Source organism: Alphaproteobacteria bacterium (genome assembly GCA_019746225.1).
Classification (GTDB): Bacteria; Pseudomonadota; Alphaproteobacteria; order Paracaedibacterales; family VGCI01; genus VGCI01.
In genome coordinates this window covers 1-57,671 of record JAIESE010000012.1, presented here as the reverse complement: position 1 = coordinate 57,671, position 57,671 = coordinate 1, and the positions used below count along the sequence as shown (strand labels likewise).

Here is a 57,671-nt window from a genome sequence, read left to right as displayed (position 1 = left end):
AGGACATTCTCCATTAGCTTTTTGAGCTCTGGAACGGTTGTCTCCAACTCGCTTTCCGGGACTTCAAAAACCAGTTCATCGTGAACTTGCAGAAGCATACAAGTCTTTGAATTCAAATCACTCAAGAGAGGGGGAATGTGAATCATCGCCCGTTTAATAATGTCTGCATTGCTTCCCTGCAACGGGGCATTGATGGCCTGACGTTCCGCAAATTGACGAGCAACCGGGTTATTGTCTTGAATCCCCATCGTATAACATTTTCGACCCCACAGTGTTTGGACATAGCCTTGTCGGCGAGCAAGCTCTTTGCACCGTTCCATGTAATCTTGAATCCCGGGATAGGTCTCAAAATACTTCTTGATATAAGCGGCAGCTTCCCCTTGAGGTATACCCAGTTGATTTGCAAGGCCAAATGCGCTGATTCCATAGATAATGCCAAAGTTGATGGCTTTTGCTTTGCGCCTTAAGGTGCCATCGATATGATCCGGGGAAACGCCAAACATCGTGGACGCTGTGATGGTGTGAATATCAAGGCCTTTGCGAAATGCCTCAACGAGAGCCGGCACCTCCGCCATGTGGGCCAGTAGGCGCAACTCAATTTGAGAATAATCAAGGGAGACCAGACGTTTCCCCGCATCCGTCACAAAAGCCTGCCGAATCTTACGGCCATTTTCGGTACGAACAGGAATGTTTTGGAGATTCGGATCCGATGAGGAAAGACGCCCTGTTGATGTTCCTGCTAATGCATAAGATGTGTGAACACGGCTGGTTTTGGGGGACGCGGCCGCTATCAATCCATCCACATAAGTCGATTTCAATTTTGAAAGACCTCGCCATTCCAACACCCGCACAGGCAAGTCATGACCTTGCGCGGCCAGGGTCTCAAGAACATCAACATCAGTTACATATGCCCCCGTCTTTGTCTTCTTTGGCGACTTTACTTTTTGAGTCCCCTCCGCAGGAGGAGACATGGAGAGATTCAACTCATCAAACAAAATTTCGCCAAGCTGCTTTGGTGATCCCACATTAAACACCCGCCCTGCCAGCTGATAAATAGATGTTTCCAATTGCACCATTTGGTCAGAAAATTCTTGACCTAAACGATCCAGAAGCAAACGATCTACCCGAATACCTTGGCGCTCCATCGCCGCAATAACAGGAACAAGGGGGCGCTCCAGGCGCTCAAACACGTGAACCATCTTCTCCGCAATCAATCGGGGATAAAAGACATGGTAGAGCTGAAGCGTGATGTCGGCATCTTCTGCTGCATACGCTGTTGCTTGATCGAGGGGCACATGATCAAAAGTTTTCATCGCCTTTCCAGTACCACAAACATCAGCAAACTTAATGGTTTTATAACCGAGGTGACGCTCAGCAAGCTCGTCCATCCCATGTCCATTTCTCCCCCCATCTAGCACATAAGACATCAGCATGGTATCCGTGAGAGGAGAGATCGTGACCCCATAATTACCCAAAACAACGAGATCATATTTCAAATTATGACCAACCTTTAAGACACTTGGATGGGTGAGAAGCGGTTGCAAGGCGCTCAATACCGCCTCTCTCGTGAGCTGAGGCGTACTTGCTTGATGGGCGACGGGAATATAACATGCTTGATCTTTATTGATAGCCAGAGAAAGCCCCACCAAGGTCGCCTCAACCGCATTTAAGGACGTGGTTTCGCAATCAATGGCGATGATGGGGGATTCCATGGCTTTATCAATCCAGCGGGTCAAAGCTTCCAGCGTCGTCACTGTCTCATAGGTGGTTTGAAGTTGCGGCGTTTGAGCCATGGAGAAGCCCGGAAGCTCTTGAGTACCTGCCGGGGCTACAACTGTGTTCTGCCGATCAATCCGTGCGATCAGGCTGTTAAACCCCTGGGTGCGCAAGAATGTATTGAGGACCATTTGATCCAAGGGGCGAACTTTTAAATCAGGCAGAGCAAGGGGAAGCGGCGTATCATGGCGCAACGAAACAAGCTGACGAGAAATACGGGCTTTTGTAGCATTCTCCATAAGAGCTTCCCGTCGTTTAGGTTGCTTGATTTCATGGGCGCACCTCAGAAGGCTTTCCAAATCCCCATAGGTGTTGATGAGCTCTGCAGCAGTTTTAATGCCAATACCCGGGACACCCGGGACATTATCGCTCGCGTCCCCGGCAAGGGCCTGGACTTCTACAACCTTCGAGGGTGGAACACCAAATTTTTCCAGGACTTCCGCCTCCCCAATGGTGCGGTTCTTAATGGGGTCAAGCATCGAGACGCCAGGGCGCACCAATTGCATGAGATCTTTGTCGGAAGAAATGATACACACCTCATACCCCGCCTCTTGCGCGTGCTGAGCGTAGGTCGCGATGAGGTCATCTGCCTCAAATCCCTCAGCCTCAATACTGGGCACATGAAAGGCTGCACAAGCATCGCGAATGAGTTGAAATTGGGGAATCAGATCTTCAGGTGGATCCGGACGATGCGCCTTATAATCAGCGTAAATTTCCTGGCGGAAGGTTTGGCGCCCCGCATCAAACACAACCACCAAGGCATCCGTTTTGGTTTCCAGCAATGTCTTAAACAACATTGTGCAAAACCCGTAAACAGCACCCACAGGCACACCATCTGGGCGCCGTAATGGGGGCAGAGCGTGGAATGCTCGAAAAATATAACCAGATCCATCAACCAGTGTGAGCTTCGTCATCATAATACCTGTAAAGAGTTTTCTTGCTTTTAAGGGGTAACATAAGGGATCAGAAAACTCTAGGGGTCGTGATTAAAGCCAGTGAATGGGGCACGTGCTCGAGCTTAACATGCTTCACAAGTATTTTTTTGAAATACTATATGAAAACAACAACATACAGTCATTTCAAGGAGCGCCACTGATCAAACAAAAAAAACCCTGCACCGAAGTGCAGGGTCTTCTTTTGACGTTTTAAGGAATGAATCCTTAGAACTTGTAAGCCAAACCGATTTTACCAGATTGGCTACGGATTGTGCCCACGTTAACAAAGTTATTGGACAAGGCTGCATTATTTGTTGCACGAAGACTTGGTCCAAATTCATAAGTATATTCAACGCGTAAGTATACATTCTTATGAATCGCTGTTTCCAAACCAAGACCTGGTGCGAAAGACATACGGTTCTTGGAACCACTACCTGCGTTCGTAGTTGAGAATGCATTTAAGGTATCTCTTAATGTCCACTTACCCCAGTTGACGCCTAAGCGAATGTACAACATGGTGTTTGGAGTGAACAAGTAACCACCACGCAATGCTGCGTTAAAGTAGCCATTGCGCTTCAATTCAAAAGCACCGCCTGTTGCTGGAACATTGGTGTCCAATGTGTCACGAATTTTTGTATTTTCGAAGAAATATCCAATTTCACCACCAAAGTATAGGCAATTTTGTACCCAGCCATAACCTCCAAAGATACCAATGTTAGCAGCATTGCCACCAATATCTACGGAACCAGGAACACCTTGACCATTAAATTGAGCTGTTTCTTTTGCTGTTGTTGAACCATAACCACCAGCTGCACCAATGTAGAAACCTGTTGAAATGTTTGCTTGTGTAGCACTTAACATTACAACGCTTGCTGCGAGGGCTAACGTTAATTTTTTCATAATCTAACTCCTTTATTTTATTTATTTTATAATCAGATCGTTTATCAGAAATCTGATCACCCGTAACTTTCACACAAGGACACTTTTTACGCATGTCTCCAATCGAATACAACAGTTAGTCAACTTGATTTATATATAAAATCTAAGAGTGTGTCTTGTGAGACACATTTAGGTTGAGTGCCCTTAGTAGGCAATAACCTCTAAGCACGTTAGGATAGGGAGTTCAGGACAGACCAGACTTCGTTACAATGAATATTGGCGAAAACAAAAAACCCTGCACCGAGGTGCAGGGTCTTCTTTTGTTGTAATAAGGTCAAAAGCCTTAGAACTTGTAAGATATTCCAAGTTTAGCAGATTGACTACGAATGTTTGATGCGGTATCAGAAATGTTTGGAACAGCTTGGTTTACTGCACGAACACTTGGACCCCATTCGTATGTATATTCAGCACGCAAATAAACGTTCCTAGCAACGGCTGTTTCTAAACCAACACCTGGCGCAAAAGAAAAACGATTCTTTGATCCAGAACCTGGTGTATTTACACCAAAGTTGCCATTATTAGCATTATCATTCAAAGTCCACTTACCCCAGTTTCCACCCAAGGCAATGTAACCCATTGTTGTTGGTGAAAACAACCAACCACCACGCAAAGCTACTCTTGCATAGCCATTACGCTTCAACTCAACACGGCCATTTTGTTGTCCAAAATTATTGGAAATTTTTGCATTTTCCCATGTGTAAGAAACTTCACCACCAACATAGAGGCAATGAGAAACATATCCATAACCACCATGAATACCAAGATTTCCAGCACCGCTACCAATATCTACAGAACCAGGTGATGCTGGGTTTGTTTGGGCATTAAATTTAGCAGTATTGGCACCATAACCACCATGAATACCAGCATAGAAACCAGTTTGGATTTGTTTTGCATCTGCAGCGCCAATAACGAATGCAGTTGCAACGAGAGCTAAAGCTAACTTTTTCATAATATAACTCCTTAATATAAACATACCATATCAACTCATTAACTATTTGTTAACTTATTGATTAACCATACTTTTTACACAATTATAGTTTTACGCACCAATACTTAACAAAAAGATTTTTCGATATCTAGGTTTTACAAAAAGAGGAGAAGTGTGTCTTATGTGACACAATGGCGCATGTCACTGCTGACGCAGTAAGCTCACAATGGCTTCAACAGCTTCTGAAACGTTGGCTTTGCTGCCCCCTGCTTGGGCAAGATCAGTCCTTCCGCCACCGCCACTCCCGCCTAAAATGGCGGCGCCTGCGCGGACCAAGTCCACGGCATTGAGGATCGCTGTTAAGTCTTCAGATACCCCAACAACCAAGGAGGATTTCCCATCCATAACGCTCGTTACCACAACAATACCCGATCCAATTTGATTTTTCAGATCATCCACAAGGGGTTTTAAATCTTTAGCGGGGATGTCCGTTAAGTGACGTACGATCATTTTGAAGGCGCCTACTACCATGGTATCTGGCCCTTGGCTTGAGCTCCCCCCCTCATTTGAACCGATAAGCGCCATCTGACGGCGCAAATCCGTCACTTGTCGCTCTAGATTCTTTCGTTCCGTAAGGAGGGTGTCAATGCGCGCAGCAAGTTCTGCTGGTGTTGATTTTGTGAGACTGCTCAATTGTAACACTGTGCCTTCCGTCTCGGTCACATACGCTAATGCTGCTAGACCCGTTAGGGCCTCGATGCGACGCACGCCGGCCGCAATGCCCACTTCGCTGATCATTTTAAACATCCCAATATCCCCAGTACGGTTCACATGGGTGCCGCCGCAAAGTTCCACGGAAAACGGCTTTTCGCCCTCTTCTGGCTCTCCCATACTTAACACCCGAACCTCATCTCCATACCGTTCGCCAAACAAAGCCATTGCTCCGTGACTAATCGCTTGCTCCGTATTCATTAAATGGGTGTGGACGAGATTATTCCTTATAATATGGTCATTCACCAAGCGCTCAACTTCCACCATCTCTTCCCGACTCAACGGTTTGGTGTGCGTAAAGTCAAAGCGCAAGCGATCTGGCGCCACAAGAGACCCTTTTTGGGTAACATGTTCCCCCAAGATCTGTCGCAAAGCCGCATGAAGCAAATGGGTCGCTGAGTGATTAGCCCGAAGCAGAGTGCGTCGCTTCGTATCCACATGCAGCTTGATTACATCACCTGGCAATACTGTTCCTTTGATAACCTTGGCCAGGTGAACGTGAAGGCTCCCTCCCTGCTTAATTGTATCGGTTACCTGAAGTTCAGCCCCGGACGCCGTTACAAGGTTCCCCTGATCTCCCATCTGACCACCTGATTCCGCATAGAAAGGCGTTTGATTTGCAATCAAGGCAATTTCCTGGCCGTGGATTGCCTCTTTCATGCGTTGACCATCCTTCAAGATCACTTGAACAATGCCTTCCGCATCCAGAGCGTCATACCCTAAGAATTCAGTCGCCCCAAATTCTTCATGCAAGTCATACCAGATTTGCTCATTTTTGGACTCGCCCGATCCAGCCCAGGCTGCACGTGCGGCAGCTTTCTGCGCTGCCATCGCGGTTTGGAACCCTTCTAAATCGACGCTACGATGAGCGCTTTTCAGCACATCTTGGGTCAGATCAAGGGGAAAGCCGAAGGTGTCATAGAGTTTAAACGCAACCTCTCCCGGCAGCGGTTGATCAACCCCGAGAGGAGCCGTGGCCTCATTCAAGAGTCGCAACCCCCGCTCCAAGGTTTGACGGAACTTTTCTTCCTCAAGGCGCAAATTCTCCACAATGAGGGATTCTGCCCGGATTAATTCCGGATACGCCGTGCCCATTAAACTAATGAGGGTCGGCACCAAGCGCCACATCAACGGATCTTTGGCCCCTAATATATGAGCATGGCGCATGGCGCGACGCATGATACGGCGCAAGACATACCCGCGACCTTCATTGCTGGGAAGAACCCCTTCCGCTAAAAGAAAAGAACATGCCCGCAAATGATCCGCGATCACGTTATGCGATTGGCGATGGGCCGGATCCTTCATACCAGTCAGGTCGATAGAGGCCTGGATCAGAGCCTGAAATAGATCGATGTCATAATTGTTGTGAACCCCTTGCAAAACGGCGGCCAAACGCTCCAACCCCATGCCCGTATCCACGGATGGCTTTGGCAAAGGAATGCGCCGGCCATCGGCAAATTGCTCATATTGCATAAAGACCAGGTTCCAGATTTCCGTAAACCGGTCGCCATCTTGATCTTTGCTCCCCGGAGGGCCCCCAAAAACCTTTTCTCCGTGGTCATAAAATATTTCCGTGCAAGGACCACACGGACCGGTATCGCCCATGGACCAAAAATTATCAGCCGTCGGGATACGGATGATGCGATCCGCTGACAACCCCGAAATCTTCTTCCAGAATTTGGCGGCTTCCTCATCTTCTGAGTATACCGTGACCAACAACCGTTCTTTCGAAAGGGAAAAATGATTCGTGACCAGATCCCAAGCAAAAGAGATCGCCTCTTCTTTAAAATAATCCCCGAAGGAAAAATTTCCCAACATTTCAAAAAAGGTATGGTGGCGAGCGGTATAGCCGACATTCTCAAGGTCATTGTGCTTACCCCCGGCTCGGATACACTTCTGGGATGTCGTCGCTCTTACATAAGGGCGCTTATCTGCGCCTGTAAACACATCCTTGAACTGCACCATCCCCGCATTGGTAAATAAAAGTGTCGGATCATTGCGCGGGACCAAGGGGGATGAGCTGACCTGCTCATGGCCCTGGTCTTTGAAAAATTGAAGAAAGGTGGATCGGATGTCTGTGAGCGTTCGCATGAATTTACCCCTAAATCCCCCCAGTTTTACGCCGCGTCTTCTATCATAGATTCAGGGCTGGCAATCATTGCTTCAGCGACAACTCCGGTATTATCGCGAACCGCTTTTTCAATTTCAGCAAACATTTCTGGATTTTCTTTCAAGAATGCCCGTGTTGCTTCCCGGCCTTGGCCGATGCGTTGACTTCCATAAGAATACCAAGATCCGGACTTATCAATGACGCCCGCTTGAACACCAAGGTCAATAAGCTCGCCCGTCTTAGAAATGCCTTCCCCATACATAATGTCAAAATCAACAACCTTGAAGGGCGGAGCCATCTTGTTCTTCACAACTTTCACACGGGTTTGGTTGCCCGTGACCACATCCTTGTCCTTAATGGCGCCAATGCGACGAATATCAAGACGAATTGACGCATAAAACTTCAACGCGTTACCACCGGTGGTTGTTTCTGGGTTGCCAAATACAATTCCGATTTTCTGACGAATTTGGTTAATAAAGATGACCATACAGCCGGTCTTAGAAATTGACCCAGCAAGCTTGCGAAGTGCTTGGCTCATCAATCGCGCTTGAAGGCCCATGTGAGAGTCGCCCATATCCCCTTCTAATTCCGCTTTCGGGACAAGCGCTGCCACAGAGTCGATGACGAGCACGTCAATGGCACCACTGCGCACGAGGGTATCCGCAATTTCTAGGGCCTGCTCCCCTGTATCCGGCTGAGAAATCAATAACTCATCCAAATTAACACCCAATTTTCTTGCATAGCCTGGATCAAGGGCATGTTCCGCATCGATGAACGCGCATGTGCCGCCGACCTTCTGGGCTTCTGCAACCACATGAAGTGTCAGGGTTGTTTTACCCGAAGATTCAGGACCATACACTTCAATAATACGGCCCTTAGGGAGTCCTCCAATGCCGAGTGCGATATCAAGACCAAGAGAGCCGGAAGAGACAACTTCAACATCAACCGCATTTTCCCGCTGACCCAAGCGCATCACGGAGCCTTTTCCAAAAGCACGTTCAATTTGCGATAGGGCCGCGTCTAAGGCTTTGGTTTTATCACCACGGGATAGGTCGTTCGACATGGGTCATTCTCCTTTTATTTTATTATTACCTACCGATTCAGATTATGAGGCAAATGCAAGCGGAATCGAGAACCGGAGCGGAGCTGACTTTAATGTCAGTGAGCACCGGAAGCGAGATGGAGCGCCGCAGTTGTCCATAAGCTGAATCGTTACACTTCCTGAGTTATTGTTAGCACTTCTTTGACTTTAGATGCTAGGTCTTTTAGCGTAAAAGGTTTGGGCAAAAAATGAATTTTTGCGTTATGGTCAAGATTTTTGCGGAAAGTATCTTCCGTATACCCTGAAATAAAAATTGTCTTCGTATCGGGATATAGATCTCGGATCTTTTTGCTCAAAGTTGGACCATCCATTTTCGGCATCACCACGTCTGTTACCAACAGATCAAAGGGTTCGCCATTGCTGACGATGTCGAGCGCCGACTCACCACTGTCCGCTTCAATGACACGGTAGCCTTTTTCCCGCAAAGCGCGGGCACTGAACATGCGTACCGCATCTTCATCTTCTACCAAAAGTATCGTACCGCCCCCGGTCAAGTCTCCCGAAGGGGCTTCAACGTGGGGGGTGTGCACCTCTTCAATCCCGTCGAAACGAGGAAGTAAAATCTTAAAGCTTGTCCCCTCCTTAAGCACACTATCCACCAAAACAAACCCACCGGTTTGTTTCACGATTCCATAAACTGTGGAAAGTCCAAGACCCGTTCCCTCCCCCACTTCTTTTGTCGAAAAGAACGGCTCAAAAATATGCTCTAAATGTTCGGGCGGAATACCATGCCCGGTGTCGATAACCTCGATCATGACATAATCCCCTTTTGCTACCAGATCATGGCCAATCCGTTGTTGCTTCAAGCATTGGTAATTGCTGGTGCGGATGGTCAGTGTCCCTCCATTCGTGATGGCATCTCTTGCATTGACAACGAGATTAATAATAACTTGTTCCAGCTGACTCACGTCAACCTTTACAGGCCACAGATCCCGACCATGAATCATTTTCAGCTCGATGCCAGCACCAATAAGCCGGCGCAATAGAGTCGAGAGATCCGCCAAATTGTCCGTAATATGAACAACCTTGGGCTGCAACGTTTGTTGGCGAGAAAAGGCAAGAAGCTGGCGCACCAGGTTCGCCGCGCGATTGGCGTTTTGTTTTATTTGCATCACATCCGTATAGGCAGGATCATTGGGCAAATACCTTTGAAGAAGCAAATCACAATACCCGATCATCGCAGTCAGTAAATTGTTAAAGTCGTGAGCGATACCACCAGCTAATTGTCCTACCGCTTGCATTTTCTGGGATTGGATGAATTGTCGCTCCAGGCGCTTTTGTTCTGAAATATCAAGAAATTGGAGCATGAGGATGGGTGTGTCATCTTCTTGAATCAAGTGAGAGACATAGGTGGTTGTCTGAATTTTATCCTCATCAAAACGAATTTCAAAAGGTGTTGGTGGGGTGGTTCGCTCAAAGGCCCGACGCAGCTTGGTCGTTGTTTCTGACCGCATGGCGGGATGAATCATTTCAAAGAAGTCTTGATGCGGCTTCATCTCCCCCACCATTACGGAAAAGGAAGGATTGTGGTCAATAATTTGGCCATCCTCACCAATCATGACGGCCGGAATTGTTGCATCTGAAAAAGCTTGTTTAAACACCCCGGCCCCTGCCCCACTGGAAAGAAGACTGTCCGCTCGGCAAAAAAGAAGGGGTTGAGATTTCTGCGAGGTGAGCGCCAACATCTTGAAAGGAACCGTATGGGGACTGTGCACAGGGATAATGGGCTTACCTTGCGCCCATTCTTCTCCCAAAAAAGCTTGAAGCGCCATTCCCAAAAGCCCCTCTCGGGGGAGTCCAAGCCACCGACAAAACGTTGTGTTTGTGCCAGTGATTAACCCAAATGTATTGGTATAAACAACCGCAATAGGTGCCTTATCCACAAAGGACTCAAGCGCAGCATAATTGTGCTTCAACTGATTGTGACTGGCAAAATGGGGTGTTATATCCCGAAGGGCAGCCATAAGACCTTTGCGACCAAAATATCCCCCAATATCAAGGGGTGCCGTTGCCAACAACCACCACTTCTGGTCCTGCCCCAACCCATTCCCCCCCCCACTCACCAGGATTTCTCCGCGAACATGGCCTTCGATCATTGCCTTGAGTTCAGCCGCCTCCGGAGTTGGTGCAATACGATTCAGGATTTTGCGTAAAAACTCTTCTTGATTGGGATAGGTGTTGGGGTGCGTCGTCCAAATTGATTTGCCCGACTCATCAAAAATTGCAGCTTCAATGGCTGGTGTTAGAGTCGATATGCCCGCATGAATAAGCTTCAGTTTCTGCTTATATATATTTTGTTGCTTATTGGCATAAACCCAGTAAGCCATGGTTGCGACAGACACAAGACCAATCATCACAAGGCAAAACCACTCTAGGGTGTCCGTTGCCTGAGCGCTTAAATAGCTAAACGCCCCACACCAAGCGAGAGTACCCAAAATAACAAAAAGCGATCCTATTTGGGGCACTTTTCATCCCCTTTAAAATAGGAGAGCAAAATGCTCCCCCCCAAAATTGATATTATCACGAATAATGACCATTCCGTTGGAATTTTATAGATATCCATAATCATCATTTTTATCCCCACAAAACATAGAATAAGAGAAACCCCAGGTTTTAAATAGGTAAATTTTACAACTGCGTCAGCTAATAGAAAGTAGAGGGATCGCAACCCTAAAATTGCAAAGACATTGGATGTATAGACGATGAATGGATCAAGGGTTATGGCAAAAATAGCGGGGATAGAGTCAATGGCAAAAATAAGATCAGAAAATTCAATGAGAGCTAAAGCTAAAAATAAAGGCGTTGCCGTCCATCCTTTACCTTTGACTTTTAACCAAAGCTGTTGCCCCTCTATTTTATTGGTGAGGGGAATATACCGTTGTAAAAACAGTATGAGGGGGTGTGTTTCAAGATTGCGTGGCTTTTCTGGCATTAAAAGTATCTTGAGGCCTGTGAATACAAGAAATGCCCCTAATAAATAAAGGATCGGATGAAAGTATGAAATAAGGGCAAGGCCGAACCAGATCATCAATGCCCTTAAGATAAGGGCACCGATAATTCCCCAGAACAATACCCGATGTTGATATTTTAGAGGAATATGAAGAGATTGAAAAACAAGGGAAAAAACAAATATATTATCGATGCTTAAGGATTTCTCAACGATATATCCTGCCAAAAACTCCATGCCTTTGTCGTGGCCCATAAAGAAGTAGAGACCCGCCGCAAACCCCAAAGATATGAGAACCCAAACCAAGGACCATCTTAAGGCTTCCCGAGCATTGACAACATGGGCTTCTCTATGAAAAACACGCAGATCAAGCCAAAGCATTGCGAGTACGAGGACATTGAAGATGATCCAAAATGCCGGAGTAGTTCCCATAACGAGGCCTTTCAATATTCTTGGTATACTTCTGTTAATAAGTCTATCATAGACTTGAATTTAGACAATAACCAGAGGGCTTGAGTCATATGCAAATAACGCCAACACTCTTTATTGATGAGCGTGAAATCAGTGAATCCTTTATTCGAGCTAGTGGACCTGGCGGGCAAAACGTCAATAAGGTGTCTACAGCTGTGCAACTTCGCTTTGATATCGGCCACTCTGCTTCCTTGCCAGAAGACATACGGGAACGCCTGTTGGCGATGGTCCGGAGTCGTCTTACGAAAGAAGGCATCCTCATCATCACGGCGCAACGCTATCGCAGCCAAGACCAAAATCGCCAGGATGCCCGTCGACGCTTGGCCGAGCTCATTCTTCGCGCAACCATTCCCCCCACAAAACGTATCCCCAGTAAACCTACGAGAGCGTCCAAAGAATCCCGCCTGGCGAGCAAGGCCCGTCGGGGTCATATAAAACGTGGGCGTCGGATGACTGGCGAGGATGAGGATTAACAATGAACATTTCAATATTTTAAAAATATGTAAAGTTGTAACTAATTCCTTTACATGATATATATACTTATCCCTAATGGATGATGAGTGGTTCATAACCAGTTCTTGGCACTTGAGCAAAGACAAATCCCATTAGGTTTTTAATATAACAATTAAGGAGAATCGCGATGAAGAAACTATTTAAATGGACCCTGCCTGCCCTTTTGGGAATCATGCCGGTTCAAGCAATCGACTTAGATAACCTAACGCCACTTGAAGCTACCGAACATACACCTCTAACGCCACGCACTTCGACATTTCGTAGCTTCGTTGGAGAGGTCGCTGAAGAGGAAGGAAATCATAACGTAAGTTTCGTTGCAGATATAAATCCACAGGGTGCAAAATATCGTGTACTTAAAGTAGATAGCCCTATAAATGGAAATGTAATCTTAGGATACTTTCCCCCTGAAACAAAACCACTGGCAATGAGAACCTTTCTTAAAGAAGTCTCTGAAGGCACTGTTCCCGTAACATTTGCGGAAGAAGCTGATGCAGAGGGGAAACTATCCAGAATTATAATAGATGAAGCCAATCAACGCTCTCTTCTAGTGGAATTTAAGTTGCCTGAAGTCGTTGCGGCTATTCCAAACGAACTCGTTGTAGCAAAAAAAGATGAGAAAAAGGTGGGCCATTTTGAAATCTTGGGTAAAAGACTAGACGGCTTTACAGCGAAAGCGAAAGTTGACGCAGATACTCAGGGAAAACGCCTTGAAGGCTTTGTGAAAAATGAGGTTCGACCAACAGTTGAGCAAGAAGCTCACAATGCTGGGAAAGCCCTAGAAAAGGCAGGCCAAAATATTAAGAGAGCTTTTAAAAAATTATAAGTTCGTAAGAATCCAACATCTTGATTTTAAAAATCAAGATGTTGGAAGGTCATTACCCTGTATTCCCAACATTCTTTTTGACCCTTATTGCCGTTGATTAATAAATTGAGAGAACGCCCTCATCTGGCAATGTAATATGCTAAAATCTGCTTCTAAGAATACCAATTAAAATATAGCGTAGGCGAGCGCTGCCCCCACAAGAATGGTCCAGGCAATCAGCCAGGTAAACCATTTGGTTGCCGGCATCAAATTATCATTGGCTGAAGACTGAATAATTTGATAAATCATTTTCTTGGTTGGGTCGGAAATACATGTTTCATAACGATCGTCTGAGGTGCGTCTTCTATTCGTATTCGTCTCTATCATTTTCTCTCCTCCAAACGTTTTTCCATAGGAACATAGTCCCTATACCCTTTACCAACATACAACTGACGAGGACGACCGATCTTTTGCAACGGATCGGCAATCATTTCTTTCCATTGAGAAATCCACCCAACGGTTCGCGCAATGGCAAACAGGACGGTAAACATTGTCACCGGAATGCCCATCGCTTTAAAAATAATCCCTGAGTAGAAATCCACATTGGGATAAAGCTTTTTCTCAATAAAATAGTCATCCGCCAAAGCGATGCGTTCCAGCTCCATGGCAAGTTGGAGAGTGGGATGATTTTCAATCCCCAGATCCGCCATAATTTCATGACACGTCTCGCGCAACACAGTGGCTCGAGGGTCATAGCTCTTATAAACGCGGTGCCCAAATCCCATCAACCGGAAGGGGTCGCCTTTATCTTTGGCCCGATTGATGTATTCCGGGATGCGATCAATGGTTCCAATTTCATCCAACATTCCTAAAACCGCCTCATTAGCGCCTCCATGGGCTGGGCCCCATAGCGCCGCAATACCGGCTGCGATGCAGGCAAAGGGGTTCGCACCACTAGAGCCCGCCAAGCGAATGGTTGAGGTAGACGCATTTTGCTCATGATCCGCATGCAAAATAAGGATGCGATCAATGGCCTTTGCCCACACGGGATTAATTTTATAAGGTTCAGCTGGTGTTGAGAAAAACATATTCAACATGTTTTCAGAATAAGAGAGGTGATTTTGAGGGTACACAAACGGCTGACCAATAGAATATTTATAAGCCATTCCGGCCAGTGTTGGCATCTTAGCAATGAGCCGCAAGGCTGCAATGTGACGTTGAGCGGGATCTTGAATGTCTAAGCTGTCGTGATAAAAGGATGATAAGGCGCCAACCACGCCGACCATAATGGCCATGGGGTGGGCATCTCGGCGGAACCCACGGTAAAAGGCACTCACCTGTTCATGTACAAGGGTATGCTTATTGATCGCTTGAACAAATTCGTCTTTTTGAGAGGATGTTGGCAAATCTCCGTAAAGAAGAAGATACGCCACTTCCATAAAATCGCTCTTTTCAGCCAATTGTTGAATGGGATAGCCTCGATAGAGCAACATCCCTTTGGTGCCATCAATAAAAGTAATTTCAGAGCGACAGCTGGCTGTTGAAACAAAACCCGGGTCAAAGGTAAACAACCCCGTCTCATTATATAGACCCTGAAGATCCAAGACACCCGGGCCATCCGTACCAAAATAAACAGGAAGATCAATGGTTTTTCCTTGGTAACTCAATTGAGCCAATGTTTGGGTCTTCGGTGCCACCATGGTCATTTTTCTTCCTTCAAATTCTAAACAACAGCTTTGAGGCGCTGTCGAGGCTTGTCGTAAAATACTTTTTAGTCTTAACCCATATCTTTAACTTTAACCATCAAAGGTAAAGGAATCAATAACGGGGAGTGAAAAAAAACCTTCGATTTTACGCGTATTTTTCCTTAATTAACTCTAGCGACGAATTTATTTTATCACTCCTCAAAATCACCTTGCAAAGCAGCCCGTACAGCCTCGGGCATGAGCGTTTTAATGGTGAATTGAGGATGGGTAATTTCAACGACAATGTCTTGATGAGGCTTCGAAAAGTCAGCGATCTGATCCTTTGAAAACACCCAATGAATAAAGTGGATGGCCGAAGTCTTACCGGACTCTGTCGTGCGACTCGGGTCCTCTTCAGGCGCTCCCTTCAAAATATGGTTACAAAAGCGGATGGTCAAATGATATTCAATGCCCCCCAGCACGCCCAACACTTGGGCGCGACGGACAGGGTCATCGATTTCAATCATAAAGGTGGCAACCAGCTCTTGCCCTTGTGGCAACAGAGGATTGTAGGCAAGGAGCTCATCTTCTGCTTGTGCGTCGCCTCCCTTTTCGATGTAGAGCATTTCTTGAATTTGCCACCACAAAGTGTCGTAATTCTCAAAGAAAAGCGTGGCTTCTTGACCCAATGGAAGCCGGCGATTCTTCTTGATCGAGATCGTCTCTTGGCGCTTGGTGGCACGGATCTTCGTAAATTCCTCAAGAGGCAACAGGTCTTCTTTGGTGATGCGTTTCTTCATTTTTTTCTTCTTCTGTTACAGGCCATAGGCACGGGCGAAAATTTCTATCGGGTGGGCTTCTTCTACAACAGCCCTTTCATCCAACTTCTCCATCCCCTGGCGAATATGGGTAGCCGCGAGAGGACATTCCGATAGCACAAGTCGATTTTCCGATTTAAGGGCACTTTGCGCCACAGGTTTACCCACTTTAAGGGCTATGTCAAAGTTCTCAGCCATCACCCCCCACGCACCGCCATGACCCGAACATCGCTCAATCACTTGGAGATCGATATCCGGAATCAACCGCAGCAAATCCGTGGCCTTTTGACCGATATTTTGAGCCCGAGCATGGCACGCAATATGAACCGTGACCCCTTCTGTCAACGGTTTAAGACCGGGTTCCAATCCAGGTTCTTTCGAAAGAGCAACCATATATTCACTAATATCTCGGGTTGCTTTGCTTAACACTTGCACATTCTCATCATCCGGCACAATCAATGGCCATTCTGATTTCAACATCAGCGCACATGAAGGAACAAGGGCAATCACCTCATACCCCTGATCAATCCAGGGGCGCATCTCTTTGGCAACGTTACGGGCGGCCTTTGCGACCGCTTCTAGATTCCCTTGTTCAAGAAGAGGCATGCCACAACACCCTGGATAGACAACTTGTGTTTCAACCCCGTTATGGGCAAGGACTTTTCGGGTAGCAAGGCCAATTTTCGGATCATTATAATTACCATAACACGTTGCGTAAATCGCGACTTTGCGCCCATAAGCCGCAGCGCTCGTATTGAGGGGCAACGGGTCCTTTGTTTGACGAACAAGAGTAGAAGATTGAAACTTGGGCAACGCGGCATCTCGATGAATACCAAGGGTCTTTTCCATCAAAGGACGCGTAAGGGCATTTCCCTCTTTTGTGGCCCAGTTGGCTAGCGGTGACACAATCGTACCAATCGCGCCGGTCTGATCCGTTTTTGCCATCACTTTTTTCGTAAAAGGGACTTTACCTTGGGATAATTCGAGCGCCCGATACCGCAACATCAGGTGAGGAAAATCGAGGTTGAACTCATGAGGAGGAATGTAGGGACATTTCGACGCAAAGCACAAGTCACACAAGGTGCACGCCTCAACAACGGGGGCAAAGTCTTCGCTTTTAACGGAATCAAGCTCACCCGTTGGGGACTCGTCCACGAGATCAAACAATCGGGGGAAGGTATCACATAAATTAAAGCAACGGCGGCATCCATGACATATGTCAAAGACCCGACGCACTTCTTCATCTAGCTTTTCCGGGTTCAAATAATCAGGATGGGTCCAGTCAATGGGGTGACGCATACAGGTTTTACCTTTTTGTCGTGTTCTTAAGCAGATGATAATTGAATTGGCGCGAGGGGGGAAGTTAGAATAAATGATTTTGTATTCTTACCTCTCCCACAAGGGGAGGGGTAAGAATACAATCTGGCGCTTCAGAAAGCTAAATCAACCTCAGCTCATGGTCTCCAAAGCACGTTGGAAGCGACCGGCGTGGGAACGCTCAGCCTTGCCCAATGTCTCAAACCAATCAGCAATCTCTTCAAAACCTTCTTCACGGGCAGTACGAGCCATACCTGGATACATATCTGTATATTCATGGGTCTCCCCAGCAATAGCAGCCTTCAAATTTAGGGTCGTATCCCCAATCGGCAAGCCTGTTGCCGGATCGCCGACCGCTTCCAAGAATTCCAAGTGACCATGGGCATGACCAGTTTCGCCTTCGGCGGTAGAGCGGAATACGCTCGCCACATCGTTGTAGCCTTCAACGTCCGCTTTTTGTGCGAAATACAAATACCGGCGATTGGCTTGAGATTCGCCTGAAAAGGCTTCTTTCAAATTTGCTTCTGTCTTGCTTCCTTTTAAAGCCATCTTATTCTCCTTTAATTAAACAATTTCAATGCATACTATCAGCTAAACCAGGCCTCACGTCAAGATATTAGAGGTTTTAAATGTAAAATGATATGTATTGAAATGAAAAGCTTTATACTTTAAGCGATAATGTCAGGAACGAGGAGAGCGTCGATTTTTTGGATTTGTTCTTTAACCATGATGCGGCGTTTCTTTAAGCGAAAAACTTGAATATCGTCATTGAGGCCTTGAAGAGACAGTTGTGCAATCTCGTCTTCGAGTTGACGATCTTCCTTTTTCAACTTATCCAGCTTGTGCTGTAATTCTACAACGACACTTGGCTCTAACGGCATTATTTATTTATACCCACGCTGTTTTATTGCTTCTTATTTAAGCACTTCTTAAGAGAATTTACAAGATAAATAAAAATTACCTCATCTACAATTGAAGGAAAAACTCGAGAACAATTAATGGTGCCCAGAGCCGGAATCGAACCAGCGACACAGGGATTTTCAATCCCTTGCTCTACCAACTGAGCTATCTGGGCATACGTTTACACATCAGGCTTCCCATGCATAATAAATCTGGAGCCAGATGTCTAGATGTAAAATGCTAAGGGTACGGAAAATAAGGGGATTTATTTACTTTTTTCTTGAGACTCAGCGTCCCTCACCCACGCCAAACAAGCCTCTCGATCAGGGAAAAAGCCTTGATCAATCCACCAGGACTCGCAAGCTTTTAGGAGCTCTCCCAGCTTTGGGCCAGCTATAACACCCATATCCACCAAGTCCTTTCCCTGAATCGGAAACGTTGGGGAATGCCAAGAGGCGGCTATTTTGAAAGCCTCGCGCTGAATCGAGGCGGACGCGCTCAACGAGCCTACACACAAGCTCAATAGGGTGAAATCCTTGAAAAGCGAGACGCCATCTTGATAGAGATTCCGATAGATGGTCCTCTCTGAACTCGGATAAGAATCAAGGCGCATGACACAATCATGAAGATACTGCCTTTGATCACGAGAAAGACGCAAAGCTGTGCTGGCACCTTTGACGTCAATATTTGGCAACGACAGGGCGGCCAGACGGCACATCACACTTGTGGGCTCTCCAAAGGCGAGAAGAGCCTCGATGGCTTTAAGATTCAGGGGCTGTGGCACAACAAATGAATCAAGGCTTTTCTGATGAAGGAGGGTGAGGCTTAAAAGCGGCTTTGGGGCGCTCAACAATTTCATAAACTCATGGCCAATGCGTTCCCGCGACAAGCCCTTTAACCCATGATGATGGGTGGCACATGCCTGCAAGGCTTGGGGCTCGATGGGACCATGACCATACCAGGCGAGAAAACGAAAATACCGCAAAATGCGCAAATAATCTTCCCGAATGCGCATGTCCGGATCGCCGACGAACCGAATAATCCCCGCCTCTAGATCTTCAATCCCCCCAAAATAATCAATGACTGTTCCATCTCTTTCCGCATAGAGAGCATTAACTGTAAAGTCGCGACGGGCTGCGTCTTCCTCCCAGTCGGTTCCAAAGGTTACGCGCGGATGACGACCGTCCGTTTCCCAATCTTCCCGCAAAGAAGTAATTTGAAACGGGCGACCTTCCAGAACGGCAGTAATCGTTCCAAATTCGTACCCTGTGGGGATAGAATCGATATCGTCTGTTGTGAGAATATAAATAATTTCATCGGGCGGGATCGGAACAGCAATATCAATGTCATAAGCCTCAACACCTAGAATGGCATCGCGAACACACCCCCCCACAAAGCGCGGGTAAACTCCATGCTTTTCAAATGTCTGGAAGAGCTTTTGAGTAATCTGATCCCCCATGAGGGGAAATTTTTCTAAATTCAGCTTCATACTTGATACTATAGAAACTCTGGATTGAGAGAGCAAGGGCAGGGAAAGAGGAGGTTAAATACCCATCGCATGGCGCATGAGACGACGCTTCAATGGGGGGATCTCGTTAACAATACCAAGGCCAGTATTACGCAAGAAAGAGAGGATATTGGATTTGTTCGAGAATAAACGCACCATGCCATCACTCATGGCGAGAATGGATAAAGTATCAACCCGGCGACGGCGTTGATAGTCCTCGAGGATACTCTTTGACCCAATATCCAACCCTAATCCCCGTGCCTTGCCAAGAACCTCTGCCAACGCTTTCGCATCCCGCCATCCTAAATTGACCCCCTGCCCCGCTACTGGATGCACCGTATGAGCCGCATCTCCGACAATGGCGAGGCGATGATCAACGGTTTCCTTGGCCACCATGGCGCTTAAAGGGTAGGACCATCGCTTACCGGACACGTCAAGCGTTCCAAAATAGGGAAAGAGGTCCTGGAGTTCAGAAGTGAGCTTTGCATCATCCAACTCCAACAAACGCTTAATATCATCGGGAGACCCTGTCCATACAATGCCAGAACGATACGCGCCCGTTGTGGAACAAGTCTTTAAAGGCAGAATCGCAAAAGGGCCTTGGGGTTGAAAAATTTCCCAAGCAGTCCCAAGGTGGGGCTTTTCGTGGACCACATGTGCAATCAAAGCCATTTTCTCGTAACTCCACCGAAATGTCTTAAGATTAGCGTCGTCTCTTGTGGGTGAAAGACGACCTTCTGCTCCAACCAAAAGAGGGCTTTTAAGGATGCGCCCATCTTCTAAATCAACGACAACACTCTCCAGATTTCGCGTCGTACGCGCAACATTTGCTGGCGCCATCCAAGTCAGATGGTTGGCAAGCTCTGCCGCCCTATGGAAAATCCCTTGGCGTAGAACCAGATTTTCAACGATATATCCCATAGGAATGCTTCCAATATCTCGATGGTCATAATAAATCGCCCAGGGAGAGTCACGTTCAAAAACACGGATATCTAATATGGGCTCAGCTGCGTGAGCCACTTTTTCCCAGATACCCAACTTCTCAAAAATAAGTTTAGATCCGTAAGAAACCGCTGTTGTACGCCCATCAAGGTCTGGCTTTAACAGCTCGTCCGGTGAATCTCGATCAATAACAGCTACGTTAAAATTTTGTTGCGCCAGCGCCACGGAGAGCGTGCCACCCACCAAGCCTCCTCCAACGATCACTACGTCCACTTTTAAGGGATTTACCATGGCATTTCACTCAACTGTTTCAGCCCGCGATCCAAAGTGACAAGCGTATGCTCTTGTTGCGGTGTTTCGTCATAGAGCCAGGTATAAAGGACATAAATGATGAGAGCCGCATAAGCCCTCAACCGAATCGGCGACCAGAGATCATCATCCTTAAGGCCGCATTCTTTCAAAACGCGCCCAACCATCTTCATCAAATATGGACGTAAAGTCAGCACCACCATGGGCGTCGACACTAAGTCACCCCATAAACGTCGTATCGTTTCTCGATGAGCAAGGCACGCATCTAAGTGGGCCATAATTTGATCTGTTAATCGATCGAGGATAGCGGATGTTGATTCGATTTGTGTTGTCATAGCCTGGTTATGAATTTCTTCCATAAGGACCAACACCATAAACGCTGGATCAGGATAAAGGGTCTTCAGGTCAAGGGTATGTTGCCCGGTTTCTTGGGCGAGTCGATCCACCGTCAAGGCTGCCAGGCCACCTTCATCAGCTAATTTCCATAAGGCCTCTTCGTTCATTGAGACAGTTCCTGTCCTCTATGGATGGCTGCTTTTACAGCCACGCGCACCAACTTTCCTAATGCATCCTGATGATCAAAAGCACTTAAAGCAGCCGCAGTAGTCCCCCCAGGGCTCGTAACGCGAATGCGCAAATCCGTGGCAGTCTCAGAGGAATGCTGAAGCATTGCACCCGCCCCTACAGCTGTTTGACGGGCCAATTGCATCGCAACTTCTGGGGGTAACCCACAAACAATGCCAGCTTGAGCCAAACATTCCACCATACGAAAGAAATAAGCAGGACCGCTGCCTGATATAGCTGTAACCACATCCATCAAACTTTCTTTGTCAAGCCATAATACTTTTCCAGATGCCTCAAAGATGGCCTGCCCCATAGACCGATGGGATTCACTTAAAAGATGACGTGTCGTTAATACAGCTATCCCCTGTCCTTCAGTTACAGGAAGATTCGGCATCGCTCGAATGATGCTCTCCTTTTCACCTAAGACCTTGTGGAAAGCCTCCAACGGAACACCTGCCGCTATGGATAAGAATAAGCACCCTTGACCAGAAAAACGGCAATAATTGGGCAAAATTTCGGGCAAAACTTGTGGCTTCACCGCAAAGATGATCATTTCAGGAATATAGTCCCCTGGTAATGCGGCAAAATCAGGTAAATATTGGGAATTTGAAGGTTCGATAACAACAACATCAAAAGGAGCGTTCACACGCTCCCACCCGGCCTTTAAAGCGCCGCCCATTGCACCACACCCAACCAGAAGAAATTTTGTTCGCTTCATATGACCTCCCTTATCTCAAGGTTTAGTGTAGCATGGAATGACAATGGTGATGCCAATAATCGGCGTCGTTTTTTATGCCTCACCAACCGTATCAATTAACCCCATCTGCAACGCATCTTGGGGCAATATATCATGGGTCAATAGGGTTCCGAAAACTGGATAGAATGTTTCACATTCCCCAATGATGGTATCCATGAGCTCCTCAATTTGAGGAATCACCTCTTTAGATTTATGGCTTTGCAAAGGAAGAGCATAACGAAACACAATCCATTGATCCTCAACCAAATCAAAATGGCCCATCCACAACCTGCGATTGATTAGTGTTAATAGTTCATAGATTCCGCTTGGCAAAGACTCGGGAATTTTTAAATCTAGAAAACACGCCAAGTAAAAGAGACTGGACTCTGGCTGCCAACATAAGTGAAACCGATATTCTCCCCAATGGCCTGGTATATCGATGACCAATTCATCTGGGCGCAATCTTTCCCAATTCCACGAAGATTCATCAGCAATCTCTGAAGCTACGCGCAAAGGATCAAAGTTTCCCAGTTTTTTTGCAACAATCATTAAGTTAGAGCTTTTCGTTTAAAAAATTTGTAAGGTATCATCCGTTATTTTCTAGAGTTTTTCAACCCTTGTCAATTTTTCCACGTCTTCTGCCGTATAAACGCCCCATCCTCGATTGTAATGGAAATGTTAATAAAAAACCCCAGGATTTCCTTAAATTTTGGCCAAAATACATGTTTATTTGTTTTTTTTGTATCTATGGTATTGAAAAACAATAAGGAATAGTATAAATATACTCTTACCTAGAGTGAATCAAAAAGCTGTCTCGGGATTTATAATACCACAATTGAGATTTTTAGACCGCTTTTTTGATGCTGCAACCATAAAAAAACAAAAGTGCACATCACCCAGGAACGCTTTCGCTTCTGAGGGATTACAAGATCTAATGATCATGATGAACGAATTTTCTTGAAAGTACCGTTGCGCTTCTTAAGAAAATAACACTTGGAGATTGCGAGGGGGGGGGTGTCTGCAAGGATTGCAGGGAAAATTCGCTTAAGAATTGGTCCTATGAGGTACCTCAAGGAGGAAAATTTCACGGGGCGACAAGCGTTCTCAAGAAAAAAAATAGATATCTTTTCATTTTTTTTTAAAAGCTTAAAAGAATTTTAACCAATTAGCGATAAATTTAAATAGAAACAGAAAGTTTTATAAGGGGTGTAAACCATGAAAGAAAATTATTTTAAGTCCGTTGTGATGATCGAACGCCTTCACCGGCTCTTCCTTGAAGTTGTGAAGGTTGAATTAGATCGCATGAAGATTCGAGACATTAACAACGTGCAGTGCCTTGTTTTGTATAACGTTGGACGGGGACAAGTAACGGTCGGCGAGTTGACCAACCGTGGTTACTATCTTGGATCCAATGTTTCTTATAACTTGCGTAAAATGGTTCAAAACAGCTATTTGATCCAAGAACCAAGTGCTCATGACCGCCGCTCCAGCCATGTTAAGCTATCAGAAAAGGGTATCAAGTTACATGACCGGTTGGATGAATTGTTCACCATGCACGCAAAAGCCCTTGCTCAAGAAGGTGTTGATGCTGCAAAAGCAGAAGAATTAGATCAGATGCTGACCAGCCTAGAAGGCTTCTGGACAAGCTTGCTCACGCGCGATTTGCGCCGATAATTAAAACCCTTATAAAACAAAAAGAGGGGGTGTGCAAACACCCCCTCTTTTTTTAAGATACTCATCCTTTAGACTCTCCTCTTAAGATTCCCCCCTTGAAATTTTCTAAAGTTCAGGGCAGTGTGGGAAGCAATTGAGTTCAAGGGAGTCAACTTTAACCATGTCTCTGTTCCTTCCCATACGCATTCACCCTGAAGGGTGGCGCTTTATCGTTATATTTGCAGTCCTTTCTGTTGTCCTATTTTATGTGGCAGAACCCCTCGGATGGATTGGGCTAATCTTAACAGGATGGTGTGCTTATTTTTTCCGAAACCCCAAGAGAATTACACCAACTCAAGGAGGACTCATCGTCAGCCCTGCAGACGGTATCGTTTGCGCCATTACAACCATGCCGCCTCCTGCCGAACTTGACATGGGCAAAGCGCCTCATCTTCGGATTAGTATTTTCTTGAATGTCTTTGATGTGCACGTAAATCGGATAGCAATTGGAGGTAAAATTGTAAAGTCCGTTTATAGCCCTGGACACTTCTTGAATGCAGCATCCCATAAAGCGAGCGATCATAATGAACGACAATCTCTCGTCATTGAAACGACCAATCATACCAAAGTTGCCTTTGTCCAAATCGCAGGACTGATTGCCAGACGAATCGTTTGCAATGTTAAACAAGGCGATACCGTTGAAACCGGAGCTGTGTATGGTCTCATTCGTTTTGGGAGTCGCATGGATATTTACTTGCCCGAAGGAATCAACCCTCTTATTATCGAAGGGCAACGCATGATTGCAGGCGAATCAGTAATTGCTGATTTAAATGCGAAAGCCATGCCAAAGAAGGTGTTGCGAGAAGGAACGTGCCACTAATGACTTGGAAACGAAAAACGACTGCACTTCAAGAAAACAAGAGTGAGGCAACACCAAGTAAGCGCACCCTTCGAACGCGGTTGCCAGGCCGTCTCCGAAAACGCCCCTTGCAAGGATATACACTCGCTTCCATGCTCCCCAATATCGCAACGGTTCTTGCCCTTTGTACAGGCTTAAGTGCTGTTCGCTTTGCTTTGCAAGAACGGTGGGAATGGTGCGTGACCGCTATACTCATTGCTGGCATCCTTGATGCCGTTGATGGCCGCTTGGCACGGTTTTTTGGGAGTACAAGCCGCTTTGGGGCTGAACTTGACTCTCTTTCAGACTTTATTAGTTTTGGCGTCACCCCTGCCCTGGTCATGTATTTTTTCACCCTTCACCAGTGGGGCGGATTTGGGTGGGCACTCGTATTGCTCTTCAGCGTTTGTATGGCTTTGCGCTTAGCACGTTTCAACACACGAAGCATTGAGGGAACAACACCAACATGGGCGGTTGCCTATTTCACGGGAACACCGGCTCCAGCGGCCGCTGCCCTTGCGATCAGTCCCATTGTCTTTTCTTTTGAATGGTCTTATTCATTCATTTACAGCCCATACTTCTGTGGACTCATCCTTTTTGCCGTGGCTTTATTAATGGTGAGTGCGATTCCCACATATTCCTTGAAAAAGGTTCACATTCCCCACAAGTACGTGCTACCTGTCATGGTCATCAGCGCCTTATCCACAGCTGCCCTCTTCAGTAAACCCTGGATGACATTGACGGTCGTTGCTATAGGATATGTCAGCACCTTTCCCTTTAGTATTGTGTCTTATCGAAGAGCAGCTAAAGAGCAAGAAGTTGGGAACTAGATAAGTTATCAGTATCCAACACCTCTTTTTGTTTTCTTCTCCAAAGCTGAAATGTCTTCCTCTTGTGTTGAAAGATTCGACCCGATAGGCCTTGAGTACTTTATTGCTATGATGCCAAAAACACTGCAAATCATCACATAAAAAGCAGGGGCAATAGGAGTCCCAAAGGCACTTACAAAACCATGGCAAATCAAGGGAGTAGCGCCTCCTAAGGCGTCTCCTAAACCTGTTGCCAAGGCCATAGCGCTATATCTGTTTTGTGTGGGGAACAAGGTTGGAATAAAGGATACAGCCGGGCCAACTGAAGCACCAGAGACAACGCAAAAGGCTAACAAGACTACAAACACATTTAATAAAGAGTTCTCATAATTAAGAAATAAGAACAATGGTATGGCTAAGGCAAATATGGCCAGTGCTGCTGTCATCATGACACGTTTTCTTCCATAGACATCTGCTGCAATGCCCATGAGGGGGAAAAGAGCAATCAGCAAAACGAGAAACCCCGTATTTAAGAACATTCCTGAAGAAACGAGCGTGTCTTTGGGCAACATGAATTGAACAATATAGACAACAGGCGTGTAAAATAGGACAAGATGAAAGGCCGAAAGCCAAAAGGCGGACAAAAAGCTGCGTTTGTCTTGACTAAATACCTGCAGTAAGGGAAGCATAGCCTGCTTCTCCTTCGTTTGGTTTGCCAGAAACTCCGGTGTTTCAACGAGAGAACTTCGCAAGAAATACCCGATAAGACCAAAAACAGCCCCCAACAAAAAGGGCACACGCCACGCCCATGTGGGCATGAACGGCAAGGTGCAAAGTCCCCCAAGGGTTGTACCCAAGAGCGCTCCGATAAGACTGGAAGCGGGGAGAAGACTACAAATAAACCCTTCCCTCTTTTGATTGCGATGGTGCTCTGATAGAAAAATCGCAGCTCCCGTATACTCCCCACCGGTGCAAATCCCTTGCATTATGCGACACAAAACGAGAATGATGGGAGCAAAAATCCCAATTGTTGCATACGTAGGGAGAAGTCCCATAATCGTCGTTGGAATGGTCACAAGAAGCACAGCAAGAACAAGCGCCCTCTTACGCCCCCAACGATCCCCAATATGACCAAATATTAACCCCCCAAAAGGTCTTGCGAGAAAGCTGATGGCAAATGCGGCAAGACTTGCAAATTGGGAGTTTGCAAGGTCTTCTGACGGAAAAAATAAGGGAGATAAGAACACCGCAAAAAACCCATAAAGGGTGATGTCGTAGTACTCAATGGCGTTTCCAATTGTCGCGGTCAGTATCGTTCTTATTTTAGTCAATGGGTGTCTCCTCGATGTTTTTTTTTAGTAATTGAAAAACAAACTCTATCCTAATAAGTTAATCCACGTTAAATTTCACCCCGATACTTTCTAAGTATTTTTCAAAAAAACGTTGGAATACATAGGTGCTTTTTTGCATAGACGCACTTGCGTTTTGCTTCGTGCAAAAATAGGCTTTGATTATAGGCCCCTTAATTTGAGGCAGGACTCTCATTAAATTTCCCTTGTAAAAAACATTTGAATCAACGGGGAATGAGCAGATACCAATACCTTGTTCCGCTGCTGAAAACATGGAAGATGTTGAATTTATGGTCAAAGTAGGTACGAGTTTTGGTAACCCCCAGCTTTTCCCCTTCAGATGCCAGTTAATCTCCTCAAAATGAGTAAATTCATGGGTACCATATCCCATCATACAATGATTCTTAAGATCTTCAGGCACTTTTGGAACCCCCTTCTTCTTCAAATACTCTTCACTGGCAAACAGACCATGTTCATAGGTAAGGTGCCACTTTTTTATCAAGTCAGGGTTGTTGCCAATGGGCCTAAATAAAATATCTGCACCAGCTTCTACGTTCCTTTGAAGACAGTCATCTGCAATCACATTCAGTTTTAGGTTTGGATAATTTGTGTGAAAATCTTTGATACACGACATCAACCATCCTGTAGCAACAGCCATTGTCGTCGAAATAATGATGTTTCCCTCTATCTCGCGGGACTCTTCCTTGACGATATTCTGCAAACCTTCTTCATAAGTGTTATACATTTTACGTGCTATAGGCGCAAATGCCGCACCCTCTTTTGTCAAAAAGGAATTCCCGCGTTGCCTTTGGATGAGCTTTAATCCTGTCTCACTTTCAATTTCATTGATATGATTCCACATATTCGACCGGGGGATCCCAAGGGCCTTGTGACCATCAAAATCACAACCTGTCTCTGCAAGGTATATGAATGTTTTTAGCGCTTTTATTCTCATAATCTCAACCCAAAATACAAATGCGATCAATTGTCTATGTTCTTGAAATGCAGGAAAAGAAGGCCTTTAACGGTATCAGAATTGGTTCTTAATGTTCCACCCTACTCGATCTAGGGTAGTATCTGAGTTATCGTTAGAATTGGCATTTGCCCCCTAATGCGCAATGGATAGCACACTTTAAACCCCAGGAGCAAACACTAGAATTGTGACAAAAAATACCGTTGACATTTTTCTTATCTTCATGGCATCTAGATACAAGATATCTAAATATCATTTAAACACATCTTAAATTTAGATATCTTAGGTGATAAATTCTAAAAGCGATGGAGTTAATGATGTTACACCTTGTTCCAAAAACTCTCCTCCCCTTTCATTTAGATGCCTTTTCTCAAAAACACGATTGGTTTTCAAAGACACAAGAACCCCTTTTCGCAAAATTTCTTTCAGATTTTCATGAGGCTTCCCAAAACCTTTTTTCCTTTCAAGCGCACAATGCCCGATACGACCTGCATTGTTCAACTCTTTTGGAATTACAAGTAATTTTAATCACAGAAGACGAAGTAGAATTTCAATGCGACTCCCTGATTCCAATGCTTGTGGGCGATTTTCCAATGATTGATGAGCAAAAACTTCACGACAAAGTCTTTGGAGACGAGTATCTTCAAAAAACCCTAATGACACAATTTTATCTCAACGTACTTGAATCCCTCCTCCTCGCTTGCGAAGAGAAGAAAGCAAGTGGCTTAATCTTGACGGTTGATGATCGTTGTCACCCTGCCGTTGAGGTCTTTCGAAACCACATGAAAACAGAAACAGAAGTGTGTTCCGAACAAGGGAATCAGACTCAAATCACGATCTTGGCCTCCCAAGATACCTATGAGAAATTGAGTCATTTCATGGAAAAAATCGACCATGAATTTTGCCGCACCTTATGGCGTAATCATGGTGGAAATCCTATCCTTCGTCAGCATTTGAAGTATCACGCGGTTGTGTGATGGGACTTGTATCGGGTATCCCCCCTTACTTCTCCGTTAAATGCACGACACCATCCCAATCTTCTGGGGGTGGGTTTTCTTTAAAAGTATTGCAGCGCTCCAAGTACAAAGTTGTTGTAAAGTCTTCTCCATAGTGACCCTTAATGTCTTCGAGCAGGCTAATGGCCGCATCCCAGCGACGTTCAAGATACAGCTGGAAGGCCTTTGAAAAGAGTTTACAATAATTAACTTGCGCCTCCGACGGCAGAAGGGCGGGGTCATCTTGAAAGATACCCACCAATTCATAAATCTTAACACCTCTCGTTTTTCCTTTTACAGCGACAAGGTCGACAGGGCGCACCAAAACGTGATCTTGGACCTCGGAGAGCACTTCTTCACTAATGATGATGCTTGTGTGATACATCTTGTTGGTACCCTCCAAGCGCGCGGCAAGGTTCACTGTATCCCCAAGGGCAGTATAATTCATCCGATCAGAGGAGCCCATGTTCCCTACAATAACATCGCCGGTGTGAATACCAATGCGCGTCTCTAAAACGGGCTTTCCTTCAACAGCCCATTGGCGATTGAGGTTCCCTAAACGATGCTGAAGCGCAAGAGCCGCACGGCACGCATTTAAGGCTTGGTCTTTATCAACAATCGGTGCGCCCCAAAATGCCATCACCGCGTCGCCAATATATTTATCGATCGTCCCGTTAGCTTTCATAATGATGTTCGTGACTTCTTCAAAATATTCAGACAAATGAATAACGAGTTTCTCAGGAGCATAGTTCTCAGAGACACTCGTGAAGTTCACAACGTCTGAGAACAATAGAGTCACGCGACGGAGTTTACCCCCAATCTTAACCGTTTGATTTGTTCGAAGAAGTTTGGCAACCAAGACTTTCGGAATAAACTTAGAGAATGCCCGCATGCTCATGCGCATTGAAGTAATGGAATTGTTGAGCAGCTGTAGCTCATAGATATCTGTTTTGACCTCTTCATTACTATCGAGTTCGAAATTTTTAATGCGTGTGGCTTCCTCAGAAAGAGAAATAATGGGGCGAGCAATACGCCTTGCGATGAACCCAATCAATGCAACGGATATCAAAAAGATTAAGAAAGTAATCAAAAGAATCTTACGTTGGGTGTCCTTAATGCTGCCCACAAACTCATCGATAGGAACGATAAGACCAATGGACCATTTTTTCTCAAATGTCTTAGGGAAGAATGCAAAGCTGGAAATATATTCAATGCCATCATTAACAATGGTGAAGTTCGCTTTCTTATCATTCCTAAATTTTTGATATCCTAATATCCAGCGCTTATCGGACAATTCGTTTAAGTTGATGGCCCGAACCTTTTCGCCCTCAACCTTAACCATTTGGGACTTATCCGTACTCGCAATCACTTCTTCCTTTTCCGTCATAATGAAGGCCGAGTAGTCCTTTGAAATACGGGTTTCGTTTAGGAATTCTGAAATTGCCCCCATTTCAATATCGACCGCTATAACCCCAACAAATGCACCTTGAGCATCAATTAGGGGATAACCCGTTGTTATTCCAGGCTTCTTCGTGGAGCTAAAAACATATACGTCGCTCCATTGAGGCGTTCGACTCTGGGACACACTCACATACCAATCTCGAATTAAGTGATTATACATCACTTTTGGGATGACTTCATGATCGAGAATTTTTCCTTCTGCGTCTTGATATTCCCATGTTTCTTGGAGAGTATCGTTTTCTCGAGATATAAATCGAATTGAAGAAACACTACCACCAGGGAGCTTGCGAGAAGGATCTGTTCTATAACTTGAGGTGACATCCAAACTCTTAACTTGCAAGAATTTTCCATCTTCCGTTCCGATATAAATTGAGGACAGGTACGGGTAAGACCTTAATATCCCTTCCATAAAGGCAATGAGAGGTTGATTTTTATTGCTGATGGGGGATTTTTCTTTAACGATATCAGCCCCTAAATGGGTGATCAGTTGTGCTTGATTCAGATATGAAATAACCTTATCAACGGAAAACTTGCTTACATGGGTTAAAAGATCTTCTGAAATTTGAATCATGGATTCAGAATTCGACTGATAAGTGTACCATGTTGTTGCCAGTGTTGTACCGAAAGTAATAAAGAAAAAGCTGGCTAAGATATCAACGTATAGCTTTCGACATTTCCATGAGAATTTATAATTCTCCATCTTTTAAAACCTTTCTGTAGGTACACTCCTAACAAATGATAGACCGAAAATCCTTTATTTTTCGTTAACTTTAGGCTATCTCAAGGGCCCCTGTTTTGTATAAAATTTTTTGATAAACCCTAATCCAAGGTCTCTGTGTATCGGAACATCGCCAACGTCATGGCCCCAAGCATAAAGATGATGATTGGCCAAAGATGAGGCCAGACTTCGTATAAACCATTGCCTTTCAATAGGATCCCCCGAACAATGCGCAAATAATGGGTGAGAGGCAATATTTCCCCGATGGATTGCGCCCAATCTGGCATGCCGCGAAAGGGGTAGAAAAACCCAGACAAAAGAAGAGAGGGGAGGAAGAAAAACGTACTCATTTGTGAAGCTTGAAGCTGGTTGGATGCAATTGTGGAAAATGTAAATCCTATGGAAAGATTGGCTGTAATAAAGAAGATTGTCACAAACGTCAGCAGAAGCAAACTCCCCATAATGGGTACTGAAAAGAAGAACTTTGAGCTTGCTAAGATAACAACGACTTGTATGTAACCAACAATAATAAAGGGAAGAATCTTCCCCAACATCACCTCAATGGGCCGCACCGGTGTAGACAGCAGATTTTCCATAGTGCCGCGTTCTTTTTCTCGGGTCACGGCAACCGAAGTCATCACCACCATTGTCAGAGTCAAAATGGTTCCAATGAGGCCTGGGACAATGTTGTATTGCGTAATCGCTTCCGGGTTGTAAAGGCGGTGAACACGCATCTCGAAAGGGGCCAGCTTTCCTTTTAAAGGTTGCAAAGGCCCAACAAGATCACGATCTAGTACCGTCGGATTCAAAGCAGATGCAGCCGCCAGGGCATTGGCCATAGCGGTGGGATCGGTTGCATCTGCTTGAATCAACACTGCGGGGCGTTCGCCGCGTTGCAGTTTGCGAGCAAAATTCTCCGGTATATTGACAACGAATTGAATATCTCCCGTATCTAGAAGAGTTTGGGCTTGCGTTTCATTGTTGAGAATGTGGGTGAACTTGAAATATTCAGAATTTTCTAAAGACTTTAAGAGAGTACGACTGAAGGGGCTGTTGTCATAATTGAGAAGCCCAGCAGGCAGTAATTTTGGGTCCGAATTCAAAGCAAATCCAAAGAGGCACAGCTGCATAATGGGCAAAAAGACCATCATGGCAAATGTGCCCCGATCCCGCCACATTTGAATAAACTCTTTGATTAAGATGGCCCAAAATCGGGGTATAGAAAAGGCAAACTTATCGAGAGCCATTGGTCTTCCCCGTCATTTGAACGAAAACATCTTCTAAATTCGGCGTTCCCTTCTCCCATATAATTCTTCGATCCCTTTGAAAGGGCGCAAGCGTTTGTTGTAAGAGAGTTGCATTCGCACCACTGATATGAAGAGTTTTGCCAAATACGGCTACCTGTTCAATGCCGGGTAGACCGACTAAAGCCGCCGCCAACAAGTTAGTATCCTCTCCTGTTGCCAACCACGTGGTTAAGCCGGATGTCGCGATCACCTCTTGAACCGTTCCCTTTATCAGAAGATCACCATAAGATATGTAAGCAATCTTGTGGCATCTCTCTGCTTCATCCATATAATGCGTACTCACCAAAACAGTCATGCCTTCGTTGGCCAATTGGTGAATTTCATCCCAAAATTCTCGACGTGCTTTGGGATCAACACCTGCTGTTGGTTCATCAAGTAACAAAAGTTTTGGCTTATGGAGAATGCATGCTGCCAAGCCTAAGCGCTGTTTCCACCCACCTGACAATTGGCCAACCAATTGCTGACGCCGACTTGCCAGGCCTAACCTTTCCAGGGTTTCATTGACGACTTTTGTTCGATTTTTGACCAAATACAATCGCGCGATAAAGTCCAAGTTTTCGACAATGCTTAAATCTTCGTAAAGACTAAATCGTTGGGTCATATATCCAGATTCTGCCTTTATCTGGTGAAATTCCTGTAACAAATCAAAGCCAAGACAAGTCCCCTTCCCTGAGTCGGGTTTTAAAAGACCGCAGAGCATGCGAATTGTGGTTGTCTTTCCACTTCCGTTTGGGCCTAAGAATCCGTAAATTTGTCCATACGCGACTTGAATTGAAAAATTTCGCACAACCGTTTTATCGCCATACTTTTTGGTCAAGTTCTCAACATCTATGGCAAAGGTCGTGCTCATGATGGGCCAATCAGCACATTGACCGGCTGCCCTGGGTGAAAGTGCTCAATAAGCTCTTTGGGACGTGCTTCCAACATATACAATAACTTTGTGCGCCATTCTCGGCTATAAATAACAGGGGGTGTATACTCAGCACTGGGGGAGATATAGCTCAACGTACCTGGCACACCTTTATCTAGACCATCTACTTGAATCGTAACGGTTTGCCCTATTTTCAAGCTCCCTAAACTTTCTTGGGGTACAAAGAAACGCACCTTAATATTTTGAGGGGGTAATATAACCGCAATGGGAGATCCAGCCGGAACCCATTCTCCCAAAACATACAACGTGTCAAAAATAAATCCCGAAACCGGAGATTTGATGAATTTCTGATCAACACGCCATTGAGCCTGTTGCAGCAGATTATCGGCCGCCTCAACAGCCTTTTCTGCTGCCTTAATTTCCATGTCACGTCCAGGCAGTTTGGCTACTTTCAATTGCGCCTTAAGCTCTAGAATACGCGCTTGCCCTCGATTATATAAGGCTCTGGCCCGATCAAGGTTTTCTATAGACGTAGACTTCGTAATAACAAGTTGTTCCTGTCGTTTGAGAGTCAGAAGGGCAAATTCTTGATCCGCTTCTGCTTGATCAAGCAAATCCTCAATAACTTCAATTTCTTCCGGTCGTTTCCCAACTTGGATGTTTTGTAAATCATACGCGGCTTTCTCTAAGCGACGCTCAGCCTCATCACGCGAAGCAATCTCGTTGACATGCTCAAGAATAAAAAGAGGATCCCCAGTGCTGATTTGCATCCCTCGCTTAATGGGAAGAGATGTTAGCGCACCCGCAATGGGTGAGGCCACACGGACATATTCGCCCTCAACATACCCTAAGTAACCCGAAGAAGATCTATGGGGATGAGTCCAGAAGAAATAGCCCCCGAAACCTACGATGAGAAGAAGGATCAGAGCTCTGATATTTAGGATCTTATGGATCCCTTCCTTAATCAACAATGCAAAAAACCCCCAAGTTAAAGCAAAACTTAATATTCCTTCCTTCAACTATAATTCACAGAAGGTATATAAACGTTTAACGGATAAGATGATTTTAAAAAGGGTTTCTCCTATATGTGCGGATTGCTCTTTGCACGGGACGCATTTTGGTCTAGAGTGGGCAATAAAAATTGAACAATAAAGGATCTTTTTCTCGTGAGTTACATCCATCGATACTTTCTTCGAATGCTCGCCTTCCTTGCTTTAATGGGGGGCGTTGTTGTTGTCTTATACCAACCCCTGTTGGCCGCTTTTAAAAACAATGTTCCTCTCAACACAGCTATTCTAACCACTCTTGGGTTTGGAATTGGCCTGGCTTTTTTCCGTTTATTGAACCTGCGCCGGGAACAACTTTGGTTTGATGGGTATGAACGAGGCGAAGAACGTTTTCCCGATACCCCTGAGCCGAAAATCCTATATCCGCTTTCCGTTTCTTTAGGCGAGAGCCAAAATAATACCCAAGTCTCTACGCTCACCCTTCGTTCTATTCTTTCCAGCGTCGAGTCAAGATTGGAAGAGATGCGGGATGTTTCACGATATCTTATTGGCTTGCTGATTTTCCTAGGGCTTTTGGGAACCTTCTGGGGATTATCACAAACGATCGGGGCCATAGCTGGCGTCATCACGGGCCTTGAGGTTGACGCCACAAACGTCAAAGACTCATTCCAAGGCCTAAAGCATGGGCTTCAAGCTCCCTTAATGGGCATGGGAACAGCCTTTAGCACTTCCATGTTTGGTTTGGCCGGCTCATTAATATTAGGGTTTCTGGACCTACAAGTCACAAAGGCGGCAGGCACCTTCTACCATAATCTTGAAGATCATTTAACATCAAAGTCCAAGTCAATCGGTGATCTCATCAGCACAGGCGCAACATCACATGGCAGTGGGCAAGCCTATTCGCAAGGCTTGTTGGAACAAACGGCTGAATGCATGGCACAACTTCAAAATATCATGCATCGCAATGAAGACAATCGCACTAACGTCTTGCACTCTCTCCACGATGTGGGTGAAAAAATCTCGATGTTGACAGAACAAATGGTCTCCCAACAAGTCTTACTCAAGAAAATGGCTCAAGGGCATGTGGATCTTCAAAAACAACTCGAAAACTTTGCTGCTGTGGTGGCAACACCCGCTTTTCAAGGTTCTGACGACGGCATTAAGCAGTACTTACGCAACTTGGATGCAACGACTTTGCGTCTTTTAGAGGAACTTATTGAGGGGCGGGCCCGCGGAATTCAGGAATTGAGAGGCGAAATTCGCTTGGTAGCTAGAACAATTTCAGCGTTGGCTGAGCAAGACGCAGCTTAGGATTTTCAACAGTTTTTAGGCTGCCTTGCCTAAATACATGATTTCACTCGTCAAAAACATCTTGCAACCCAGCTGTTTTTTATGATAGACCAAGGACCAAGAAATACAGTATATTGAACAAGTCGTTTTGGCGCTTGCCAAGACGTGTTTTTCTAATAAAAAAAATCACTGAATAATCATAGGTTAGTCTGGGTGGTTTTTTCTTTGTTTTTTAGAAAACAAGTCGGTTCAACAATTTTTTATGACTCGTGTTAACAAAGAAGGATTATTTTAAAGATGAGTGCAACTTCAACAACACAACCCGAATTCACCGGATGGCGTGCCGCCCTTTGGCCTATTCACAACCATGAACTGAAAAAGTTCCTCCCCCTTGCTTTTATTATGTTTTGTATCCTGTTCAACTACACACTCTTGCGTGATACAAAAGATACCATCGTCGTGAACTCTGCTGGTGCAGGTGCCATTTCATTTTTGAAACTGTACTGTGTGACCCCTGCTGCAATTTTGTTCGTTATCTTCTACGCGAAGTTAACCAACGTATTGAGTCGCGAAAATGTGTTTTATGCAGTTGTGATGCCATTCTTAATATTCTTCGGGGCCTTTGCCTTCATTATTTACCCAAATCTTGAAGCCTTACACCCAAGTCCAGAATCCATCTCTGCCTTAAAACTATCTTATCCGGCCTTAATTGGGTTTATTGATATCTACGCCTATTGGTCATTCTCCCTTTTCTACGTCTTGTCTGAGATTTGGGGCAGTGCCATGATCGCCTTGATGTTCTGGCAGTTTGCCAACCACGTCGTTCGTATGCGGGAATCAAAACGGTTTTACGGATTGTTTGGAGTTGTTGCGAACGTGGCCCTCATCCTGTCAGGTCAGCTCGTTAGATATTGTTCAGAAGACATCAAAGCGTTTTATGCAACACCTGAAGAAGCTTGGCAAATGTCCATCTATCTCTTGATGGGATCCGTCCTTGTATTCGGAACTTTTGCGATGCTTTGCTATCGCTGGATGCACACGTCTGTTCTAACTGACGCGCGTTACTTTGATCCAGAAGAAGCTGGTGTCCCGAAGAAGAAAAAGGAAAAACCATCCCTTGTCGAGAGTATTAAACTCATTCTTCGCTCACCGGAGCTGGGTTTAATCGCGCTTCTCATCATGGCTTATGGGGTAACTATTAACTTGATCGAAGTCCAATGGAAGAACCAATTGGGTCTCTTCTTTGGCGGCGACAAAGGTGGATACAACGCATTCATGGGGAACTTCTCCACGATTACGGGTATCTTCACAATTGTGTTCGGACTCTTCCTCGGATCTAACATTTTGCGCCGCGTTAGCTGGTTTACGGCAGCCGTGATCACGCCACTTGTCATTACCCTGGGAGGCGTTATCTTCTTTGCTTTCATCTTTGCCAAAGAATGGGTTGATTTCATCCTCCTCGCTATGGCAACCACTCCTGTAGCTGCTGCAAGCTTCTTGGGTGCTGGAATCGTCATCCTGTCAAAAGGCATCAAGTATATCCTTTTCGATTCAACGAAAGAAATGGCTTATATTCCTTTGGATGATGAATTAAAAACCAAAGGTAAAGCAGCTGTGGACGTCATTGGTGGTCGAGCTGGAAAAGCCGGAGGCGCCTTCGTACAAAGCAACCTTCAAATGGTTTTGGCAGCAGGTGCCATTACCAGCGGAGCCAACATTGTTTCCGTTACGGCGCCTTACGCGTTTGGCATCTTTGCGATTGTCTGCGTGTTGTGGCTCTTCGCCGTTAAAGGCTTGTCCTCAAAGGTAACAGCTGCCGTCGCACGACGTGCAGAAATAAACAAGCAGGCTGGAAAATAGTCTTTCTTACTGCCTAAGAAAAAAAAAGCGGGAAGAGAAATCTTCCCGCTTTTTTATGTAAACTTGAAGCGCTAATTAAATAATTTGAGATAGGTAATGCCATCGAGTCCCGGCTCATAATACTCTGGCATTATATAGCTTTCCTTATACCCCAGAGCCTTATAGAAGGATCTGCCGTCCTCATTGATGATGGGCGTATCTAAGTAGATTCCTCGATTTCCCCTCAACTGGCTCGCATTTTCAACATGCTCAACTAGCTTTCGTGCAATGCCTTGCCTTCGATGGTCAACTGATACAACAAGGCCGTGCAGGTTGCTCAGAAGATTCCACTTGTGATGTTGAGCTTGGATATATCCAACAATCTGATTTGAGAGGACAGCAACCCATACCTCGCCTTCTTCATCTTCAAGTAATTTACCAATTGCCTTCTTTTGCCCCTTAATGTACTGATCAGCCCAACCGACCTTTTCCAAGATGTTAATAATAGACTCAATGTCGCTTTGACCATACGGTCGAATCAATAATTTATTCATTGTTAGTCCTCATTAATTCTGTACACCCCTAACAATTGTGGAGACTTATGAAATCCGTGGTGTCATGTCTAGATCAACGATCCGATCCACCCGAAACACTCTTTTATCATTTCCATGAGACTCTTGGAAACTTCCCTCAAATCCTAAATACGACTGGCCCTGATAAGTCATTTCGCCCATGTGCAAGGGCGTTACGTTGATCGTTACTTTTTGATCATCAGCCTTTCGGTAAGTCATGGTTATCGGTGTCTTTGATTTGATCGCTTCCTCGATACGCGCAACCTTACTCGTCAGGGGATGTTTCTCCTCTGATTTTTGAGCTTCTAATTGAATTAAGAACCTGCCAACTTCCTTGTTCATCCACATGTGGTTCTGTTGAATAGGCTTCTTTAAAATGAGCCCCTCAAGAGTCGTACAGCGACTTAAAGCCACATAAACTTGGCCTGGCGTGAAGGCCCCTCTGCCAATATCAAAGACGACCTTCTCAAAGGTCTTGCCCTGACTTTTGTGAATGGTGAGCGCCCAAGCAAGTGCAAGGGGATACTGCGTAAAAGAACCAACCACCTTTGTCTTGATCTGTCCCTCTTCAAGGAAAAATTGCGATATTTCCCACTTATTCGGAGCAATCCATACTTTTTTCCCGGTCTCCAACTTCACGACCACGGATTCTTTGTTGTCCCTCTCTTCAATGGAGACCACCTTCCCCATGGTTCCGTTGACCCATCGACCTCTGGGATCATTGTTGACCATCATAACTTGAGAATGGGGGCGGATGTTGAGGACGGGGAGCGTTGGGAAGCAGTCCTTCTTAAAATCACCCTCAATATCAGCTTGAAATTGATGGAGCCTGCCAGGCAATTTTGAAAGCTTCTCTTCATTGAGAGATTGGGCATTGGCCGTATAGGGCGTCAAATAAACGAAATAGTCTTCCTCTGGCGGTTCGAAGTCTTCATCAACCCGCGTGTTCAGGAGATCGATATCAGCTCTTGTAAATGTTTGATTTCGAATGGCGTTCAGCAAATGAATGAACTTGTCGTCTTTTTGCCGATAAATTTTATCGAGTTCAATCAACTCCATACAAAAAGTCTCAAAAAAATTGGCACTAAAAAAATAAGGACTCGGGTAGTGTGCCTCAAATACTTCTTTCTCATCAGACGTCACAACGGGGGGAAGTTGGAATAAGTCCCCAATAAAAATCATTTGAAGTCCCCCAAAGGGCAGTTCAGGGTTCTTACCATTGAGACGCAAAAAACGATCGACGCAATCAATCAAATCTGCTCGAACCATGGATATTTCATCAATCACAATGGCGTCGAGGTTTGCGTAAATCTCCCGATCCTTTTCCTTGGAGAGTCGTCGGACCGCCCCCAGGGTCACTGTTGGTTTGAACTTGAAAAAAGAATGGATCGTTTGCCCTTGCACATTCAACGCTGCAACGCCTGTGGGCGCAAGAACCGCGATGTTTTTTTGCGTCTTTTCTTTAAAATAATTAAGGAGTGTCGATTTACCCGTACCCGCCCGTCCTGTAATAAACAAATTGAGCTGTGTACGTTCCATCAGCTCTAGCGCCTGCAGAAAATTTTCATTTAAATCAAGAGCTGGTGGCTCTTTGTCCTCATCTGTCATCAGGGTGAATGCTTTCATCTATTTTCTTGGAGGTTCTTTGGCTCCTCTGGTATATGATCTTAGTCTGATTTCCCTTTCTAATAAACACGAATTTGACAAAGACGCTGAAAACCGCCTTCACCCTTTGTTAACCAGTTGCCCCTACCATGAGTATTGGAAAGTTGATTCCCCATTATCATGGAGAGGTGTTTTGTGCGGTCGTTTCACCCTTGATTTAACATCTGATACTTTGGCTCAAGTATTTGGGATCATCAAGCCTGGTGACTTTAAGTTTGAATCTTATAATATCGCCCCTTCACAATCCGTGCCCGTTATTCATTTTGATAATCAAAGAGAAAAAGAACTATCGATGATGCAATGGGGGTTCATTGCCACCTGGGCAAAAAACGTTAAAGATGGCCCGCGACCCATTAATGCGCGTCTTGAAACGATTAGTGAGAATGCCTTTTTTAAAGGCGCATTTCAACGGAGGCGATGCTTGATCCCCGCGAGTGGTTTTTACGAATGGGACCAAAAAACAACCCCCAAACAACCCTATTATTTTTATCAAAAGAATGAGCCATTATTTGCTTTTGCAGGTATTTGGAACTATTTCGATGAGGAAGCAGAAAATATCTTGAGTTTCACACTCATCACGAAGGCAGCAGAAGCATCTGTCACGCCTGTCCATAACAGAATGCCTTTTGTGCTTAACAAGGATGACTATCCTTCTTGGCTCAATGAGGGCAATCTCCCCGACCGCTGTCCGCCCTTGGCGTCACGTCCTGTCAGCTTGGAGGTGAATTCACCAAAGAATAATACGGTAAGCCTCATCCAGTAGACGCATTATAATATGCTTTAAAATATCTACCTTGGTCAAAATCATAAATGGACCATCGTCTGGCAAGTTCGTAACCTAAGTCAACATCCTGGACATAGCCATTGCAGCCCCAAATATACCCAATCACGGCTCGCTTCCTCGCGCCCATATATCCTATTTTTAGGAGTTTTTCATTTATTCTGCTGGCCATTTTATGATTAATTTTAAACCCATAAGTGCCAGTGCTGTAACCAATCGCCATCCTTTTAAGGGCCCATATTTCTTGACGCTCTGCATGTACTCTAACAAGTCGGTTTGCTTCTGTTGGGTTAAAACCGTATCCATAATCATTATTGGGTAGACCAAGATCATCGACCTTTCTTTTCAGAGCCTCTTTATCACCTCTGCCGATTCGTTCATTATTCCATGTCAACGCTTTCTCTTGAGCTTTTTCAATCCCATAGACACCGTGAGCCCAACCTATGAGCATGAGCTTAATAGCCCATTCCTTTCCATTTCTTGCATGCATATCAATCAATTGCTTCGCCCGTGCGGGATTAAGCTCGTACCCAAATAACTGATAAGAGTATCCATAAACAGCTCTCCTGACCGCCTTGGGGTGACCAAGGTTGACCAAAATATCGTTCAACATACTCGATTCATTCGTCATTCTCTCATTAACGTGATAGCCATAAATGTTATCTGACCAAACATGGATCAATCTCATCACGGCTTCTTGATCTCCCAAGCGGAAAGCGACATCAAGGAGATGTTTAGCTTCTAAAGCCTCCGCTTTATCAATCCAAGCCTGATGCCAGGCAATATTTGCTTCGACAAGCGCTTCCCGCGCCAAAGCTCGTAAGTATATGGTGTTATCTTCTAACACAACACGCCTAACATATGGATTTGGGTCTTCCTTCTCGGACTCACCATAAACCGAAGAAGTTTGCACCAAAAACAAGCTGAATACGAAGGTGGCCCTAACAGAAATTGATAGCCATTTCTTTTTAATTTTCAAAGTTGCTCCTTCCGATCCTTTGTGGACTGGGTGAATTTTACTATATTTATATTTCATGATCAAATAGCTATCTCTTTGTGTTGGCCCCAATTTTTTGATATAACTCTGTTGTACCCAACAAATCTTAGAAAGACTCGAAAATCATGAGAACTGTGGTCGCATTTCTGTTCCTATTGGCCTGCTGTCATGAGACACATACAGCGGAAAAAAAAATGTATGAGTTCATAGATTTGACAGGAGATGAGCCTGTTCTAACAATGGAGCCTACCCAAAAGCGTGCAAAAGTGTCGCCAGAAAAGGAAGCGTCACCAACACGCTCCGCCCTGAAAAGATCACCTTCACCCAAGAAAAATGTTAACGTAACTTTTCATGAAAGCACCAAAAAACATAAGCTTACATTAGAAGAAATTAGGATTATTGAGGGTGAGAAAGTCAGTTTAGAGCAAGTTCGTGATTGCACAACGGAAAAGAACCTACTGAGGGATCTTTATGTCGATGCCGCGAAGGAGGGCATTTCAGCCATCTGTGGCGAAACAAGAGAGGAAGCTCTCGCGCTCGCAAAATCGAAGAACGATGCCAAGGAATTTGAACTGCCCATCTATTTTAGAAACTATCGAATATCTGATTTGCCTTATCGGTTTACTATTGGTCGTCTCGCATTTTCACGCTTTATCTATGGAAGCGATACCCTTGAGGGTCTTTTAAAAGTAGACGCACATTTGAAGTCGGAGAATCGCGGAAAAGGTCTTTTAGTGGATGCTTTGACTCTCATTCTTGACGGTCTGGTTAAACCAATGATTGGTAATAAGTTTTTCTTTAAGCCCCTTGAGTTTCAAAAGCAACCTGAAGGGCTGGATGCGAATGGTATGGTTAAAACCACTTTTCGAGGGATTTATGCCCAATATTCGTTGACAACGTCAAGTACCTTGAACCATTCAATTCTCATTGCGACCTATTATAAGGCAGGCTTTGGCCTTAAATTAGTCAATGACACGTTGATTATGAGTTATCCACCAACCTGTTATCCTCCCGGTCCCCCTTTAAGCGAGAATGATGTCAAAACACTCATCAAGCTTGGACGCATCCTAACGCAAGGGCAGGTAATAAAAAAAGCAAATCAAGATGCACAAATGGTTCCTGGCAGCTCCCCCGTGGAGACAACCATGCACCTATCCGAAATGAAAGAGCACCCACAAATTTATAGTCTTCTTTTACCTAGAATCAAAGCTGAATATCTAAATTTGCTGAAAACAACTGAAATTTACACATTTGTAAGTGCACTCAACACATTGATGACCTTCTTCGAAGTTCCAAAAGCAGAACTTGACGCTCTCATCCCCTCTGATAAAGCATCCGGTGTTTTACTGTTTATAGAGAAAGAAAAAGATCCGCCGCAAGGCATCGAGCTTTTGAAGCTGTTTGTAAAGGCAAAGTGAATTTTTACAGCTCTTTTGAGGGTATCCCTGTAAGTCAGGCAGTTTCATGAGGCGATCGAGGTGGATGGTTGGTTTTGCACACCGTTGATTATTGAAGGAGACGCCATAACAGATATGGTGAGCGCCATAGAAGATGTTCTCCATAGCCCCGTTGGATACCCCAAACATTTGGAATTTCCTTCAGTAGTCAACCTGGTGGAAGGAAGCGTTAGCGAGAGCATGTGCATGCTTAATGGTTTACGAACAGATCGTCATACTTTCTTACTAATATCTTGTGGTGGCATTATCCCAGGGTAGATACCTATGCTCGAGCGCTGGATTTGAGAAATTCCTCAATTGAATATTGCCCATCATTTAAAGCCTTAACAAGCTTTTCCCATAATCCCTTCTTGTTTCTATGAGTTTGCATGGCCTTAAAATCACGGCCCGCATTAGATTGGCTATACCCTGCCCATTGAACGATCGTCTTAAGAGGAAATTTTGCTTTTAAGCTACCTAGTAGAATTTGATAATTTACTTCGCTATACGTTACCAAAGTCTGAGTTTCCGATTTAAATGCCGTATCAAGTTTCTGTTGGGGCTCTTCCTTTGGTTCGATTTTTACGATTGGTAAACTCACAGGACTATACCAGAGTTTAATATGATGGTTACGTGCCCTCCCCATGGCCTTAGCGGCTTCAATTAAAGTCGTCATAGGCCTTTCTAACTGGCTTGTTCTAAAGACCGGATTAAATATGGCCTCTAAACCTTCCAATTGCTGGCTTTTGCTTGATAATTTATTAAGTTGTTCTAGATTAGCATTCACGTTTCCATCACTCACGCTTGCAAATTTTAACGGTAAGAATTGAGTAAGTCTCTCATATTGATCGCAGACGTAATAAACCCGCCCCTGCATCGTTGACAGAAACTCATCCGTTATTTGAAATGTCTGTTTCAATCCATGCAAGCCTTCAATTAATTCAATTGGATCGTAACTATTGAATATAGTACTCAACAGAGAAGTAAAAACACTATTTGGTCGAATAATTTTGGTTGGAGCCAAATGAGGAAACTGTGAACTTGTAATATAATATGTACCACCCACCAAACCAAGTTGTGTATAAGCAACGATAGAATAATCCCTAAAGCTAAGCGGTGATTGAGAGACATTCTCTGAGATTTTTAAAAAGTTATAACCATCATTTTCATTAACAGGTACAATTTTTGATGTTTGTTCATCATAATGCCCAACTTTAAAGGGAGTCCCTGTATGTTTATTAACCAGCATACGGTCAGGTAATCTCATCATAACAGGGTGGGATGGATCTAACACAATTTTAGGTCGACCGTTAGCCCTTGCGTAGAGTCTTCTCAAAATATTTAAACTTTCGTGAGGACTATATTTTCCGAAAGAATATGAATTTGAATCAAGAGACCATTGTCCTGGACTCTCTAAAAATGAATACGGCATCATTAACTCATCAGATGGCACTTTAATTAATATATTTGGCTCTGAATAGTAGGCAAGCCGGGAGTCAACTTGAGATAGAGCTGCGCGCACATAACGATCCTCCTCAATTGCTATAGAGACTGCTGAAAAGTAGTCCGAGCCTCTCTCTTTAAAACGTTCATCCCAAGCTGCACAGTATCCTGTTGTTATAAGGTCAGGATAATTATTTGTCCTAATCCCGTTTTCATAATGGCTATATAAGCCAGTACCTGCAGTCGAAAGAGAAGAACCACCTGAAACAACTCTCAGTCCCACAAGGTCACTATCATGAACTCCTTCATAGAGTGTAGAACCCTGATTCTTCTCTCTTAGCGCTTTTGCCATTGCTAATTTCGATGGGTGTACCCGAATGGCTTCTCGGAGTTCTTGATAAGGTACATGGGTATTAAATGTTATCTTACTTTTTCCTGTAGGAAATATACCTTTGAGTCTGCCTTTTGGCACACCATTAAGATCTCCACCCTCGTTTTCAATGAGAAATTCCAAGGCTTTCTCTTTATTACGACGCAAATATTCCAAAAAGAAATGCCGAACTTCTTTAAGGGGCACATCATACCAACGTCCATTCACTTTCTTTTGCCATTTTGGTTCCCAGAACCCTCTCAGTAAAACTATATTTTTATCCTTATCGAGCTCACCATTAAACCGCTTCAGTGATTTATTAAGGGTCGAACTAACGGATTTATAACGATTTAAGAGAAGTACCATTTTCATTGATTGATCAAAACGGCTTTTGGATTCTTCAGCGGATTCGCCGAAAGCTTCTGAACGAAAGAGGTTTACGAACTTGTTTACATGAATTGTTTCACTTTCTAAGGCTGCCTGTAAGACTTCATCCGTCGTTTTCTTCATGGGCTTAGCATGCTCATGAGCTCTAGGATTTTCAAGAATGTCAACTAGTGTGTTAGGGGTTTCTGTCTGTTGCGTATAAAGCCTCAGAAACCCCCTAAATTCATCTTCCGCAATTCTGTAGGGTTCATGACCAGGCATGAAATCCGTTTCCATAAAAACAAGCTGGTTATGGGTTTCACTCTTCTTTGGACGCTTCCCTAATTTTTTTTTAACCCGCTCAGGCTCCTGCTTGATTAATTCCGCAGCATCCTGAATCTTCAGGGGTGGACAATAGAAAGGAACCTCTACTATGAAAGCGGAGCGATCCGCTTCTAGAGGAGCCCTCCCAGCAGCATCTATGGCTGAAACTTGATATGATGTTAATAGGACATTAAAGAGGAAAATAGCTATCGTATGAGGGATATATTTCCATAGATACTGTTTTGAATAGACATTCTTGAACATATTTAAGTATTCCATGTCTTGCTCCTTCAAACCGCTTGGTATTTTTTCAGCTTCTGAACTCATAAACCTTAATTAAACAAGATTAGCCTACTTAAACTGCATCCCTTTGTCTAGATCTGATAATTTCTTGTACAGCCTCTCTTCACAAACCCTTCAGCCACACTTGCCAATTTATGAATCTTAAATACCACCTTCGCAATCGTGTAGTCCCCAGAGCTTTGAGGGTATCCCTGTAAGTCAGGCAGTTTCATGAGGCGATCGGGGCAAAGGATGAGCTTTTCCTTACGCTGGTCATTGAGGAAGACGCCATCACGCATCTAGTGCACGCCATAGGAAATGTTCTCTATCCGAGTCCTATTCCTTTTTCTTACTATCTTCCTTTTCTTTCATGATCTCCCTCATACCGGCTTTGATGGCTTCATAGTAATGCACAATGCCACCAGAAATAATTTCCTTCAGCTCCTCATAATCTTCTATAGCTTCCGGAGCGACATTATTTCCTGTGCAAATTCTCTCCAACATAGCTTCAAAGATACCCACGGCTTGTTCTGCTGTGTGCTCGAGCGTTAGGCCATGAAGCATAAGGACTCTTGCAGTTTCTCTGGCTTTACCGGCTGGGTTCCATTGGTTTAGGAAAGTCTGGACTAATTTAGGACCTTCGACCTGCATGAATAAGGCGTCCAATTCTTTGTCTACATTTCTCAAGCCTGTAGCCACACGTTCTCGAATGCCTCTACCACAGCTTGTGCCGTCTTCGGAGCTCGTATATGCCGTAATGGACTCGTTAATAAAGCCATGAATCCACATCTCCATGCAGTCAGGACAGAAGTTCTGAATGAAGGTGACTGTTAGGCAAAGACTCTCCTCAAAGTCTTGATCACTCGCAAGTTTTGAAAATGCCGCCTTCTTGGCTTTCTCAACAAATTCTTTCGTGTAGCAGGGGCGTCCTTCTTCAGCAACGAGTGGATAGAACTGGTCAATGGCTTTTTCGATTGCGAGAGCAACGGCAGGGTAGGCGAGCAATGTAACAGCTCTGGCCTTGCAGCGATCCTTCATGTTTTGAAAAATAGCGTCATTCAACTTCATGGAAGCATGCATTTGAGTGGGTGAGGTCCTTACGGGTGCATCTGCATATTCATGGACTTCAAAGGCGAGACCCCGCCTGGCGTGTGGTACATTTTCCACAAGAAAATTATTATATAGGGCAAATTCTTCTCGGGCTTGCCTGCGGATCTCTTCTGACACCAATGGCTCAAGTCTTTCCACTGTCTCCCGGCTACCTAATTCCATACCCATTCGATATGCCTCGATGATGCGCTCAGAAAATGCTGGGTTTTGCCTTTCCTCAATAAGACGATCTAGAATGAGTTGAATGATACGCCTATTATCACTGTTAATCGCGCTATTCAAACTACTTACTAATTGTGTACCACTTGGTCTTAGGTGTTCTGGTCTTGTATTCATAAAGGTACGTACATTTGCCAAATTGGGCTCGTTGACTTGGGCTCCAAAGCAGCTGTCAACCCTCTCTTGGGAGGGGCGGACTTGTGCTTCTGTACGATTGAGAAGAAGGCTCACAGCCCTCTGATTGGCATTGCTTCGTTCCTCAATATTTACAACATGATATAATAATGCATCCATGTCTTCCACGGTGGCTTGCCGTTGTGCAGGCGCTGGGTTGAGGAAGAGGGCTTGTATATCCTCATCATCGCTGTGAAGAGCTGTTTGGCAAGCCCTACAGAATTCGTCGCGATCCAGCTTTAATACAGGGTGGGGACACTCTAATATGAGTTTCACAAATCCTATATATTTATTTCCTATTGCACGATCTAAAGCCCAAGCCATCTTATTCTGATTTGCTTGCAACTGACCTCCACAACATTTTATCAAAAGTTGAAGGACATCCAAATGGGTAGAATAAAGTGAAATCATTGTAAGTGTTCTTAAAAACGCTTTATTGATGGCCTTAGTTGTTGGCCTTTGAACTCGATCTGGATGAATGAGTATTTCAAGCAAATTGGCATCGTCATTCTCACAAGCATCTACTACGAGCTGGCCCAAATGTTTTTCATTCATTTTTATGCCAGATTTGACAGCAGCTACGAGCATATTAACGGCACCTTTATTCCCCGCCTCTCTTGCTTTTAGAAAGAGATCTACCATGGACCAAGTTAAAGGCTCTTGGCTGCTAACGAGGCAAGTGAGTAACAATTCTATCATCTCTGACTTATCAGAATGAGCGATAATGTCCCCAAGTCCTGATTCTATGGCATCTTGTGAGGGCTTCAGCCGGGTTTCACCTTCTAGAAGAAAGACCTTTGCAAGACCAATTTTGTTTTGACAAACAACACTCTCAAACATTTGGTCAACTGTCTGTTGTTCTGGTCTCACTGTTTTATCGGCACGGTTCAGAAACCTATTGGTCAGAGAAATGTTTTCTATTTCTATTGCTTTGCAAAATGCATTATTGATGGGCCACCCATAAAAACCCCCATTATTAGAATTATCTGCCACATCAAGCATGAGAGCTACGATACCGTCGTGTCCTCTATCAACCGTAGCTACCAGATGATTAAACAGAGTACCTCTAATGCGTTCAACTAAGGTAGGCGATGTAAGGAGGCAATATGCCAGATCTCCAATATTATTCGTACTGGCATGAGAGAAGAGCTGATTTAGATCCTCGTCATTTATGACCAATTGGTTACGCAAAGCATTTACAAGAATGCATTCAAGAAGCTTGTTATTGGAAGCTTTGGCCTTTTTAAATAAATCAGTTAGAGAGAATTGTATCGTTAGTTTTTCTTTTGCCATGTAGGATAAGATTTTTTCTGCAATGGTCAAATCATCACCTTCGAGATTGTCTAAGAGCAATGGTTCTAGCGCACTTTGACGAGGCTTTATTAGGTCACCGTAGGGAAGCTCACTACTGTTTAGCAAGAAGTCAAAGACACTAAATTGCTTGAAATGGGCTGCCTGTTTCATGGCTTCATTCACCACCATACAGGCTGCACCTATGCTTTGATCATGGAAGCTACGGACAATTTCCCCTTTGATGCGTTCGATAACCGCATTCTCTTCTTTGCTTACTCTCAAAGCGGGAATTGAAAGCTCTATGTCATCAGTATGGGTCGAAGCTTTCTCGGCTGCATGCACATGGGAGCATAGAAGAAGAGACATAAAGGCCGTGGCGGTGTATTTTGAGTTTAAATAATTATTCATTTCACATTTCTCTCGTTAGATTTTTTAAAATAAATAGTGGTCATTATTGTTGAAATTTCTTTTTGAATTTTGCTATTAATAACGATTATTAGTTTTAAAGTCAAGGATGATGCAAGAGTATTGGTGTATATACCTGTTCAATAACAACCTACAGGTGCAGCTTAGCTGTACTCTACAAGCCCATCAACTACTCCCTCCAGCTTATGAATCTTGTATTTCACTTTCGCAATCGGATAATCTACTGGAACCTTAAGGTATGCCTGTAAGTTTAGCAACTCCATCAAGCATAAAATCCCCAAAAATTAAAATTTGCCCCTTGAGAATTTTCATTCTAGATGTTAATGTTTTTCGTCATAACAAATTGAACTAAATCGATTTTTTGGATAATCCCATTGAGCCAGAAAAAAGAAAAACAATGGTAAACTATTTATCCATATTATGAGACTTCTATGGACGCCCAGCCATTTGGACACGCCTTCACCAAGCTCGGCGGCTTCGATGCGGAAGACGACTTTTGTGTTGTGGCTATCGGTTCCTATTTTACCACTATACTCCTGTTTTTTACCTGATGATAAATACTTGGATACTCAAATGTTCTTGCAGTGGCGACTCGATCACAAAATCTCTTCAGGAAAATGATTTTTAGCAATATATAAATCTAAACCTTCCAAGAGTGCATTGAAACGCAAAGAAGTAGAATGCTCAGTTGATATATGGTTTATGTAGCGCGTAAAATTTTCTCTGAATTTGTTAATATCAGCGAGAGAAAGTTGATCTTTTATGCCACTTAGGTAATTGGTCCAGAAAATCAGACTTGGGAGGTTCATATAAGGACTATTATAAGCCATATAGTTGAACTCCTGTCCGGTTTCACAACACTCAATGAATTTCTGCAATATATTGAATGCCATTATATTTTGGGGGCTTTGTTCACCATAACTACTTGTTTGACTATAAGAACGATTGAGAGCCTTTCCTACCACAGCTGCCGCACCTGCTAATGGATTAAATAAAGTTAACATCCCGATCGTAGCGTTTGTTGCGTTGAGTTGTGGAACATTATTTATGATTGCACTTCTTACCCTTGCTGTTAAGCCCGGAGCTTCTTTTGAAGCCATGTCATTTAATTTGGCAACCTGTTCCTTGGTAAACAAGGGTTGCTTTTCGTCAGCTATTAACAACCTAAATTGGTCCATGGGACATTTTTCAACGTTCTCCATTAAGTCATGAAAAGCATCCGATCTTTGGATGATTTCCTTAACAAACTCTCCATCAGCGCTCCAAATCATTCCGGACCATGTTTCTCCATGAGCTTTGATATCTGCTTCGGCAGCTTTAATCAGATCGCCCTTAAACTGTTCATTTTCGACTTTGCTCATCTGTTTCAATTCTTGAGTCGCCGGATCGATAACGTAAAGTGATCGAAGGAATCGTGTATCGAGATCTTTAACTTTTTTGAGAACGAATTCTTTTTCATACTTCTTCGAAAGTCCATCATATTTAACGGAAGATAGGGCCCCAAGTTTGTGTTGGATCGTAGAATGGATAATCTTCAGACTCTGCGCTTCAGGGATTGAAAAACCAAGTCGAGCAACCATATCAGCAAAGACCGGTCCAAGGGTTACACTAAACGCTTTTTGAATTGCATACTGGACATAAGCCTGACTCGTGTCGTCGAGTTTGTTCATGCCCGGATCAAGTCTTGGGTTAATTCGAACAAAGTATTGAAGTTGAGAATTGACTGCATTAATTTCATCAACACAATTCGTAAAGGCTAACTTTTCGGAAGCCACCAATGTGTTTTCCAGAATCTTTGCAACGCTAAGAGCTCCGGAATCTACCGAACGTACGTCAGGTGGTGGTGTGGTTCCTGTACCAAATGAATATATTTCATACGGATTTTGATGCGTTATTATTTCTTTTTTATAAACTAGGTGAGCCGAATTATTTGCTACTGTTCCACCATCTGATAGAAAGGCAAGACCATTTTTTGTTACCCCATTGATGCCTGGAAGAAATGTAGGGGCAGAAGAAGATGCAAGCACCGCTTCCCGTAAGGGCGTCTTATGTAATTCATCTAGATCACCATGCATTTTGTTCGTAGAGAAAACAGCTGCTTCTTGCTTGCTTTCGTTAAGGGCAACGATGTATATCGGTTTGTGTACATCTTGTAAAGTGGCATTGGAAAAGTAATCTGCGAGCAATTGAGAGAGCCCCTCATTTCCATAAGTTGCTGAAATTAAGCCAATATTAATGCCAGGGAGTGCCAATCTCCTGTGTTCATCAAAAATCTTACATCCGAATCGTGTATAAAGTTGGGCAACTTCGATAGCAGATAGGTTCGTCATAGAAAACAAACCCGCGGTTAAAATGGATCCAGTAGAGGTTCCGGTACCAACATCAAATAGGTCTCTAATGTAGAGGCGTGTTAGGTCATCCTTTCTACCCGATTCTTGAATTCTCTTTTCTTTTTGAGCTAATAACTTAAATTTTGCTTCCGAAGGGAGGTTAATGATTTCTTCCAAAACACAGAGCTCAAGGATTGAGAACAAACCTCGAACACCGCCCCCATCAAGCTGTAATATGCGACGAGTGTCACTATGACCTGTAAGTTTTGATAAATTGATTTGTATCTGGTCTTTTATATTACTATGGGCAAACATTGATAAAGAAACCGAATCTTTAAATGCATCTCTCAGTTCATCCACAATAAGATCACCGGAAGGGGAGCTGGTTGTTCTCTCACCGCATTTAGGGACGGGAGAAGATGATCTTAAGTTGAAGACCGAACTTTGGTCAGAAGAATCTCCTCCGCTATCTTGCATGGTAAATGCAGAAGATGCTGTCAAGCAAAGTACTAATGATAGCATTGCTACTTTCGAATTTAAAGTTATTTTCATATTTATTTACGCCTATTTAATAAAATTGTTGTTAATGTTGTTTTGTATAACATGTATGTATTTATCATCTTTTACATTTTCAAGTTATTATGTGCTTTTTTATATAATTATTATGATTTTTTAATTATAAAAACTAATTTATATTATGTTTTAATTAAGAAATCAATTCGAACACATATTGACTGATCAGTCTATTTCTGTCAATCTTTTTTTTTGAATCTAGGAATTGTTAAAGAGACTGGGTAAGCAAAGCACCGGCACATTCAAAAATGGGGAGCAGTATTAAAAAATTTCACAGATCTGAAATATTCTCACGTTGGTGACAATGTGATGACAATTTTTTTAGAAATTTTTGAGGAATCGGGCGAAATTCTCTCAAACAGTTGATTTTGTTGGCGCCCTCGGGGAGAATCGAACTCCCACGTCCTTTCGAATAGCAGATTTTGAGTCTGCTGCCTCTCTGAAACTATGTAGTCACAACCAGGGAAACGCCGTCACGCATTTGGTGCATGCCATAGGAAATGTTCTCCATGGCCTCAGAGACTTCTTGAACGCCCAGCCATTTAGACATATGCTCGGCAATCTCGGCGCCTTCGATGCTGAAGACGACTTTTGTGCTCATGATCTTGGACCTGAACACCCTTCTGCGGGATGTATAGAAAAGGAGAGGTTGAACACAAAGGGCTTAAACTCAAACCAACACCTACAGGGATGGCGATCGGTTCCTATTTTCCCACTACATTCCTGTTTTTTACTTTATGATAAATGGTTGGATAATCAAATGTGCCTGTTTGTTTTCGACTCGAGAGAACGACTTGCGTTTGGCTGATCACCTTCGCATCAAACCCCCCCTCAACTTGGCTTCCTCCCCCAGCTTCTGTCATGTCTGCGAGACTGTCATCATGATATTGTTTGTAAGATGACACACGAAAAACGGGCAGAAGACCAGCTTCTTCCGGTATAGCAAAATCCGAGGGGGCAAACACCTCTTCTAATTTTTGATGGAGAACACCTTGAAAGTATTCCGTGCGGAAACGTTTTTGACAAGGGCGGCAAACATCCCAAAAGGAGTAAGAGTCAAAAACCACATGAAGAATCTGGTCAATGGGAAGTAACACCTTATTGGCAATCTCCAGAATAACTTGTGGATAGGCTAAGAGCATATTATAGAACATTTCTTCTGTGTGATAAGTGCACCCTGATGGAGTATCAGAGCCCATTTTCTTGCCTGTCTTTCGCTCAACTTCTTCACCAGAAGTGGCACGTATGACGGGTAATTCAAAGAGAACATCCTTAGGATAATTATGGTGTTTGCGATGGAGATTGTATTGATATAGAGCATCATAGGGCGTTGAATTGCCTCCACTAAAAAAAACCATAGGTGATTCTGGGTAGTTTTCCTCATCAAAGTTTACATATGATCCTGGAACGAACACCTTTTCACAAACATCATCATAGGATCGTTTGACCACAAAACTGACATGGGGAACAAAAACATTCCGTTTAAATTGATACATATCATTTTTGGGATATACTTCTGCAAAAGCCCTTAGATAGTTGCCAAGATAGGCCAGTTTGTCATGGATATTAGAGGATATTTTAACGTATTTTTCAGGTTTTTTGCTGCCCAAAAATATGTCTAAAGTGCTCACCCATCTTAACCGGGCTGCTTCTTCTCCTTCTAAAAAGAGAGACTTTCTTGTCAAGGCTTTGAACTGACGATCCCGATGCTTCTTCTTGAAAGGTTGAAAGACCTCGGGAGTATCTGCTGATACTCCCCTTGGAGATTCGGAGGCTCTCAATTCTGGGACATCCCTCTCTCTTTTTCCAGGTTCAGTTTGTTGACTCGATTGTGAAGATTCCTCTTCAGCAAGCGGACCGTCGACACCATAGGCTTGAAAATTAAGAAGAGCAATCAGCAATAAACTGAAGATTATTTTAGAAGTACGTGTCATTCCCATTTCCTTTTACAAAAGTCAAGTTGAGCTTACCATTGACCTCAAGGAGAGAAAAGCCATTTCTGCCTTATCATTTACCTGAATCGAGAAGCATGATTCTTCGGCGACATTTAGTCATGTGCATTTCAATTTCAGATGTGATAGATGTATAGGTCTGTTCAATTTAAGGGGGTAAAGTTACCATGAAAAAGATTAGAAATTCCAGATTATTCATTACGTGGCTCATTTTATTCATGGGCCTTACTTCCTTCGTTTTTGGATCAGAAGAGACATCTGAAGAGAATATTAATAATAGAGCAGCTGTCAAAAAATCTTCCCATAAAAGTGGTAAAATTATGAAGGCCAAGAAGATTTCCGATGATGAGAATGTTGAGGCTTTAACTGATAAGCCTAAAGGATTAAGTCATCGTGAGCGGTCCCTCCCAAAGCCCGCGATGCCCAAGAAGGATCAGTTTGATTATGATAAGATTACGGGAGTCCTTGACAAATTCCTTAGTAAGGGAGATGTGTTTGGCGATGATGTTCAAGCCCTGGTTTTAAAATTTGAACAGAATTATAAAGCCAAACAGAAATCAGAATTAGACCTGACTGGACTTTCCTCCCGTGCGCGCATTTATCTTTTGCAAAGAGTCATAAATACAAAAGTCGCTAAGATAGGGGTTAAAGCTTATTGGGTTGACACGGGCAAGTTCTATTTGTCTGACCAATATCCAACAACTTTCAAGATTGAAGACTTTACCTACACCCTCTATGGAGGCGCAACAAAGAATCAAAAGGGTAGCGGATCGCTCTTGGGTTTATGTTCCAGCAATAAAGGTGAAAAATATGATGCCGTTCTAAAGTTTCTTGAGGGGCATAAACATTTGTACCCCGCAATTGCACAACGTCTCAAGGATCAAAAGAAAAATGGGAATCCAATCGTAAAGGATGCTGAGATTACCACCACAGTCTTAGCAAAATTTCTCAATGGTTTGAATCTCTTGCTTGATTATGAAGTCGCCCGACGCTTGGTTGAAGGGGACCCCTATTCTGACTTGCCCGTGTTGTTAAGTCTTGAGCATTTGCTTACTCATTTTTCCTCCGAAACTTTAAAAATCTTTTTAGAGGGTGAAAATGGCAATTCGCCATTTACAGGGGAGCGGAAAAAATTTGTGCAAGAAAAGATCCTTCCTATACAAGCGAAGGGGGGGAAAATCAGAACAAGTTCTTCGGTCAGAAAGATGCTCAGCTTTTCCCATAAAGATGATGAGGAATCAGGGGAAGTCTATTCTGGAGAAGAAAACGACGAGACAGAAAGTGCTTCAGTTGAAGATGAAAGTTTGAACGAAGAAATTTCAGAAGAAATACAACCAAAGCCTAAAGTGAAGGAAATGGTAAAGCAAAAAACTGCGGCAACAGCAAAAGAGAAAGCAACCACAACAAAAAAGCCCGTAGCCAAAGCCAAGGACAAAGCAACAGCAAAAGAGAAAGCAACCACAACAAGAAAGACTGTAGCCAAAGCAAAGGACAAAGAAGAACAAGTAGAAGCACCAAAGAAGACAGGGAGTTCCAAGGTTGCAGCGAAAGCAGGAAAAGCGAAGAAAGTTGTGTCAGGCGATTAGGGGAGGCTAAATCTTTCATTTTGTCAGCTAGAGGGTGAATTTCAGGGTGATGAAAAATTGATTCATACATTTCACCTAGATTGTTTTGTTGATTTAATAAACCAGTTAAACCAAGAAAACTGTGGTGCCCTCGGGAAGAAACGAACTTCTACGTCCTTTCGAATAACAGATTTTGAGTCTGCCGCCTTCTCTGAAACTATTTAGGCACAACGAGTGAGACGCTATCACTCATCTGGTGCGCGCCATAGGGAATGTTCTCCATGGTTTCTGAGATCTCCTAAACGCCCAACCACTTAGACATACGTTCAGCAATCTCTGCTCCTTCGTGGCCGTTAAGTTATTTTTGATGTGTTAATTTTGAAGTCATTTTAACCTATCTATGATGGCGAATTTACTGTAAAAAGGGAAAGAATATCAGGGAGCAAGACAAAAATAAAAATATGGATAATAAAGAGTTTCCTCATAGTGTATTAAAATTTATAATCCACTTCTTACGACCTTACTCTAGGCATTTTTTTGGCATTATCTTTATATCTATTTTGTGGGCTGCAATTAGAACCATAGAGCCTTATATTATGAAGGTTGTTTTGGATATCCTGGAAAAATCATCTACACAATATGAGAATCTGTTTTATCAATTAAAAACACCCATGATTATTTTTATTCTCATAAGAGTTTTTATGAATTTTATGAGTCGCTTCCATGACTACTTATGGTTAAAAATGATGCCCAATTTTAACAAGAATATCGTGATGCGGATGACTAAGTATGTCCAGAAGCACTCCCTGGCCTACTTTCAGCATCATTTTGGCGGAAGTCTTATTAGTAAAATATCTATGATTGCCGATACCTCAGAAACGATTTTGAATGAGTTTGTTTATGAGTTCATTTTTCCCTTATTTTCCATTTGTATCATTACGGTGACAATGGGATTCGTAAGCCCAAAATTTGCTTTGATATTAATAATATGGGCTTGTATTTTTGTTGGCATCAGCTTTTTTCTATCATTACGTGTTCAAATACTGTCCAAAGAACTATCTGAAAAATCGACCACCCTCATCGGCAAGCTCATAGATAGCATCACCAACATACTCGCCGTTCGTTTGTTTGCGCGTCGCAATTACGAAATTAAAGTTTTAGAATCCGTCGCACAAGAAAAAGTCAAGAAAGCTGAAGAGCTGGGATGGAATGATCTTAAACGTAATGCAGTCATGGACATTATGTCAAATTTCCTGATCGTTATCTTAATTTACTATCTTATCGTCGAGCGCCAAAAGGGAAATATAAGCTTAGGGGACTTTGCTCTCATTTTAACACTATCTCTGTCTGTTCTGGATATTGTTTGGGAAATAACGCACCATTATCTGAAGTTCGTAGAAAATTTTGGGAAGTGTTCCCAAGCCTTAAATACGATCGTTGTACCCCATGCTATTAAAAACAACCCAACCGCACGACCTTTAATCGTTAAAAAGGGGTCTATTGAATTTAGAGACGTTTCCTTTACTTCAGATAAGGGAAATCCCATATTACGAAACATCAACTTAAAGATTGCAGGCAAAGAGAAGGTTGGTATCGTGGGTCAATCAGGTAGCGGAAAAACGACGCTATTAAATTTGCTCGTAAGACTAATGGATGTAAATAATGGTTATATATTAGTTGATGGTCAAGATGTGAAAAGTGTAACACAAGAGAGTCTTCATCAAAATATCACTTTTATACCACAAGACCCTATGCTTTTTCATCGAACAATCCTTGAAAACATCCAGTATGGTAACTTACATGCCTCAGAGGAAGCGATTAAAGATGCGGCCAGAAAATCCTTTGCTGAAGGATTTATAAACTCGTTCCCAAAAGGTTTCCAAACTCTTGTTGGGGAAAGGGGATCAATTTTATCCGGTGGTCAAAGACAACGTTTAGCAATTGCAAGATCTATTCTTAAGAATTCGAAGATTCTCCTTCTTGATGAAGCAACCTCGGCTCTAGATTCTGAAACTGAGCACTATATTCAAGAAAGTCTGAAAGATCTAATGAAAGATAAGACCGTATTGGTTGTTGCACATCGGCTATCAACACTCCAACAGATGGATCGAATTATTGTCCTAAATAATGGGATGATCGTTGAAGAAGGAACCCATAGATCCCTTCTTATCAAAGGGGGCTATTATGCTAAGTTTTGGCATTTGCAACATGCTAGAAATTCAACCTAAATTAAATAGAAAATGGGAAAAAAGACCTCTTTTTACGAAAAGTGTATAGGGAACTTAAACCCGACAAAATACTGTTTAGCACTTGCAACGCCTAATGTTTAAAAGATTTATAGAGTTTTGCTTATGTATATAATTGCCTTACAAATGCTATTTGGTGACAAAGGAAAATACCTGGCAATGGTGGTGGGCATCTCCTTTGCTGCCCTTGTTATGACACAGCAACCTGGTATTTTTGTAGGATTATTAAGTCGAACATACAGTTTTGTGAAAGACGTCTCCTTACCGGATATTTGGGTTATGGATACTGGAGTTCAATTTGTTGA

47 protein-coding genes and 1 tRNA gene (1 of these 48 running past the window's edge) are annotated in these 57,671 nt (G+C 43.8%); 14 read left to right on the top strand and 34 right to left on the bottom strand.

From position 1 onward, the window contains the following. From polA to K2Y18_01750, 7 genes are all read right to left on the bottom strand, one after another. Positions 1 to 2,693 carry the 5' portion of a DNA polymerase I gene (polA, locus tag K2Y18_01780; protein MBX9804464.1) on the bottom strand. Its footprint begins 64 nt before the window's first position, so only the first 2,693 of its 2,757 coding nucleotides appear in the window; it begins with the start codon at positions 2,691 to 2,693; its stop codon lies off the left edge, out of view. A gap of 243 nt (positions 2,694 to 2,936) precedes the next feature. Next, the gene (locus K2Y18_01775; GenBank protein MBX9804463.1) at positions 2,937 to 3,611 is read right to left on the bottom strand and encodes a porin family protein; all 675 of its coding nucleotides are present in this window, start codon (positions 3,609 to 3,611) and stop codon (positions 2,937 to 2,939) included. A 322-nt stretch (positions 3,612 to 3,933) separates the two neighbouring features. Beyond that, the gene (locus K2Y18_01770) at positions 3,934 to 4,599 is read right to left on the bottom strand and encodes an outer membrane beta-barrel protein (protein MBX9804462.1); all 666 of its coding nucleotides are present in this window, start codon (positions 4,597 to 4,599) and stop codon (positions 3,934 to 3,936) included. A 180-nt stretch (positions 4,600 to 4,779) separates the two neighbouring features. After that, entirely contained in the window at positions 4,780 to 7,440 is a 2,661-nt protein-coding gene (alaS, locus tag K2Y18_01765) for an alanine--tRNA ligase (GenBank protein MBX9804461.1), read from the bottom strand. Positions 7,441 to 7,466: 26 nt separating this feature from the next. After that, on the bottom strand, positions 7,467 to 8,522 hold the full coding sequence (gene recA, locus K2Y18_01760) for a recombinase RecA (GenBank protein ID MBX9804460.1): 1,056 nt from the start codon (positions 8,520 to 8,522) through the stop codon (positions 7,467 to 7,469). A gap of 149 nt (positions 8,523 to 8,671) precedes the next feature. Then, positions 8,672 to 10,915 (bottom strand): response regulator, encoded by a 2,244-nt coding sequence (locus K2Y18_01755; protein ID MBX9804459.1) that lies wholly within the window; start codon positions 10,913 to 10,915, stop codon positions 8,672 to 8,674. 98 nt (positions 10,916 to 11,013) lie between these two features. After that, a complete protein-coding gene (locus K2Y18_01750; GenBank protein MBX9804458.1) occupies positions 11,014 to 11,940 on the bottom strand; it encodes a TerC family protein in 927 nt (308 codons plus the stop codon). Between the two features lie 89 nt (positions 11,941 to 12,029). On the opposite strand from K2Y18_01750, the gene arfB reads away from it, so the two are divergent. Beyond that, positions 12,030 to 12,452 (top strand): aminoacyl-tRNA hydrolase, encoded by a 423-nt coding sequence (gene arfB / locus K2Y18_01745; GenBank protein ID MBX9804457.1) that lies wholly within the window; start codon positions 12,030 to 12,032, stop codon positions 12,450 to 12,452. A 167-nt stretch (positions 12,453 to 12,619) separates the two neighbouring features. Continuing rightward, positions 12,620 to 13,315: a hypothetical protein gene (locus tag K2Y18_01740; GenBank protein MBX9804456.1), complete on the top strand. Its 696-nt coding sequence runs from the start codon at positions 12,620 to 12,622 to the stop codon at positions 13,313 to 13,315. 165 nt (positions 13,316 to 13,480) lie between these two features. Here the strand turns inward: K2Y18_01740 and K2Y18_01735 are convergent, their stop codons facing one another. The 12 genes from K2Y18_01735 to K2Y18_01680 all read right to left on the bottom strand — a co-directional run bounded on the left by K2Y18_01735 (position 13,481) and on the right by K2Y18_01680 (position 22,621). Beyond that, positions 13,481 to 13,681, bottom strand: coding sequence for a hypothetical protein (locus K2Y18_01735; protein ID MBX9804455.1), 201 nt, complete (start codon positions 13,679 to 13,681; stop codon positions 13,481 to 13,483). Beyond that, positions 13,678 to 14,994, bottom strand: coding sequence for a citrate (Si)-synthase (gene gltA / locus K2Y18_01730; protein MBX9804454.1), 1,317 nt, complete (start codon positions 14,992 to 14,994; stop codon positions 13,678 to 13,680). Before gltA ends, K2Y18_01735 begins: the two co-directional genes overlap by 4 nt. A gap of 197 nt (positions 14,995 to 15,191) precedes the next feature. After that, the gene (locus K2Y18_01725) at positions 15,192 to 15,779 is read right to left on the bottom strand and encodes a DUF3501 family protein (protein ID MBX9804453.1); all 588 of its coding nucleotides are present in this window, start codon (positions 15,777 to 15,779) and stop codon (positions 15,192 to 15,194) included. A 15-nt stretch (positions 15,780 to 15,794) separates the two neighbouring features. After that, the gene (locus tag K2Y18_01720; protein MBX9804452.1) at positions 15,795 to 17,096 is read right to left on the bottom strand and encodes a glycerol-3-phosphate dehydrogenase; all 1,302 of its coding nucleotides are present in this window, start codon (positions 17,094 to 17,096) and stop codon (positions 15,795 to 15,797) included. A gap of 150 nt (positions 17,097 to 17,246) precedes the next feature. After that, complete coding sequence (locus K2Y18_01715; GenBank protein MBX9804451.1) at positions 17,247 to 17,663, bottom strand: rubrerythrin family protein; 417 nt, start codon at positions 17,661 to 17,663, stop codon at positions 17,247 to 17,249. Positions 17,664 to 17,782: 119 nt separating this feature from the next. Further along, positions 17,783 to 17,995 (bottom strand): YdcH family protein, encoded by a 213-nt coding sequence (locus tag K2Y18_01710; protein ID MBX9804450.1) that lies wholly within the window; start codon positions 17,993 to 17,995, stop codon positions 17,783 to 17,785. 118 nt (positions 17,996 to 18,113) lie between these two features. Continuing rightward, positions 18,114 to 18,189, bottom strand: a tRNA-Phe gene (locus K2Y18_01705). 90 nt (positions 18,190 to 18,279) lie between these two features. Continuing rightward, positions 18,280 to 19,503: a CCA tRNA nucleotidyltransferase gene (locus K2Y18_01700; GenBank protein ID MBX9804449.1), complete on the bottom strand. Its 1,224-nt coding sequence runs from the start codon at positions 19,501 to 19,503 to the stop codon at positions 18,280 to 18,282. 54 nt (positions 19,504 to 19,557) lie between these two features. Then, the gene (locus K2Y18_01695) at positions 19,558 to 20,754 is read right to left on the bottom strand and encodes a UbiH/UbiF/VisC/COQ6 family ubiquinone biosynthesis hydroxylase (GenBank protein ID MBX9804448.1); all 1,197 of its coding nucleotides are present in this window, start codon (positions 20,752 to 20,754) and stop codon (positions 19,558 to 19,560) included. Next, a complete protein-coding gene (locus K2Y18_01690; protein MBX9804447.1) occupies positions 20,748 to 21,275 on the bottom strand; it encodes a hypothetical protein in 528 nt (175 codons plus the stop codon). The genes K2Y18_01695 and K2Y18_01690 overlap by 7 nt, the downstream gene beginning before the upstream one ends. Beyond that, positions 21,272 to 22,054, bottom strand: coding sequence for a pyrroline-5-carboxylate reductase (gene proC, locus K2Y18_01685; GenBank protein ID MBX9804446.1), 783 nt, complete (start codon positions 22,052 to 22,054; stop codon positions 21,272 to 21,274). Before proC ends, K2Y18_01690 begins: the two co-directional genes overlap by 4 nt. A gap of 72 nt (positions 22,055 to 22,126) precedes the next feature. Next, positions 22,127 to 22,621 (bottom strand): YbjN domain-containing protein, encoded by a 495-nt coding sequence (locus K2Y18_01680; GenBank protein MBX9804445.1) that lies wholly within the window; start codon positions 22,619 to 22,621, stop codon positions 22,127 to 22,129. Between the two features lie 666 nt (positions 22,622 to 23,287). On the opposite strand from K2Y18_01680, the gene K2Y18_01675 reads away from it, so the two are divergent. The 3 genes from K2Y18_01675 (at position 23,288) to K2Y18_01665 (ending at position 25,453) form a co-directional block, all read left to right on the top strand. Further along, the gene (locus K2Y18_01675) at positions 23,288 to 23,746 is read left to right on the top strand and encodes a winged helix DNA-binding protein (GenBank protein MBX9804444.1); all 459 of its coding nucleotides are present in this window, start codon (positions 23,288 to 23,290) and stop codon (positions 23,744 to 23,746) included. A 160-nt stretch (positions 23,747 to 23,906) separates the two neighbouring features. Next, the gene (locus tag K2Y18_01670) at positions 23,907 to 24,605 is read left to right on the top strand and encodes a phosphatidylserine decarboxylase (GenBank protein MBX9804443.1); all 699 of its coding nucleotides are present in this window, start codon (positions 23,907 to 23,909) and stop codon (positions 24,603 to 24,605) included. Continuing rightward, positions 24,605 to 25,453 carry a phosphatidylcholine/phosphatidylserine synthase gene (locus K2Y18_01665; protein MBX9804442.1) on the top strand — a complete coding sequence of 283 codons (849 nt, stop codon included), beginning with the start codon at positions 24,605 to 24,607 and terminating at the stop codon, positions 25,451 to 25,453. The genes K2Y18_01670 and K2Y18_01665 overlap by 1 nt, the downstream gene beginning before the upstream one ends. A gap of 8 nt (positions 25,454 to 25,461) precedes the next feature. Here K2Y18_01665 and K2Y18_01660 read toward each other — a convergent pair whose 3' ends face one another. Both K2Y18_01660 and K2Y18_01655 read right to left on the bottom strand, forming a co-directional pair. After that, positions 25,462 to 26,763 (bottom strand): MFS transporter, encoded by a 1,302-nt coding sequence (locus tag K2Y18_01660; GenBank protein ID MBX9804441.1) that lies wholly within the window; start codon positions 26,761 to 26,763, stop codon positions 25,462 to 25,464. Between the two features lie 58 nt (positions 26,764 to 26,821). Then, positions 26,822 to 27,736: a LysR family transcriptional regulator gene (locus tag K2Y18_01655; GenBank protein MBX9804440.1), complete on the bottom strand. Its 915-nt coding sequence runs from the start codon at positions 27,734 to 27,736 to the stop codon at positions 26,822 to 26,824. A gap of 332 nt (positions 27,737 to 28,068) precedes the next feature. Here K2Y18_01655 and K2Y18_01650 point away from each other — a divergent pair, with 332 nt between their 5' ends. Then, on the top strand, positions 28,069 to 28,731 hold the full coding sequence (locus K2Y18_01650) for a hypothetical protein (GenBank protein MBX9804439.1): 663 nt from the start codon (positions 28,069 to 28,071) through the stop codon (positions 28,729 to 28,731). A 25-nt stretch (positions 28,732 to 28,756) separates the two neighbouring features. On the opposite strand, the gene K2Y18_01645 is transcribed toward K2Y18_01650, so the two are convergent. The 4 genes from K2Y18_01645 to K2Y18_01630 form a co-directional block, all read right to left on the bottom strand. Beyond that, positions 28,757 to 30,910 (bottom strand): hypothetical protein, encoded by a 2,154-nt coding sequence (locus K2Y18_01645; GenBank protein ID MBX9804438.1) that lies wholly within the window; start codon positions 30,908 to 30,910, stop codon positions 28,757 to 28,759. Positions 30,911 to 31,029: 119 nt separating this feature from the next. After that, positions 31,030 to 32,175: an ABC transporter permease gene (locus K2Y18_01640; protein MBX9804437.1), complete on the bottom strand. Its 1,146-nt coding sequence runs from the start codon at positions 32,173 to 32,175 to the stop codon at positions 31,030 to 31,032. Continuing rightward, positions 32,162 to 33,085: an ABC transporter ATP-binding protein gene (locus tag K2Y18_01635; GenBank protein MBX9804436.1), complete on the bottom strand. Its 924-nt coding sequence runs from the start codon at positions 33,083 to 33,085 to the stop codon at positions 32,162 to 32,164. Before K2Y18_01635 ends, K2Y18_01640 begins: the two co-directional genes overlap by 14 nt. Further along, positions 33,082 to 34,077: an HlyD family efflux transporter periplasmic adaptor subunit gene (locus K2Y18_01630; protein ID MBX9804435.1), complete on the bottom strand. Its 996-nt coding sequence runs from the start codon at positions 34,075 to 34,077 to the stop codon at positions 33,082 to 33,084. The genes K2Y18_01635 and K2Y18_01630 overlap by 4 nt, the downstream gene beginning before the upstream one ends. A 195-nt stretch (positions 34,078 to 34,272) precedes the next feature. Between K2Y18_01630 and K2Y18_01625 the strand changes: the two genes are divergently transcribed. Both K2Y18_01625 and K2Y18_01620 read left to right on the top strand, forming a co-directional pair. After that, positions 34,273 to 35,424 (top strand): flagellar motor protein MotA, encoded by a 1,152-nt coding sequence (locus K2Y18_01625; GenBank protein ID MBX9804434.1) that lies wholly within the window; start codon positions 34,273 to 34,275, stop codon positions 35,422 to 35,424. Positions 35,425 to 35,700: 276 nt separating this feature from the next. Then, the gene (locus K2Y18_01620) at positions 35,701 to 37,263 is read left to right on the top strand and encodes an NTP/NDP exchange transporter (GenBank protein MBX9804433.1); all 1,563 of its coding nucleotides are present in this window, start codon (positions 35,701 to 35,703) and stop codon (positions 37,261 to 37,263) included. Between the two features lie 71 nt (positions 37,264 to 37,334). On the opposite strand, the gene K2Y18_01615 is transcribed toward K2Y18_01620, so the two are convergent. Together K2Y18_01615 and K2Y18_01610 are read right to left on the bottom strand one after the other, a co-directional pair. Beyond that, positions 37,335 to 37,796, bottom strand: coding sequence for a GNAT family N-acetyltransferase (locus K2Y18_01615; GenBank protein ID MBX9804432.1), 462 nt, complete (start codon positions 37,794 to 37,796; stop codon positions 37,335 to 37,337). 45 nt (positions 37,797 to 37,841) lie between these two features. After that, positions 37,842 to 39,422, bottom strand: coding sequence for an AAA family ATPase (locus K2Y18_01610; GenBank protein ID MBX9804431.1), 1,581 nt, complete (start codon positions 39,420 to 39,422; stop codon positions 37,842 to 37,844). 37 nt (positions 39,423 to 39,459) lie between these two features. Between K2Y18_01610 and K2Y18_01605 the strand changes: the two genes are divergently transcribed. Next, positions 39,460 to 40,242: an SOS response-associated peptidase gene (locus tag K2Y18_01605; GenBank protein ID MBX9804430.1), complete on the top strand. Its 783-nt coding sequence runs from the start codon at positions 39,460 to 39,462 to the stop codon at positions 40,240 to 40,242. Here the strand turns inward: K2Y18_01605 and K2Y18_01600 are convergent. Beyond that, a complete protein-coding gene (locus K2Y18_01600) occupies positions 40,232 to 41,239 on the bottom strand; it encodes a hypothetical protein (protein ID MBX9804429.1) in 1,008 nt (335 codons plus the stop codon). The genes K2Y18_01605 and K2Y18_01600 overlap by 11 nt on opposite strands. A 143-nt stretch (positions 41,240 to 41,382) precedes the next feature. On the opposite strand from K2Y18_01600, the gene K2Y18_01595 reads away from it, so the two are divergent. Continuing rightward, on the top strand, positions 41,383 to 42,675 hold the full coding sequence (locus tag K2Y18_01595) for a hypothetical protein (protein MBX9804428.1): 1,293 nt from the start codon (positions 41,383 to 41,385) through the stop codon (positions 42,673 to 42,675). 60 nt (positions 42,676 to 42,735) lie between these two features. Continuing rightward, the gene (locus K2Y18_01590; protein MBX9804427.1) at positions 42,736 to 42,972 is read left to right on the top strand and encodes a hypothetical protein; all 237 of its coding nucleotides are present in this window, start codon (positions 42,736 to 42,738) and stop codon (positions 42,970 to 42,972) included. Between the two features lie 4 nt (positions 42,973 to 42,976). Here K2Y18_01590 and K2Y18_01585 read toward each other — a convergent pair whose 3' ends face one another. The 6 genes from K2Y18_01585 to K2Y18_01560 form a co-directional block, all read right to left on the bottom strand. Next, a complete protein-coding gene (locus K2Y18_01585) occupies positions 42,977 to 45,475 on the bottom strand; it encodes a hypothetical protein (GenBank protein MBX9804426.1) in 2,499 nt (832 codons plus the stop codon). Positions 45,476 to 45,570: 95 nt separating this feature from the next. Further along, the gene (locus tag K2Y18_01580; GenBank protein MBX9804425.1) at positions 45,571 to 45,777 is read right to left on the bottom strand and encodes a hypothetical protein; all 207 of its coding nucleotides are present in this window, start codon (positions 45,775 to 45,777) and stop codon (positions 45,571 to 45,573) included. 37 nt (positions 45,778 to 45,814) lie between these two features. Continuing rightward, positions 45,815 to 48,682 carry a hypothetical protein gene (locus tag K2Y18_01575; GenBank protein MBX9804424.1) on the bottom strand — a complete coding sequence of 956 codons (2,868 nt, stop codon included), beginning with the start codon at positions 48,680 to 48,682 and terminating at the stop codon, positions 45,815 to 45,817. A gap of 614 nt (positions 48,683 to 49,296) precedes the next feature. Continuing rightward, complete coding sequence (locus K2Y18_01570) at positions 49,297 to 51,582, bottom strand: patatin-like phospholipase family protein (GenBank protein ID MBX9804423.1); 2,286 nt, start codon at positions 51,580 to 51,582, stop codon at positions 49,297 to 49,299. Positions 51,583 to 52,048: 466 nt separating this feature from the next. Beyond that, positions 52,049 to 52,204, bottom strand: coding sequence for a type IV secretion system DNA-binding domain-containing protein (locus K2Y18_01565; protein MBX9804422.1), 156 nt, complete (start codon positions 52,202 to 52,204; stop codon positions 52,049 to 52,051). 103 nt (positions 52,205 to 52,307) lie between these two features. Next, positions 52,308 to 53,537, bottom strand: coding sequence for a hypothetical protein (locus K2Y18_01560; protein ID MBX9804421.1), 1,230 nt, complete (start codon positions 53,535 to 53,537; stop codon positions 52,308 to 52,310). A 185-nt stretch (positions 53,538 to 53,722) separates the two neighbouring features. Between K2Y18_01560 and K2Y18_01555 the strand changes: the two genes are divergently transcribed. The 3 genes from K2Y18_01555 to K2Y18_01545 form a co-directional block, all read left to right on the top strand. Beyond that, positions 53,723 to 55,141: a hypothetical protein gene (locus K2Y18_01555; GenBank protein ID MBX9804420.1), complete on the top strand. Its 1,419-nt coding sequence runs from the start codon at positions 53,723 to 53,725 to the stop codon at positions 55,139 to 55,141. 440 nt (positions 55,142 to 55,581) lie between these two features. Beyond that, positions 55,582 to 57,348 carry an ABC transporter ATP-binding protein/permease gene (locus tag K2Y18_01550; GenBank protein MBX9804419.1) on the top strand — a complete coding sequence of 589 codons (1,767 nt, stop codon included), beginning with the start codon at positions 55,582 to 55,584 and terminating at the stop codon, positions 57,346 to 57,348. 123 nt (positions 57,349 to 57,471) lie between these two features. After that, positions 57,472 to 57,671, top strand: a 200-nt coding sequence (locus K2Y18_01545) for an ABC transporter permease (GenBank protein ID MBX9804418.1), incomplete at its 3' end; no start/stop codon positions are given.

Coding starts and splice junctions, on each gene's coding strand:
- K2Y18_01645 (MBX9804438.1), bottom strand. CDS start 30,910: ATGGAGAATTATAAATTCTCATGGAAATGTCGAAAGCTATACGTTGAT.
- K2Y18_01775 (MBX9804463.1), bottom strand. CDS start 3,611: ATGAAAAAATTAACGTTAGCCCTCGCAGCAAGCGTTGTAATGTTAAGT.
- K2Y18_01580 (MBX9804425.1), bottom strand. CDS start 45,777: ATGCGTGATGGCGTCTTCCTCAATGACCAGCGTAAGGAAAAGCTCATC.
- K2Y18_01670 (MBX9804443.1), top strand. CDS start 23,907: ATGTCTCTGTTCCTTCCCATACGCATTCACCCTGAAGGGTGGCGCTTT.
- K2Y18_01550 (MBX9804419.1), top strand. CDS start 55,582: ATGGATAATAAAGAGTTTCCTCATAGTGTATTAAAATTTATAATCCAC.
- K2Y18_01770 (MBX9804462.1), bottom strand. CDS start 4,599: ATGAAAAAGTTAGCTTTAGCTCTCGTTGCAACTGCATTCGTTATTGGC.
- K2Y18_01595 (MBX9804428.1), top strand. CDS start 41,383: ATGAGAACTGTGGTCGCATTTCTGTTCCTATTGGCCTGCTGTCATGAG.
- K2Y18_01735 (MBX9804455.1), bottom strand. CDS start 13,681: ATGATAGAGACGAATACGAATAGAAGACGCACCTCAGACGATCGTTAT.
- K2Y18_01710 (MBX9804450.1), bottom strand. CDS start 17,995: ATGCCGTTAGAGCCAAGTGTCGTTGTAGAATTACAGCACAAGCTGGAT.
- K2Y18_01750 (MBX9804458.1), bottom strand. CDS start 11,940: ATGGGAACTACTCCGGCATTTTGGATCATCTTCAATGTCCTCGTACTC.
- K2Y18_01610 (MBX9804431.1), bottom strand. CDS start 39,422: ATGACAGATGAGGACAAAGAGCCACCAGCTCTTGATTTAAATGAAAAT.
- K2Y18_01560 (MBX9804421.1), bottom strand. CDS start 53,537: ATGACACGTACTTCTAAAATAATCTTCAGTTTATTGCTGATTGCTCTT.
- recA (MBX9804460.1), bottom strand. CDS start 8,522: ATGTCGAACGACCTATCCCGTGGTGATAAAACCAAAGCCTTAGACGCG.
- K2Y18_01650 (MBX9804439.1), top strand. CDS start 28,069: ATGATGTTACACCTTGTTCCAAAAACTCTCCTCCCCTTTCATTTAGAT.
- K2Y18_01695 (MBX9804448.1), bottom strand. CDS start 20,754: ATGGTAAATCCCTTAAAAGTGGACGTAGTGATCGTTGGAGGAGGCTTG.
- alaS (MBX9804461.1), bottom strand. CDS start 7,440: ATGCGAACGCTCACAGACATCCGATCCACCTTTCTTCAATTTTTCAAA.
- K2Y18_01575 (MBX9804424.1), bottom strand. CDS start 48,682: ATGAATAATTATTTAAACTCAAAATACACCGCCACGGCCTTTATGTCT.
- K2Y18_01620 (MBX9804433.1), top strand. CDS start 35,701: ATGAGTGCAACTTCAACAACACAACCCGAATTCACCGGATGGCGTGCC.
- K2Y18_01570 (MBX9804423.1), bottom strand. CDS start 51,582: ATGAAAATAACTTTAAATTCGAAAGTAGCAATGCTATCATTAGTACTT.
- K2Y18_01725 (MBX9804453.1), bottom strand. CDS start 15,779: ATGAAGAAACGCATCACCAAAGAAGACCTGTTGCCTCTTGAGGAATTT.
- K2Y18_01665 (MBX9804442.1), top strand. CDS start 24,605: ATGACTTGGAAACGAAAAACGACTGCACTTCAAGAAAACAAGAGTGAG.
- proC (MBX9804446.1), bottom strand. CDS start 22,054: ATGAAGCGAACAAAATTTCTTCTGGTTGGGTGTGGTGCAATGGGCGGC.
- K2Y18_01655 (MBX9804440.1), bottom strand. CDS start 27,736: ATGAGAATAAAAGCGCTAAAAACATTCATATACCTTGCAGAGACAGGT.
- K2Y18_01720 (MBX9804452.1), bottom strand. CDS start 17,096: ATGCGTCACCCCATTGACTGGACCCATCCTGATTATTTGAACCCGGAA.
- K2Y18_01635 (MBX9804436.1), bottom strand. CDS start 33,085: ATGAGCACGACCTTTGCCATAGATGTTGAGAACTTGACCAAAAAGTAT.
- K2Y18_01755 (MBX9804459.1), bottom strand. CDS start 10,915: ATGATTGGTCTTGTGTCTGTCGCAACCATGGCTTACTGGGTTTATGCC.
- arfB (MBX9804457.1), top strand. CDS start 12,030: ATGCAAATAACGCCAACACTCTTTATTGATGAGCGTGAAATCAGTGAA.
- K2Y18_01675 (MBX9804444.1), top strand. CDS start 23,288: ATGAAAGAAAATTATTTTAAGTCCGTTGTGATGATCGAACGCCTTCAC.
- K2Y18_01615 (MBX9804432.1), bottom strand. CDS start 37,796: ATGAATAAATTATTGATTCGACCGTATGGTCAAAGCGACATTGAGTCT.
- K2Y18_01565 (MBX9804422.1), bottom strand. CDS start 52,204: ATGAGCACAAAAGTCGTCTTCAGCATCGAAGGCGCCGAGATTGCCGAG.
- K2Y18_01715 (MBX9804451.1), bottom strand. CDS start 17,663: ATGGCTTTAAAAGGAAGCAAGACAGAAGCAAATTTGAAAGAAGCCTTT.
- gltA (MBX9804454.1), bottom strand. CDS start 14,994: ATGGTGGCACCGAAGACCCAAACATTGGCTCAATTGAGTTACCAAGGA.
- K2Y18_01640 (MBX9804437.1), bottom strand. CDS start 32,175: ATGGCTCTCGATAAGTTTGCCTTTTCTATACCCCGATTTTGGGCCATC.
- K2Y18_01700 (MBX9804449.1), bottom strand. CDS start 19,503: ATGAAGCTGAATTTAGAAAAATTTCCCCTCATGGGGGATCAGATTACT.
- K2Y18_01690 (MBX9804447.1), bottom strand. CDS start 21,275: ATGAACGAAGAGGCCTTATGGAAATTAGCTGATGAAGGTGGCCTGGCA.
- K2Y18_01680 (MBX9804445.1), bottom strand. CDS start 22,621: ATGATTGTTGCAAAAAAACTGGGAAACTTTGATCCTTTGCGCGTAGCT.
- K2Y18_01740 (MBX9804456.1), top strand. CDS start 12,620: ATGAAGAAACTATTTAAATGGACCCTGCCTGCCCTTTTGGGAATCATG.
- K2Y18_01585 (MBX9804426.1), bottom strand. CDS start 45,475: ATGGAATACTTAAATATGTTCAAGAATGTCTATTCAAAACAGTATCTA.
- K2Y18_01555 (MBX9804420.1), top strand. CDS start 53,723: ATGAAAAAGATTAGAAATTCCAGATTATTCATTACGTGGCTCATTTTA.